49 protein-coding genes and 2 tRNA genes (1 of these 51 cut by a window edge) are annotated in these 57671 nt (G+C 72.3%); 5 read left to right on the plus strand and 46 right to left on the minus strand.

Features of this window, described 5'->3' with window-relative positions:
• Positions 1–21: 21 nt before the first annotated feature.
• Positions 22–906, minus strand: a complete 885-nt coding sequence (locus AB0L33_RS11425) for a YceI family protein (protein ID WP_365679991.1) — start codon at positions 904–906, stop codon at positions 22–24.
• 146 nt (positions 907–1052) lie between these two features.
• Entirely contained in the window at positions 1053–1862 is an 810-nt protein-coding gene (locus tag AB0L33_RS11430; RefSeq protein ID WP_365679993.1) for an arylamine N-acetyltransferase, read from the minus strand.
• A 101-nt stretch (positions 1863–1963) separates the two neighbouring features.
• Between AB0L33_RS11430 and AB0L33_RS11435 the strand changes: the two genes are divergently transcribed.
• The gene (locus AB0L33_RS11435; protein WP_365679995.1) at positions 1964–2419 is read left to right on the plus strand and encodes a pyridoxamine 5'-phosphate oxidase family protein; all 456 of its coding nucleotides are present in this window, start codon (positions 1964–1966) and stop codon (positions 2417–2419) included.
• Between the two features lie 32 nt (positions 2420–2451).
• Here AB0L33_RS11435 and AB0L33_RS11440 read toward each other — a convergent pair whose 3' ends face one another.
• From AB0L33_RS11440 to AB0L33_RS11475, 8 genes are all read right to left on the minus strand, one after another.
• Positions 2452–4716: a ComEC/Rec2 family competence protein gene (locus AB0L33_RS11440; RefSeq protein ID WP_365680150.1), complete on the minus strand. Its 2265-nt coding sequence runs from the start codon at positions 4714–4716 to the stop codon at positions 2452–2454.
• A gap of 374 nt (positions 4717–5090) precedes the next feature.
• Positions 5091–5795 (minus strand): helix-hairpin-helix domain-containing protein, encoded by a 705-nt coding sequence (locus AB0L33_RS11445; protein ID WP_365679997.1) that lies wholly within the window; start codon positions 5793–5795, stop codon positions 5091–5093.
• Positions 5796–6292: 497 nt separating this feature from the next.
• Positions 6293–7138 carry a DegV family protein gene (locus tag AB0L33_RS11450; protein ID WP_365680000.1) on the minus strand — a complete coding sequence of 282 codons (846 nt, stop codon included), beginning with the start codon at positions 7136–7138 and terminating at the stop codon, positions 6293–6295.
• 152 nt (positions 7139–7290) lie between these two features.
• Complete coding sequence (locus AB0L33_RS11455) at positions 7291–8022, minus strand: hypothetical protein (protein ID WP_365680003.1); 732 nt, start codon at positions 8020–8022, stop codon at positions 7291–7293.
• A 138-nt stretch (positions 8023–8160) separates the two neighbouring features.
• Positions 8161–11028 (minus strand): leucine--tRNA ligase, encoded by a 2868-nt coding sequence (leuS, locus tag AB0L33_RS11460; protein WP_365680005.1) that lies wholly within the window; start codon positions 11026–11028, stop codon positions 8161–8163.
• A gap of 291 nt (positions 11029–11319) precedes the next feature.
• Positions 11320–11392 (minus strand) — tRNA-Ala (locus tag AB0L33_RS11465).
• Positions 11393–11506: 114 nt separating this feature from the next.
• Positions 11507–11740 carry a hypothetical protein gene (locus AB0L33_RS11470; RefSeq protein WP_018103228.1) on the minus strand — a complete coding sequence of 78 codons (234 nt, stop codon included), beginning with the start codon at positions 11738–11740 and terminating at the stop codon, positions 11507–11509.
• A 157-nt stretch (positions 11741–11897) separates the two neighbouring features.
• The gene (locus tag AB0L33_RS11475) at positions 11898–13265 is read right to left on the minus strand and encodes an MFS transporter (protein ID WP_365680152.1); all 1368 of its coding nucleotides are present in this window, start codon (positions 13263–13265) and stop codon (positions 11898–11900) included.
• A 189-nt stretch (positions 13266–13454) separates the two neighbouring features.
• Between AB0L33_RS11475 and AB0L33_RS11480 the strand changes: the two genes are divergently transcribed.
• Positions 13455–14345, plus strand: coding sequence for a helix-turn-helix transcriptional regulator (locus tag AB0L33_RS11480; protein WP_365680008.1), 891 nt, complete (start codon positions 13455–13457; stop codon positions 14343–14345).
• A gap of 49 nt (positions 14346–14394) precedes the next feature.
• Here the strand turns inward: AB0L33_RS11480 and AB0L33_RS11485 are convergent.
• From AB0L33_RS11485 to AB0L33_RS11515, 7 genes are all read right to left on the minus strand, one after another.
• A tRNA-Ala gene (locus AB0L33_RS11485) sits at positions 14395–14467 on the minus strand.
• Positions 14468–14586: 119 nt separating this feature from the next.
• Positions 14587–15240 carry a histidine phosphatase family protein gene (locus AB0L33_RS11490; RefSeq protein WP_365680154.1) on the minus strand — a complete coding sequence of 218 codons (654 nt, stop codon included), beginning with the start codon at positions 15238–15240 and terminating at the stop codon, positions 14587–14589.
• A complete protein-coding gene (gene rsfS, locus AB0L33_RS11495; protein ID WP_018103223.1) occupies positions 15237–15668 on the minus strand; it encodes a ribosome silencing factor in 432 nt (143 codons plus the stop codon). Before rsfS ends, AB0L33_RS11490 begins: the two co-directional genes overlap by 4 nt.
• A gap of 133 nt (positions 15669–15801) precedes the next feature.
• The gene (locus AB0L33_RS11500) at positions 15802–17532 is read right to left on the minus strand and encodes an LCP family protein (protein WP_365680010.1); all 1731 of its coding nucleotides are present in this window, start codon (positions 17530–17532) and stop codon (positions 15802–15804) included.
• Between the two features lie 19 nt (positions 17533–17551).
• Positions 17552–18169: a nicotinate-nucleotide adenylyltransferase gene (gene nadD, locus AB0L33_RS11505; RefSeq protein ID WP_365680012.1), complete on the minus strand. Its 618-nt coding sequence runs from the start codon at positions 18167–18169 to the stop codon at positions 17552–17554.
• Between the two features lie 38 nt (positions 18170–18207).
• Entirely contained in the window at positions 18208–18369 is a 162-nt protein-coding gene (locus AB0L33_RS11510) for a hypothetical protein (protein ID WP_018518201.1), read from the minus strand.
• 83 nt (positions 18370–18452) lie between these two features.
• On the minus strand, positions 18453–18605 hold the full coding sequence (locus tag AB0L33_RS11515) for a hypothetical protein (protein WP_365680015.1): 153 nt from the start codon (positions 18603–18605) through the stop codon (positions 18453–18455).
• Between the two features lie 113 nt (positions 18606–18718).
• On the opposite strand from AB0L33_RS11515, the gene AB0L33_RS11520 reads away from it, so the two are divergent.
• Positions 18719–19849, plus strand: a complete 1131-nt coding sequence (locus AB0L33_RS11520) for a M48 family metallopeptidase (RefSeq protein WP_365680017.1) — start codon at positions 18719–18721, stop codon at positions 19847–19849.
• Here the strand turns inward: AB0L33_RS11520 and AB0L33_RS11525 are convergent.
• From AB0L33_RS11525 to proB, 5 genes are all read right to left on the minus strand, one after another.
• Positions 19764–20903, minus strand: coding sequence for a hypothetical protein (locus AB0L33_RS11525; RefSeq protein WP_365680019.1), 1140 nt, complete (start codon positions 20901–20903; stop codon positions 19764–19766). The genes AB0L33_RS11520 and AB0L33_RS11525 overlap by 86 nt on opposite strands.
• A 180-nt stretch (positions 20904–21083) precedes the next feature.
• Positions 21084–21674 carry a hypothetical protein gene (locus tag AB0L33_RS11530; RefSeq protein WP_365680021.1) on the minus strand — a complete coding sequence of 197 codons (591 nt, stop codon included), beginning with the start codon at positions 21672–21674 and terminating at the stop codon, positions 21084–21086.
• Between the two features lie 64 nt (positions 21675–21738).
• Positions 21739–23022, minus strand: a complete 1284-nt coding sequence (locus AB0L33_RS11535) for a glutamate-5-semialdehyde dehydrogenase (RefSeq protein WP_365680023.1) — start codon at positions 23020–23022, stop codon at positions 21739–21741.
• 81 nt (positions 23023–23103) lie between these two features.
• Positions 23104–23604 (minus strand): hypothetical protein, encoded by a 501-nt coding sequence (locus tag AB0L33_RS11540; RefSeq protein ID WP_365680025.1) that lies wholly within the window; start codon positions 23602–23604, stop codon positions 23104–23106.
• A gap of 141 nt (positions 23605–23745) precedes the next feature.
• On the minus strand, positions 23746–24852 hold the full coding sequence (gene proB, locus AB0L33_RS11545) for a glutamate 5-kinase (protein ID WP_365680027.1): 1107 nt from the start codon (positions 24850–24852) through the stop codon (positions 23746–23748).
• A gap of 213 nt (positions 24853–25065) precedes the next feature.
• On the opposite strand from proB, the gene rfbC reads away from it, so the two are divergent.
• The gene (gene rfbC / locus AB0L33_RS11550; protein WP_365680030.1) at positions 25066–25719 is read left to right on the plus strand and encodes a dTDP-4-dehydrorhamnose 3,5-epimerase; all 654 of its coding nucleotides are present in this window, start codon (positions 25066–25068) and stop codon (positions 25717–25719) included.
• Here rfbC and rfbD read toward each other — a convergent pair.
• The 4 genes from rfbD to galE all read right to left on the minus strand — a co-directional run bounded on the left by rfbD (position 25638) and on the right by galE (position 30020).
• Positions 25638–26603 carry a dTDP-4-dehydrorhamnose reductase gene (gene rfbD / locus AB0L33_RS11555; RefSeq protein WP_365680032.1) on the minus strand — a complete coding sequence of 322 codons (966 nt, stop codon included), beginning with the start codon at positions 26601–26603 and terminating at the stop codon, positions 25638–25640. The two genes, rfbC and rfbD, sit on opposite strands and share 82 nt — an antisense overlap.
• The gene (rfbB, locus tag AB0L33_RS11560) at positions 26600–27589 is read right to left on the minus strand and encodes a dTDP-glucose 4,6-dehydratase (RefSeq protein WP_365680034.1); all 990 of its coding nucleotides are present in this window, start codon (positions 27587–27589) and stop codon (positions 26600–26602) included. Before rfbB ends, rfbD begins: the two co-directional genes overlap by 4 nt.
• Positions 27586–28656: a glucose-1-phosphate thymidylyltransferase gene (locus AB0L33_RS11565; protein ID WP_365680037.1), complete on the minus strand. Its 1071-nt coding sequence runs from the start codon at positions 28654–28656 to the stop codon at positions 27586–27588. The genes rfbB and AB0L33_RS11565 overlap by 4 nt, the downstream gene beginning before the upstream one ends.
• 392 nt (positions 28657–29048) lie before the next feature.
• Positions 29049–30020 carry a UDP-glucose 4-epimerase GalE gene (galE, locus tag AB0L33_RS11570; RefSeq protein WP_365680039.1) on the minus strand — a complete coding sequence of 324 codons (972 nt, stop codon included), beginning with the start codon at positions 30018–30020 and terminating at the stop codon, positions 29049–29051.
• Positions 30021–30209: 189 nt separating this feature from the next.
• Between galE and AB0L33_RS11575 the strand changes: the two genes are divergently transcribed.
• Entirely contained in the window at positions 30210–32432 is a 2223-nt protein-coding gene (locus tag AB0L33_RS11575; RefSeq protein WP_365680041.1) for a CDP-glycerol glycerophosphotransferase family protein, read from the plus strand.
• Between the two features lie 85 nt (positions 32433–32517).
• Here AB0L33_RS11575 and obgE read toward each other — a convergent pair whose 3' ends face one another.
• From obgE to AB0L33_RS11675, 20 genes are all read right to left on the minus strand, one after another.
• Complete coding sequence (obgE, locus tag AB0L33_RS11580; protein WP_365680043.1) at positions 32518–33957, minus strand: GTPase ObgE; 1440 nt, start codon at positions 33955–33957, stop codon at positions 32518–32520.
• 138 nt (positions 33958–34095) lie between these two features.
• Positions 34096–34353 carry a 50S ribosomal protein L27 gene (gene rpmA, locus AB0L33_RS11585; protein WP_018103204.1) on the minus strand — a complete coding sequence of 86 codons (258 nt, stop codon included), beginning with the start codon at positions 34351–34353 and terminating at the stop codon, positions 34096–34098.
• 14 nt (positions 34354–34367) lie between these two features.
• Entirely contained in the window at positions 34368–34688 is a 321-nt protein-coding gene (gene rplU, locus AB0L33_RS11590) for a 50S ribosomal protein L21 (protein WP_014045903.1), read from the minus strand.
• Between the two features lie 196 nt (positions 34689–34884).
• Complete coding sequence (locus AB0L33_RS11595; RefSeq protein WP_365680045.1) at positions 34885–35946, minus strand: iron-containing alcohol dehydrogenase family protein; 1062 nt, start codon at positions 35944–35946, stop codon at positions 34885–34887.
• A complete protein-coding gene (locus tag AB0L33_RS11600) occupies positions 35934–36686 on the minus strand; it encodes a phosphocholine cytidylyltransferase family protein (protein WP_365680047.1) in 753 nt (250 codons plus the stop codon). Before AB0L33_RS11600 ends, AB0L33_RS11595 begins: the two co-directional genes overlap by 13 nt.
• A gap of 68 nt (positions 36687–36754) precedes the next feature.
• Positions 36755–37645, minus strand: coding sequence for a UTP--glucose-1-phosphate uridylyltransferase GalU (galU, locus tag AB0L33_RS11605; RefSeq protein WP_365680049.1), 891 nt, complete (start codon positions 37643–37645; stop codon positions 36755–36757).
• 97 nt (positions 37646–37742) lie between these two features.
• Positions 37743–41939 (minus strand): Rne/Rng family ribonuclease, encoded by a 4197-nt coding sequence (locus AB0L33_RS11610; protein WP_365680051.1) that lies wholly within the window; start codon positions 41937–41939, stop codon positions 37743–37745.
• 230 nt (positions 41940–42169) lie between these two features.
• The gene (locus AB0L33_RS11615) at positions 42170–42952 is read right to left on the minus strand and encodes a TIGR03936 family radical SAM-associated protein (protein ID WP_365680053.1); all 783 of its coding nucleotides are present in this window, start codon (positions 42950–42952) and stop codon (positions 42170–42172) included.
• A 121-nt stretch (positions 42953–43073) separates the two neighbouring features.
• Positions 43074–44291 carry a hypothetical protein gene (locus AB0L33_RS11620; RefSeq protein ID WP_365680055.1) on the minus strand — a complete coding sequence of 406 codons (1218 nt, stop codon included), beginning with the start codon at positions 44289–44291 and terminating at the stop codon, positions 43074–43076.
• 89 nt (positions 44292–44380) lie between these two features.
• Entirely contained in the window at positions 44381–46306 is a 1926-nt protein-coding gene (locus tag AB0L33_RS11625) for a TIGR03960 family B12-binding radical SAM protein (RefSeq protein WP_365680057.1), read from the minus strand.
• 50 nt (positions 46307–46356) lie between these two features.
• The gene (locus tag AB0L33_RS11630) at positions 46357–47871 is read right to left on the minus strand and encodes a CYTH and CHAD domain-containing protein (protein WP_365680059.1); all 1515 of its coding nucleotides are present in this window, start codon (positions 47869–47871) and stop codon (positions 46357–46359) included.
• A gap of 29 nt (positions 47872–47900) precedes the next feature.
• On the minus strand, positions 47901–49091 hold the full coding sequence (gene rodA / locus AB0L33_RS11635; RefSeq protein ID WP_365680061.1) for a rod shape-determining protein RodA: 1191 nt from the start codon (positions 49089–49091) through the stop codon (positions 47901–47903).
• A complete protein-coding gene (gene mrdA, locus AB0L33_RS11640; RefSeq protein ID WP_365680063.1) occupies positions 49091–51256 on the minus strand; it encodes a penicillin-binding protein 2 in 2166 nt (721 codons plus the stop codon). The genes rodA and mrdA overlap by 1 nt, the downstream gene beginning before the upstream one ends.
• 49 nt (positions 51257–51305) lie before the next feature.
• The gene (mreD, locus tag AB0L33_RS11645; protein WP_365680065.1) at positions 51306–51971 is read right to left on the minus strand and encodes a rod shape-determining protein MreD; all 666 of its coding nucleotides are present in this window, start codon (positions 51969–51971) and stop codon (positions 51306–51308) included.
• A gap of 10 nt (positions 51972–51981) precedes the next feature.
• Positions 51982–53016 (minus strand): rod shape-determining protein MreC, encoded by a 1035-nt coding sequence (gene mreC / locus AB0L33_RS11650; protein ID WP_365680067.1) that lies wholly within the window; start codon positions 53014–53016, stop codon positions 51982–51984.
• Positions 53017–53113: 97 nt separating this feature from the next.
• Positions 53114–54133 (minus strand): rod shape-determining protein, encoded by a 1020-nt coding sequence (locus AB0L33_RS11655; RefSeq protein WP_018103191.1) that lies wholly within the window; start codon positions 54131–54133, stop codon positions 53114–53116.
• 292 nt (positions 54134–54425) lie between these two features.
• Positions 54426–54839, minus strand: coding sequence for a nucleoside-diphosphate kinase (ndk, locus tag AB0L33_RS11660; RefSeq protein ID WP_024492992.1), 414 nt, complete (start codon positions 54837–54839; stop codon positions 54426–54428).
• 93 nt (positions 54840–54932) lie between these two features.
• On the minus strand, positions 54933–55289 hold the full coding sequence (locus AB0L33_RS11665; protein ID WP_365680069.1) for a DUF4233 domain-containing protein: 357 nt from the start codon (positions 55287–55289) through the stop codon (positions 54933–54935).
• 2 nt (positions 55290–55291) lie between these two features.
• A complete protein-coding gene (locus AB0L33_RS11670; RefSeq protein WP_365680071.1) occupies positions 55292–56812 on the minus strand; it encodes a folylpolyglutamate synthase/dihydrofolate synthase family protein in 1521 nt (506 codons plus the stop codon).
• Between the two features lie 112 nt (positions 56813–56924).
• Positions 56925–57671: the 3' end of a valine--tRNA ligase gene (locus tag AB0L33_RS11675; RefSeq protein WP_365680073.1), read on the minus strand. It continues 1875 nt past the right edge of the window; 747 of the gene's 2622 nt are visible here — the last part of the coding sequence; its start codon lies off the right edge, out of view; its stop codon occupies positions 56925–56927.

Below are 57671 nucleotides of genomic sequence, written 5' to 3' on the forward strand. Positions count from 1 at the left end.
CCGGCCCCGCAGGGCCGGCGGTCAGCCCTTCGGGACGATCTGGATGTCCATCTCGACGGAGATGCTCGGGCCGACGACCGCGATGCCGCGCGCCAGCATGGTCTGCCAGGTGAGCGTGAAGTCCTCGCGGTGCAGCTGCGTGGTGGCGCGGCAGGCGGCCCGGGCCTCGCCCTCCATGCCGTTGCCGAGACCGAGGTACTGGGTGTCGAGGGTCACCGTACGGCTCACCCCGTGCAGCGTGAGCGCACCGCTCACACCCCAGCGGGTCCCGCCCCGGTGCACGAAGCGGTCGCTGTAGAACTCCAGCGTCGGGTACCGGCCGACGTCCAGGAAGTCGCTGGAGCGCAGGTGATCGTCGCGCATCTGGACGTTCGTGTCGATCGACGCGGCGTCGATGATCACGTGCATCGCCGAGTCCTCCATGCGGTCGGCGATCCGCACCGCCCCGGCGAAGGTGTTGAACCGGCCGTGGATGCGGGCCATCCCGATGTGCCGGGCGGTGAAACCGATCTGGGAGTGCATCGGTTCGATCTCCCAGTCGCCCGGTTCGGGCAGCTGCGGCGGGGCGGCGACCTGAAGGGTCACATCGCCGAGGCTCGCGTGGCCGCTCTCGGTGACCGTGGCCGAACCGTGGAAGGGGGTGAACCCGTCCGCCGTGACGGCCAGCCGGTACTCCCCCGCCGGAACCGTGGCCACGACACTGCCGTACGGGTCGGTCTCGCCCCCGACCACCTTGCGCCCCGCGCGGTCCGTCAGAACGAACTCCGCCTGCGTCACGGGCTCGTTCACCGGGTCCAGCACCCGGCAGCTGAGAACACCCGCCGAGTCCGGCACCACCAGCCCGGCGAAGGCATTGCCCCGAGCCGCACCCGTCGCGCCCTTGTTTCCGAACCAACGGCCGAACATCTCCACACACTCCCGGGCACTCGCTCACCTCGGGCCGGAGGGCAGACGTCGTTGTCGGAGCAGCGGCCCGCCGACGAGCATGCATTCGACCACCATTGAGGCGTTCGAGGCAAACAGAGCGGCTGACGTCACCTTGGGCGCAGGTGTTACCGAAGGTCCGTTTTTCCGGGGAGCCGGTCCAGGAGCAGGCCGAAGTGGTCCCGATAGGCGGCCAGCACCTCGTCGTCGCTGCCCAGCGGCCTCTCGTGCCTCTCCCCGCCCACCGTCGTGAGGAGCTTGCGACCGCTGAGGGTGATCCGGCCGTCCTCCGTGCTGCGCGAGCACACCGGGGCCCGGGTGAAGTGGGAGTCGGGCGAGGTGCGGTGATACCAGGCGCCTCCCCGGAAGTCGGCCAGTTCCCTGGGCCGCCGCTCCAGCCGGAACTGGGGCCTGCCGTCGCGGAGGACGTCGAGGTCCCCGAACTCCCCGCCGCCGGTCGTGACCGGGGCGATCCGGAAGACGCCGCCCGGGTCCTCCTGGTCGGCGCGGACGTCGAGCGCGAGCGGGTGCCTGGCGTGGTCGCCGAAGCCGACGTCGGCGAGCCACGGCCCGGTCCCGTCCTCCGTCTCGACGCGCAGCGCCAGATGGTCGTACGGGATGCCGAGCCGTCCCCCGTCCCCGTGGACCCGGGCCTGGAGGAGGTCGACGCGGAAACCGAGCGCCCGCAACAGTACGGCGAACGCGCCGTTGAGTTCGTAGCAGAAGCCGCCGCGCTCGCGGGCCACGATCTTGTCCAGGAGCGGTCCGTCCTCCAGCACGATGTCCTCGCCGAGGTGGATGGAGAGGTTTTCGAAGGGCACGGCGACGAGGTGGCGCACTTGCAGCTCCCGCAGCGCCGAGGCGTCCGGGCGGGCGGGCCTGACCGCCCCGATGCGGTCCAGATAGGCGTCGATGGTCTGCGGCAGTTGCGGGTCCATGGGACCAGTCTGTGCCGCCGCACCGGCCGCGTGCCATGCGCCACTGGTCCTAGGACCGACGACGGTGTCGCACGAGCGGGGCCCGGGTTAGCGTGCGCCGCATGCCCCTTCCGGAACCGGCGCGCAGCCGTGCACAGCGCAAGCAGGACGTACTCGACCGCCTGGAGAACGACACGGACGCCTGGGTGTCGACCGCCTCCTCCGGCGGGGCGCCGACCCTGGTGCCGCTGTGGTTCGTGTGGGACGGGGGCACCTTGCTGATGGCGACCCGGCGCACCAACCCGACGGCGGTCAACCTGTCGCCGGACGGCCTGGCCCACATCGCCCTGGGTCACACCCGCGACGTGGTCATGATCGAGGCGACGGGCGAGGTGGTGGAGGGTGCGGACCTTCCGCCCGCGTCGGGCGACGCGTTCGCCGCGAAGTTCTCGTGGGACCTGCGGGGGCGCCCCGCCTGGGTCTACCTTCGCTTCACCCCGTACGCGGTCCGGGCCTGGCGGGAGTCCAACGAGCAGCCCGGCCGCGACCTGATGGCCGACGGGCAGTGGCTGGTCTGAGAACTCCGGCCGTCGCCTCGCCCCGTGCCCCGTCATGACCGCCCCACCGCCTTCAGCCCGCTTCCCGCACCCGTCACCGCGATCGCCCCGTTCCTGTCGGTGCGCAGCACCACCGCCCCTTCCTCCGCGAGCGCGTCGACCGTCCTGGGCGCCGGGTGCCCGTACGGGTTGTCCCGGCCCACGCTCACCAGCGCGAACCGGGGCCGGACAGCCCGCAGCAGGGCGCTGTCCTGGTGCGCCGAGCCGTGGTGGGCGACCTTGAGCACGTCCACCCGGGGCAGCTCCGGGTGGCTGAGCAGCAGCGCCTGCTGGGCGGGCGGTTCCAGGTCGCCCGGCAGCAGCAGCGTGAGCCCGCCGGTCCGTACGAACAGGGTGACGCTGGCATCGTTCGGGTCCTGCGCGGCGGCGTACGGAACCGGCCCGGCCGCCGCGCCCCCGCCTGCCGCGCCCGGAGGCCACAGCACCTGCCAGTCCAGCCCGCCGATCCGCCGCCGTTCCCCGGGGACGGCCCGCAGGACGGGCACACCGGCCCCCGCCGCCGTTCTCCGGACGAACGCGGCCTGCTCCGGCGGCTCGTCCAGGCTCGTCGTCTGGATCGCGCCCACCGCCCTGCCGCGCAGCACCCCGGGGAGCCCCCGCACGTGGTCGGCGTGGAAGTGGGTGAGCAGGAGCAACGGGACGCGGCTGACGCCCAGTTCGCGCAGACACCGGTCGGCGAGCCGGGGGTCGGGACCGGCGTCCACGACCACGCCGGTGCCACGCCCCGCCGCGAGCACCAGGGCGTCCCCCTGGCCGACGTCGCACATGGCGAACGCCCAGCCCGGCGGCGGCCACCCGGTCAGCACCCGCGTCAGCGGCGCCGGCCGGAGCACCGCGAGGACCAGCAGCAGCGCGGCGGCCGAGCAGACCCAGGGCCGCCGCCCGGCCCAGCGCGCGGCCTTGACCAGGACCAGGACCACGGCGGCCAGCAACACGGCCCCGGACAGGCCGTCGGGCCAGTCGGTCTCCGCCCCGGGCAACGCGGCTCCGGTCCTGGCCACCGAGGCGATCCATCCGGCCGGCCACCCCGCGATCCTGGCGAGCAGCCCGGCCGCCGGCATCGCCAGCGGTGCCACGGCCAGCGCGGCGAACCCGAGGACCGTCGCCGGCGCCACGGCGAACTCCGCCAGCAGATTGCACGGGACGGCCACCAGACTCACCCGGGAGGCGAGGAGCACCACCACGGGCGAGCACACCGCCTGCGCGGCCGCCGCGGCGGCCAGTGCCTCCGCCAGCCGTGGCGGCACCCGGCGCCGGCGCAGTGCCTCGCCCCAGAGCGGGGCGAGGGTCAGCAGGGCGCCGGTGGCCAGCACCGACAGCACGAAGCCGTAACTGCGCGCCAGCCACGGGTCGTAGAGCACCAGCAGCAACACCGCGGCGCACAGCGCGGGAATCAGTGTCCGGCGCCGCCCGGTGCCGATGGCGAGGAGCGTGATCAGCCCGCACGCGGCGGCCCGCAGCACACTCGGTTCGGGCCGGCAGACCAGGACGAAGGCGAGCGTGAGCCCACCGCCGAGCAGTGCCGTCATCCGCAGGGAGATCCCGAGCCTGGGCGCCAGTCCCCCGCGCTCGGCTCGCAGCGCACGGCCGGGCGGCCCGATGAGCAGAACGAGCAGAATCGCCAGGTTCGAACCGGACACGGCCATCAAGTGTGTGAGGTCGGTCGCCCGGAACGCGTCGTGCAGTTCGGGGGTGACCCGTGACGTGTCGCCGACGACCAGGCCGGGCAGCAACGCCCGCGCGTCGGGGCCAAGTCCGTCGGTCGCCTCCCGCAGCCCGGCGCGCAGCCGCCCCGCCGTGCGCTGGAGGAGGCTCGGCGGCCCCGTCACCCTCGGCGGGGCCTTGCCGTCGGGCCGCAGCACGGCGGCTACCCGTTCGCCCTGGTGCAGCGGAGGTGCCAGCCGACCGGCGATCCGCAGGCGGGTGGAGGGCAGCAGCCGCTGCCAGGCCGCCGCCGCGCCGCCCGGCGGGACGATGACCAGGACCGGTGTCCGCAGCCGCACGGCCGTGCCGTCGGCCCGCGTCAGCCGGGTGACCTCCGCGTCCAGGAGCAGGGAGGCGGGCGTGCTGTGGTCCCCGCGCACCCGGGGGAACGTGCGCCGGGCATCCGAGGTGAGGACGATCTCCGCCTGGACGCGCGCGTACTGCCGGGCCAGCCCGGGGACCGGCCCCCGCCGCGCGTCGGCACCGTGCAGCGCGGCGGACGCCGCCCCGGCCGCCCCACAGAGCAGCACCGCCGCAACGGCCGTCGCCCGCAACCGCCCCCGCGCACTCCCGGTTCCGGCGGCGCCGCCCACGCCCGACGCCCCGGCACCACCGACTCCGCCGCCCCCACTCGGCACCCCACTGTCGGCCTCCCCGCGGGACCGCCGCAGCCCCACCGCGAGGAGCACCATCGCCGTCCCCAGGCAGAGCGCGACCCCCATCGCCGCCCAACGCCCCGGGGCGCCCACCGCGAGCCCGGCGCCTGCCCAGGCCGCCGCTGCCGGGGCGAGCAGCCGGAGGTCGGCCGGACCCTCCTGACGGGGGTCGGAGAGCCCCAGCCGTCGGCCCGACGCCGCGTGAATGTCCCGCTCCTCGTGGGCCTCCGCCACCGCGCTCGGAGCCGGCACCCCGAGGGCGCCCGCCGCGCTCACGGCCGGACCCGGGGCTGGAGATCCGCGAACCGGCGGGCGCCGATCCCGTTGACCTCGCGGAGTTCGTCCACGGACCGGAAGCCCCCGTGCTGGGTGCGGTAGTCCACGATGTGCTGGGCCAGGACGGGGCCGACGCCCGGCAGCCCCTCCAGCTGCTCCGCCGTCGCGGAGTTGAGGCTCACCGGTCCGGTCGCCTCCGCTCCAGCGGCCCCCGCCCCGGGACCCGTGGCCGGGGCGGGGCCAGTTGGAGCGCCCACCACGATCTGCTCGCCGTCCATGAGCACCCGGGCCCGGTTGAGCCCCGCCAGGTCCGTCCCGGGCCGCGCCCCGCCCGCCGCCGTCAGCGCGTCGTCCACCCGCGATCCGGAGGGCAGCCGGCGCAGCCCCGGGTTGCGCACCTTCCCGCTGACGTCCACCACGATCTGCCCGCCCGGCCCGGCAGCGGGACCGGGGGACGGCTCGGGCCGCCCGCCGGGCTCCGGCTCAGCCCCCGCGTCCGGCTCCGGCACAGGCGCCGACGCGTGCACCCCCTCGCCCGCCATGTCCGGAGCGCGGACCCCCTCGGGCCGAGCGGACCAGAAGTGCGTCCCGGCCAACACGGCGGCCGCGACCAGGACCACGACGAGCGCGGCAAGGGTCTTCGGCTCCAGGCCGCATCGGAGCTGCACCCACATCGGAAGCCGCTCCCGCACCGCGAACACGGCCGCCTCCCACCGCCCCACGGGCGCCGCGCCCGCAGGCGCCTCCCCACCACCACCCGAGGCACGGGGCGCCGCGGAAGCCGGAGCGGAAAGGGAAGGCGGTGGCCCCGCCGCCTCCGGAGGCATCGCAGCCACGGGCGGCGCGGCGCCGACCCCCCACCGCGCGACGCGCCCTTCGCCCCCGCCGGCCATCAGCGCGTCGGCCCTGCTGCGCGCCGCCGCGACCGCCTCCGCGCGGGCGGTGGTCCGGCGTCGGCGGCCCGGTCCGGGGCGCGCCGCTCGTCGCAGGCGCCCGTCGGAATCCGGGGCGCGGCCGGGGCCCGCACCCGGTCCGCCGGGTCCGCTGGTTGCACGATGTGATCGGAAGGCCATGGATCAGGACGCTAGGCAGTCCCGCCGAATCCCGCTGAGCGCGGGAGATTTCCGTGGACAACGAGCTCATTGTGTATAAGTCGGCCACTCCGGAGAGTGACCCCTTCACCCGGCGATCGGGTGCCTCAGCGCGGCGAGACCACCGCGCCCAGCAGCCCCGGCCCGGTGTGCGCGCCGATCACCGCGCCGACCTCGCTGACATGCAGGTCCGCGAGGCCGGGCACGCGTTCCCGCAGCCGCCCGGCCAGCCGCTCCGCGCGCTCGGACGCCGCGAGGTGATGCACCGCGATGTCCACGGGCCCGCTGCCCGCGCGCTCGGCGACGATCTCCTCCAGGCGGGCGATGGCCTTCGAGGCCGTCCGCACCTTCTCCAGCAACTCGATCCGGCCGCCGTCGAGCTGGAGCAGGGGCTTCACCGCGAGTGCCGAGCCGAGCAGGGCCTGCGCGGCGCCGATCCGGCCGCCCCGGCGCAGGTAGTCCAGGGTGTCGACGTAGAAATACGCGGAGGTGCCCGAGGCGCGCTTCTCGGCGGCCGCCACCGCCTCGTCCAGGCCGCCGCCCGCCTCCGCCGTCTCGGCGGCGGACAGGGCGCAGAAGCCGAGGGCCATCGCGACCATCCCCGTGTCGACCACGCGCACCGGCACCGGGGCGTCCTTCGCCGCGAGCACCGCCGCGTCGTACGTACCGGAGAACTCCGCGGACAGATGGAGCGAGACGATACCGGTCGCACCGGCCTCCGCGACGGCCCGGTAGGTGGCGGCGAAGACCTCGGGGCTGGGCCGGGAGGTCGTCACTGAACGGCGCTTCTGGAGGGCCAGGGCCAGCGACCGGGCTGAGATCTCGGTGCCCTCCTCCAGGGCCTGATCGCCCAGCACCACGGTCAGCGGCACCGCCGTGATGCCGTGCCGCCGCATCGCGTCGGGCGGCAGGTAGGCCGTTGAATCGGTGACGATCGCGACATGGCGGGACATGCCCCGGAGGTTACCCGCAGGCGACCGGGGCAGGCAGTCCGACCCCGCGCGAGTGATCAGTCACGATCGCTTCGCATCGCATCCTGCCACCCCCGGTCACCGGTGGTCGCCTCCCCCGGCGCGGCCCTGCCGGCCCGCCGGGCACGCCCCGCTCAGTTGGTGGTCTCGGGCCGGGCCGCCTTCTGCCACGGGTAGGCGTTGCTCCGCCGGGGGTCCCGGGCGGTGATGGCCTCGGGCTGCTTCCTCCGGTCCTCGTCCGGCGCACCGGAGTCCGGTCGCACTCCGGTCGGCGCGTCCGCTCCGCCGCCCCACTCCGGCGCCGGACCCGGCGCCGAATCCGCCGTGGTCCAGTGCCGCAGGGCCCCGGCCTCCATGTCGATCTGCGCGTTCAGCGCCGAGAGCTCGTCGTCGGCGAACTTGCGGGCCCGGTCACGGGCGGCCCAGCGCAGCGAGTCGGCGGACCGGGTGATCTGCGCGGTGCGCTCCTTCAGGCCCGGCAGCCGCGAGGACACCGTCGCCTTGTCGGGCTCGCGCTCCAGCGCCTTCAGCTCCGCGTCCAGTTCGAGCCCGTGCACGCTGAGCCGGTCGAACAGCCCCAGGGACTCCGACAGCGAAGCGTCCTCGGCCGCGCCCGCCCGCAGGGCGTCCTGAGTGGCGCGCATCGACGTGCGCAGCGAGAGGCGCAGCTGTGCCAGCTCACCACCGACGCCCAGCTGGCCGTAGCTCTTGGCCCGCAGGGTGGTGTCCTCGACGGTGCGGCGCGCCTGTGTGATCGTGCGGTCCACGCCGCGCCGGGCCGCACCGACGACCTTGACCGTCGCGTAGACGCCCAGCGCCATGAAGGCGACGACGAGCAGCCCCAGAATCAGGATGACGGCTTCCATGAGCGCCCCTCGAATGGTGTGACGGCCTCCGGTACACCTACACCGGTCCTCTCCACCGTAAACGGAACGGGCAGGTTGGGGGTTCCGGCGGAACCCCCAACCTGCCCGTAGGGGAAAGCCCCCACCCCGCGGCGGTGACTAGGCCGGAACGATGTTCACCAGCTTCGGCGCGCGGACGATCACCTTGCGGATGCCCGCGCCGCCCAGCGCGGCGACGACGGCCGGGTCGGCCAGGGCCAGGGCCTCCAGCTCCGCGTCGGTGATCGACGGGGAGATCTCCAGACGCGCCTTGACCTTGCCCTTCACCTGCACCACGCAGGTCACGGTCTCGTCCACGACGTACGCCGGGTCGGCCACCGGGAAGTCCTGGTGGACGACCGACTCCGTGTGGCCCAGCCGGTGCCACAGCTCCTCGGCGATGTGCGGGGCCAGCGGCGCCACCAGCAGCACCAGGGCATCGGCGACCGGGCGGGGCAGCGGGCCGCCCGCCTTGGTCAGGTGGTTGTTCAGCTCGGTGACCTTGGCGATCGCCGTGTTGAAGCGCATCCCGGCCATGTCGCCGCCGACGCCGTCGATGGCCTTGTGCAGCGCGCGCAGCGTGTCCTCGTCGGGCTCGGAGTCGACCACGGTGACCTCGCCGGTCTCCTCGTCGACGATGTTGCGCCACAGCCGCTGCAGCAGTCGGTACTGACCGACGACCGCACGCGTGTCCCAGGGCCGCGACACGTCCAGGGGGCCCATGGCCATCTCGTACAGGCGCAGCGTGTCCGCGCCGAACTCGGCGCAGATCTCGTCGGGCGTGACGGCGTTCTTCAGGGACTTGCCCATCTTGCCCAGGACGCGGGAGACCTTCTCGCCCTGGTAGTAGAACGCCCCGTCGCGCTCCTCGACCTCGGCCGCCGGGACGGCGATGCCGCGGCTGTCCCGGTAGACGAACGCCTGGATCATGCCCTGGTTGTACAGCTTGTGGAACGGCTCGGCGGAGGAGACGTGACCCAGGTCGTGCAGCACCTTGGACCAGAAGCGCGCGTACAGCAGGTGCAGCACGGCGTGCTCGGCACCGCCCACGTACAGGTCGACGCCACCGGTCGGCTGTCCCTCGCGCGGGCCCATCCAGTACTCCTCGATGGCCGGGTCGACCAGCTTCTCGGAGTTGTTGGGGTCCAGGTAGCGCAGCTCGTACCAGCAGGAACCGGCCCAGTTGGGCATGGTGTTGGTCTCGCGGCGGTACTTCTTCGGCCCGTCGCCCAGGTCCAGCGTGACGTTGACCCACTCGGCGTTGCGCGACAGCGGGGTCTCGGGCTGGGTGTCGGCGTCGTCCGGGTCGAAGGTGCGCGGCGAGTAGTCGTCCACCTCGGGCAGTTCCAGGGGCAGCATCGACTCGGGCAGCGGGTGGGCGATGCCCTCCTCGTCGTACACGATCGGGAAGGGCTCGCCCCAGTAGCGCTGGCGGCTGAACAGCCAGTCGCGCAGCCGGAAGTTGACGGTGCCCTCGCCGACGCCGTGCTCCTTCAGCCACTCGGTGATGCGGGCCTTGGCGTCGACGACGCCCAGACCGTTCAGCGAGATCTCGTCGTTGGCGGAGTTGACCAGCTTCGCGTCGTACGAGGCGAAGGCGTCCTCCCACGTCGAGGCGTCGGTGCCGCGGTCGTCCGACGGCTCGACCACGCAGCGCATCGGCAGCTCGAAGGCGCGCGCGAACGCGAAGTCACGCGCGTCGTGCGCCGGTACGGCCATGATCGCGCCGGTGCCGTAACCCATCAGGACGTAGTCGGCGATGAAGACGGGGATCTGCTCACCGCTGACGGGGTTGGTGGCGTACGCACCGGTGAAGACACCGGTCTTGTCCTTGGCCTCGGCCTGCCGCTCGACGTCCGACTTGGCGGCGGCCTGCTTGCGGTACGCGGTGACCGCCTCGGCCGGGGAGGCGTGGCCGCCCGTCCAGACCGGGTGGGTGCCCTCGGGCCAGGCGGCGGGGATGATCCGCTCGACCAGCTCGTGCTCCGGCGCCAGCACCATGTAGGTGGCGCCGAACAGGGTGTCCTGGCGGGTGGTAAAGACGGTGACGCTGCCCGCGCCGTCGACCGGGAAGTCGACCCGCGCGCCCTCGGAGCGGCCGATCCAGTTGCGCTGCTGCAGCTTGATCGCCTCGGGCCAGTCCAGCCCGTCCAGGTCGTTCAGCAGGCGGTCCGCGTAGGCGGTGATGCGCATGTTCCACTGGCGCAGCTTCGCCTTGAAGACGGGGAAGTTCCCGCGCTCGGAGCGGCCGTCGGCGGTGACCTCCTCGTTGGCCAGGACGGTGCCCAGGCCGGGCGACCAGTTGACCGGCGCGTCGGACGCGTAGGCCAGCCGGTACTCACCCAGGACGTCGGCGCGTTCGGCGGCGGTCAGCGCGCTCCAGTCACGGCCGTCGGGGGTGGCGCGCTCACCGCTCTCGAACTGGGCGACCAGTTCGGCGATCGGCCGGGCGCGGTCCGCCTCGGTGTCGTACCAGGAGTTGAAGATCTGCAGGAAGATCCACTGGGTCCACTTGTAGTACTCGGACTCGATCGTGGCGAACGAGCGGCGCTTGTCGTGGCCCAGGCCCAGGCGGCGCAGCTGCGCCGTCATGTTCTCGATGTTGGCCTCGGTGGAGACCCGCGGGTGCGTGCCGGTCTGCACGGCGTACTGCTCGGCGGGCAGGCCGAAGGCGTCGAAGCCCAGGGTGTGCAGCACGTTGTGCCCGGTCATCCGCTGGTGGCGGGCGAAGACATCGGTGGCGATGTAGCCCAGCGGGTGGCCGACGTGCAGCCCCGCACCCGAGGGGTAGGGGAACATGTCCATGATGAACTTCTTGGGCCTGGCGGCCAGCTCCGGGTCGCCCGCCAGGTCACCGGTCGGGTTGGGCGCCTCGTACGTGCCCTCGGCGTCCCAGAAGTCCTGCCAGCGTGCCTCGATGTCGGCGGCCATCGCTGCCGTGTAGCGGTGCGGCGCAGCGGCGTCCGCTGCGGAATTCGTCTCGCTCATGATCCTCAAAGCTCCATCGATCGTCATCTGCCGGCATCCACGTCTACGGACACACGTCCTTGGAAACGAAAAATCCCCTCGCACAGGAGGGGACGCCGCGCTGATGCCGACCAGGCGTTCTCACCGGTCGGGACTGATCAGCGCGGCTCGCTAAGCAGAAGGGCTACGGCACGCATGGCGTCAGGGTACCGCACCGAGCCGGTCTCCCTCCGGGCGATAACCGTCGACCGGGCTCCGCACGCAGAACGGCGGGCCATCCGAATCGGATGGCCCGCCGTTCCTTCTTCACTGTGGAGCTAAGGAGAATTGAACTCCTGACCTCTTGCATGCCATGCAAGCGCTCTACCAACTGAGCTATAGCCCCTCGTCGTGCCGCCCGGTCTCCCTGGCGACATCGAGAACAGTACCGGTCACCCCGGCCGTCCACCAAATCGATTCCGGTCCGTCCGGTTTTCCCCCGCCGGAGGAGGGGAAGCGGTCAGGCCGTGGCGAAGGAGTAGAAGCGCTTGAGGGTGCAGTGCTCCTCGAGGAGCCGGCCGTAGATCGGCTCCCCCTCCAGCTCCCGGTAGGTCTCGATGGGGTCGCCTTTTATGATCAGCGCCCGCGCGCATTCCTCGCACCAGTACTGATAGTCCGCGTTGACCGGGTCCATGTCCCTGACGATGGGCGTACCGCTGCCGCACCAGTCGCACTTCCGCCTGTGTGCACCCATGGATCAGCTCCGGCCCCGGCGGACGAAAGGCGGCTGCGGGACCTCGTGGCGGCTCCCAGGCATCGCGCACACCCTCCCGTTCGGTCCGTCGCCCCCTCCGGCGGTCCGATTCTGCCATGACCCCGCAAGGGGGTCAGCCGACCGCCGTTCCCGCCCGTCACCGCCGTCGTACGAGCCCCGCCGCGGCCCCCGCGCACGCCACCGCGGCAAGGGCCAGCTCGCAGACCCACAGCGCGTGCCCCGACCCCTGCGGCCCCGCCGTGCCGAGGCGGTCGAGGTAGAGGGTGCCGACGGCGGCGACGCCGATGACCTGCCCGAGCTGGGTCACGGTCACCAGCACACCGCTAGCGTCGGCGGCGTCCTGGGGCCGTACGTCCGCCAGGGCGCCCGCGAGGTTGGGGCTGAACGCGAGAGCCATACCCCCGCCGATGAGCACGAAACCCGCGTACAGCGCGACGCCCCCGTCGCCCCCGCCCCGCAGCACGAGACCGGTCACCGTCACACCGGCGGCCAGCACGGCGAACCCGCCGGGCACCAGGTACCGCTGGAGCCGCGCCGGCCACCGCCGCCAGGTCAGCCCGGCCGCGCCGAAGGCCACCGCGGTCGGCGCGCACAGCAGCCCGGCGTGCAGCGCCGAGTACCCGAGACCGCCCTGGAGGTGCAGGGTCAGCGTGAAGAGGAAGCCCGCGTTGGCCGCCATCACCAGCAGGATGCGCACCGCCGCCACGGCGATTCCGGGCAACCGGAGCACTCGGGGCGCGATCAGGGGCGCACCCCCGCGCGCGGCGAGCCGTGTCTCGTACGCCACGAAGCCGGCGAGGGCCACCACGCAGGCGAGCAGGCAGGCCCACGTCCAGTCCGGCCAGCCCAGCTCCTGGCCGAGCACCAGCGGCACGGTCAGCAGTGTGACGGCCACCGCGAGAAGGACCAGGCCCACCGGGTCGAAGCCGCGCACCCGCGCCTCCCGCCGGCCCTCGCCGGTGGGCGGTTCGCCGGGCAGCACCCGCGCGCCGAGCACCAGCAGGACGAGCCCGATCGGCACGTTGACCAGGAAGACCGGCCGCCAGCCCGCCCCGAACAGGTCGACGCTCACCAGCACCCCGCCGACGACCTGCCCCGCCGCGGCCCCCGTGGCCAGCACGGCACTGTAGGCACCGATCGCGCGCACCCGCGCCGCCCCGGTGAAGTGCTGCTGGATCAGGCTGAGCACCTGCGGGATCATGACCGCCGCGCCCGCCCCCTGGACCACCCGGAACGCGATCAGCTGACCCGAGTCCGCGGCCAGTCCGCAGGCGAGCGAGGCGGCGGTGAAGACGGCGAGCCCGGCCAGATGCGCGCGACCGTGGCCGAACACCCCGCCGAGCCGCGCGCCGGCGACGAGGAGCACGGCGTACGAGATGGTGTATCCGGCCACCACCAGCTGCAACTGGGCTCCGGACGCGTGGAGTTCGGCACGGATCGTCGGGGCGGCGACGTTCACGATGAAGATGTCGAGCATCGCCATGAACTGGGCCGTGAGCACCACGGCGAGCAGCCGGCCGGGGGTCTTGTCAGTGGCGGGAGTTCTACTGGTGACGGAGCGTGAGGCCGCCGTCTCGGATGTCGCGGTCATGGGCTCCAGGCTGGCGCCGTACGCATACGGGTAACGAGAGCCCGCTGATGCTGGTACTGGCACCACCTGGCAACTCCGGGGCGCAGCACGGACGATGGGGGCGTGACGACGGTGACGACACAGAAGCACACGCGGCGGAGCGGACCGTCGCACGGCAAGCGGCCCGAGCTCGCCGCCTTCCTCCGCGGCCGCCGGGCCCGGGTGACCCCGGCCGACGTGGGCATGGCCCCCGGTTTGCGGCGGCGCACCCCCGGCCTGCGGCGCGAGGAGGTCGCACAGCTCTCCGGCGTCGGCGTGACCTGGTACACCTGGCTGGAGCAGGGCCGCCCGATCAACGCCTCCCCGCAGGTCCTGGACGCGGTCGCGAGGACGCTGCGGCTGGATCCCCCGGAGCGCGAGCACCTGTACGAGCTGGCGGGCGTCGCCTTCCTGCCGGGGAGGGAGTCCGACACGTTCGAGGTCGGCGAGGAGGTCCAGGGCATCATCGACGCGCTCGACCCGCTGCCCGCCGTCGTCTACAACGCGCGCTATGACGTGCTGGCGACGAACCCGGGCTATCGGGACCTCTTCGGCATCCCCGTCATGCGGGGCACCAAGGTCCGCAACGCGCTGTGGTCGCTCTTCACCGCGTCCGAGGAGGACTGCCCGGTCGTGCACCGCGAACAGGAGCTGCCCCTGATGGCGGCGACCCTGCGCAGCGGCTACGGGCGCCATGTGGGCGAGCCCGCGTGGGAGTCGTTCATCGCGGAGCTGTCCGAGGCGAGCCCGTACTTCGCGAAGCTGTGGCGCAGCGGGGACGTCGTGCCGCCGGGGCGGCGCGTAAAGACCTTCCGGCACTGGGCGGTGGCCGGTGAGATACGGATGACCTCGGTGTCGCTGACCATCAACGGGCTGCCCGAATGCCGGATCGTCACGTACACCCCGGCCGACGACGAGAGCCGGGAGGTGCTCGCCGCCCTGCGGGCGTACCACCGGGGCACGCGTGGTGAGTGATCGCACATGCGGAAATCCCGCCCCCTGACGGGGACGGGATTTCCGATTGTGGAGCTAAGGAGAATTGAACTCCTGACCTCTTGCATGCCATGCAAGCGCTCTACCAACTGAGCTATAGCCCCGCTGTTCGCTGTGTTTCCCTGCGCTCCCGCGCTGCGAACAAGAAGAACTTTAGCCTGTGACCAGCCGGAAAGTGAAATCCGGGCCCCACCGCCCCCGGGGGCGGCCGGCGACGGCCGGATCAGGTGTCGTCGCCGAGCACCGGTTCGGGCAGCGTGCCGGCGTTGTGTTCCAGCAGCCGCCAGCCGCGGGCGCCCTCGCCGAGCACGGACCAGCAGCAGTTGGTCAGCCCGCCGAGCCCCTCCCAGTGGTGCGCCTCCAGGCCCAGCAGCCGGCCGATGGTGGTCCGGATGGTGCCACCGTGGCTGACGACGACCAGCGTGCCGTCCTCCGGCAGCTTTCCGGCGTGTCCGAGGACCACGGGCGCGGCCCGGTCCGCGACCTCGGTCTCCAGCTCGCCGCCACCGCGCCGCACGGGCTCCCCGCGCTTCCAGGCGGCGTACTGCTCGCCGTAGCGCTCCACGATCTCCTCGTGGGTCAGGCCCTGCCAGGCGCCCGCGTAGGTCTCCCGCAGACCCGCGTCGTGCACCACGTCGAGCCCGGTGATCGCGGCGAGCTCGGCGGCCGTGGCCGCCGCCCGCCGCAGGTCGGAGGCCACGATCGCGTCCGGCTTCAGCGAGGCGAGCAGCCGGGCGGCCCGGGCGGCCTGCGCGACGCCGGTCTCGGTCAGCTCGATGTCCGTGGAGCCCTGGAAGCGGCGTTCCAGATTCCATGCCGTCTGGCCGTGGCGCCAGAGGACGATCCTGCGGCCCCTGCCGCTCCTGCTGCCGTTCAGCTCTGCTCACCTTCCGTACCGCCGTTGAGCTGCGCGTGCTCGGCGGCCTTGCCGCGGGTCTTCACCGCGTCCTCGGGCAGGTCGAGCTCGGGGCAGTCCTTCCACAGGCGCTCCAGCGCGTAGAAGACGCGCTCCTCGCTGTGCTGGACGTGGATGACGATGTCGACGTAGTCGAGGAGGATCCACCGGGCGTCGCGGTCGCCCTCGCGGCGGACCGGCTTGGCCCCGAGCTCCTTCTGGAGCCGCTCCTCGATCTCGTCGACGATCGACTTGACCTGGCGGTCGTTGGGGGCCGAGGCCAGCAGGAAGGCGTCGGTGATCGACAGCACGTCGCTGACGTCGTAGGCGATGATGTCGTGCGCGAGCCGGTCGGCGGCCGCCTGGGCGGCGGCGTTGATGAGCTCGATGGAGCGGTCAGTGGCGGTCACAAGCAGGCTTTCGTCGTCGGTCGGATAGACCTCTAGGGTCTCACGGGGAACCGCCCGTCCACGCAGCCATATTCCGCGGGCCGCGCGGGAGGCCCGGGCCGCACCGCCCGGACCTCCCGCGACCGCTCCGCGGCTACTCGGGCTTGTAGTCCTGGCCGAGGAGGACGGAGACGTCCGCGTTCCCGGCCGGCTTGCCCTTCTTGACCGTGCTGGTCGGCAGTCCGAGGGTCTTGGCGACCTGGGTCGCCTTCTCCTTGTCGGCCGCCTCGGCGTAGACCACCTGCGAGGAGGAGGCCGCGTCGGCCTTCCCGCTGTTGACGAAGGCGAAACCGCCGTTGACCAGCTTGCCCCGGGCGGACTCGGTGGAGCCGGTGTCGCCGGTGGCGTTCTTGATCCCGACCCGGATCACCCCGTCCGCCGACGGGGCCTTCACCCTGCCGCCGAGGATGTCCTTGACCACGCTCTCGGTGGCCGCGTCGGTGAGGGTGCCGTCGTCCTGCACGGGCAGCAGCGCCGTCTTGTAGTCGCCGATCTTGGCGTGCTCGGCGAGCTTCGCCAGCGAGGCTCCGAGGTCCTTCTCCGGCAGCGACGGGTCGAGGATCTGCGCCAGCGTCTGGACGGTGACCGTGGCCGCCTGCGGGTCGTCGGACATCTTGCGCAGCACCCCACGCATGACCTGCCCGAACCGCATCAGCTGCTTGGCCTCGGCCTCGCCCGGTCCCCGGTACGTGGCGTACGCGACGGCCATCTGGCCGCTGAGGGTCTGCGCCTCGCCCTTCTTCACCAGATCGCCGGAGCCCTTCTTGGCGCCCGGCACCGCGGTGTCGGTGTCGACCTCGATGTTGCCGACGAGGTCGACCAGGTTCTCCAGGTACGGAGTGTCGAGCCGCCAGGTCCCGCTGATGTCGGTGCCGAGCAGGGTGTCCAGGGAGTCGCGGGTCCCGGACGTGCCGTCGTCCTCGACCGACTTGCCGAGCGTGGTGGTGGTGCCGTCCTCGTTCGAGACGGCGAGGGAGTTGGGGAGCAGGACCGTGGTGCCCTGCTTGGTGGTGACGTTGTCGACCAGCAGGGCGGTGGACGTGGCGCCGGTCTTGGTGTTGTGGAGGTGGACCACGATGACGTCGCGGCGCTGCGGACCGGTCGTCGCGGTGTTCTCCTTCCCGTCGCCGCCGGACAGGCCGGGGATCTTGTCGGCCGACCAGAGGTAGCCGACGCCGCCGAGCACGACCAGGACGCCGACGACGAGCAGCGCGACGATCCGGTTGCGGCCCCGGCGGCGCGCCTCCTCGCGGCGCTCGCTGCGGCTCTCGGTGAACTTGAGCCAGTCGATGACGTCCTCGGAGTCCTCGTCGGGCTCCTCGATGAAGGCGAACTGCTCGGTGCGGTAGTCGTCGCCACCACGGCGCTGCCCGGGCACGGCCGCCTCCGGCCCCGGACGCGGCCCGGGCTCCCGGTCCGGGGCGGGCGTGGGCGCCGGGGCGGGGGCGGGAGTCGCGGCCTGCTGCGGGATGCTCCACTGCTGCGTCGTGTCGACCGCGGCGGGCTGCTGCCCGGTGTCGTGGACGGGCTGCTGCTGCCCGGTGTCATAGCCGTACCGGTCGTAGCCGTAGTCCTGCTGCGGGGCCGGCTGTGGCCCGGCCGCGTAGGGGTCGAACGGCTGCGGCGGCGCCGGGGGCTGCTGGGCGTACGGGTCGTAGCCGTATCCCTGTCCGCCGTACGGGTCCGGCTGCTGCGGCTGCTGCGCGTACGGGTCGTACGTCTGCTGCTCCGGCTGCTGCTGGTACACCGGCTGCCCGTACTCGTCGTAGCCGATGATCTGCGGCTGCTGGTAGTACGGGTCGTACGGGTTCTGTCGGTCGTTCACCGGTGCCCCTTTCCGTGGCTCACTCGCCGCGGTACAGCTGGCGCTTGTCGATGTAGCGGACCACGCCGTCGGGCACGAGGTACCAGACCGGTTCGCCCTGGGCGACCCTCGCACGGCAGTCCGTCGAGGAGATCGCGAGCGCGGGGACCTCCACCAGGGAGACGCCCCCCTTCGGCAGCCCGTCGTCCGTGAGCACATGGCCCGGCCGGGTCACGCCGATGAAGTGGGAGAGCGAGAACAGTTCCTCGGCGTCGCGCCAGGTGAGGATCTGGGCGAGCGCGTCGGCACCGGTGATGAAGAAGAGGTCCGCGTCCTCGTGTGCCTCGCGCAGGTCCCGCAGGGTGTCGATCGTGTACGTGGGGCCCTTGCGGTCGATGTCGCTGCGACTGACCGAGAACTGCGGGTTGGACGCCGTCGCGATGACCGTCATCAGATAACGGTCCTCCGCCGGGGACACGTGCTTGTGGCTCTTCTGCCACGGCTGCCCGGTCGGTACGAAGATCACCTCGTCGAGGTGGAACTGGGCGGCCACTTCACTGGCCGCCACCAGGTGTCCATGATGAATCGGGTCAAACGTCCCGCCCATCACGCCGAGTCGGCGTTTTTCGCGGCCGGTAGGCACTTCCTGCTCTCCCATGCGTGCAGAGCCTACTGGCACAGCTGTACGCCTCGGCCTCAGCGGTCGCGGTTGAAGCGCGTGGTGATCCACAGAAGGAGGAGAAGCACGACAAAGGCACCGCCACCGGTGAGGTAGGGGCTGAGGCTTTCGTGATTGCCGCCGTGCTCGCCCTCGGCGGCGACGGTGACCAGCTGGTGTGCGGTGCTCGTGAGGCTCATCTTCGGCAGGACCTATCGATCGGGAGTCGGGGGAAGACGTCGCGGACATCGTATGCGGGTGCCCCGGGCACGCTCGCGCCGACTCAGTCTTTGTTGTCGTCGTTGCGGTATCCGCGGAGCAGGAACCAGGCCAGCAGGGCGGCTCCCAGGAGGGAGGCGACCAGCACGATGCGGATCGTGTTGCCCGGCCCCTGGTCCCCGGACGCGGCGGCGAACAGAGCAACGGTTTGCGGCATGTCGGGCGTCTCCTCAGTTATCCACAGCCCCCCGCACACCGTAGCCCCAGCACCTAGGCTGGGCTGCGTCAGGGGGCGAGCGACGTCTCGTACGAACACAGGGGGCCCATGTCATGACGAGCAGCCACGAGAGCCAGGACCGCGTGCCGAGCAGGCAGCGCAAGCGTTTCCCGGGGATCTCCTCCCGGGCCTACGAGCACCCCGCGGACCGCTCCGCACTGGTCGCGCTGCGCAAGCTGAGCGGCTTCGACACCGTCTTCAAGGCGCTGAGCGGACTGCTGCCGGAGCGCAGCCTGCGCCTCCTCTTCCTGTCGGACTCCGTCCGGGTGAGCGACGCACAGTTCGCGCACCTCAACGACATGCTCCGGGACGCCTGTTACATCCTGGACCTGGAGAAGGTCCCGCCGATGTACGTCAACCAGGACCCGCGGCCGAACGCCATGTGCATCGGGCTGGACGAGCCGATCATCGTGGTGACCACGGGCCTGGTGGAGCTGCTGGACGAGGAGGAGATGCGGGCGGTCATCGGCCACGAGGTCGGACACGCCCTGTCGGGCCACGCGGTGTACCGCACGATCCTCCTCTTCCTCACCAACCTGGCGCTCAAGGTCGCCTGGATCCCGCTGGGCAACGTCGCGATCATGGCGATCGTGACGGCGCTGCGCGAGTGGTTCCGCAAGTCGGAGCTGTCGGCGGACCGGGCCGGGCTCCTGGCCGGCCAGGACATACAGGCGTCGATGCGCGGCCTGATGAAGATCGCCGGCGGCAACCACCTCCACGAGATGAACGTGGACGCGTTCCTCGCCCAGGCCGATGAGTACGAGAAGTCCGGCGACCTGCGCGACTCGGTGCTCAAGATCCTCAACGTGCTGCCCCGTTCGCACCCGTTCACCACGGTCCGCGCCGCCGAGCTGAAGAAGTGGTCGGAGACCCGCGACTACCAGCGGATCATGGACGGCCACTACCCGCGCCGGGACGAGGACAAGGACACCTCCGTGACGGACTCGTTCAAGGAGTCCGCCTCGCATTACGCCGATTCGGTGCGCAACAGCAAGGATCCGCTGATGAAGCTCGTCGGCGACATAGCGGGCGGCGCCGGGGACCTGGGCGGCAAACTGCGGGACAAGTTCACCGGCGCGGGCAGCGCCAAGGGCGGTGCTACGGGCGGGTCGTCGGGGACGGAGGGGACTGACGGGACCCAGGGCCCTGAGGGCTCGCGGGGGCCGTCGGCGGAAGGGAGCTGACCTCCAGCGTCCCGCAGAGCGCGGCGACGGGCCGGCCCGCGGCGTACGGGTCGGTGCCCGCCGGTCCCCGCGAGACCGCCCGCTCCCCGGCGAGCAGCGGGCGCAGGGCGCCCGAGGCGTCGGCCGGGCAGGACTGCGGGCCCGCCTGGAGGTAGCTGGTCTGCACCTCCAGCCGGTGCAGCCGCAGGTCCTCCCGGTCGAACCGGAAGCGCATCTCCCGGCGCACGGTGAAGAGGGAGGCGCCGCCCTTCGGCTGCGGGCCCGACACGGCGGGGCGCAGGGCGTACGTGAAAGTGTGGTCCGAGACGACCTCCAGTGCGTCGGAGCCCGTCTGGGTGTAGCGCAGGGTGCCCCGGACCCGGACCTCGGGGTCCGCGGTGACCCGGGCCGGGTCGAAGCGGACGAGCCAGCCGGTCGCGGCGTGCTGCCCGTCGTCGTAGGGCTCGTTGACGCTGTGGTCGAACTGCTCCATCTGGTCCGGGTCGAGAAGCGCCTCCACGGGGCGCACGGCGTTCCCGCTGAGCACGTCGGGGTCGAGCGAGGAGGCGGCCAGGTAGTCCTTGGCGGTGGCCAGGGCGGCGCTCACCTCGCTCTCCGAGAAGTCGGTGGTGTGCCGGGCGGGCGGCGGGTTGATGCCGTCCCGGCCCTTCGGGTAGTGCGCGGCGGGGCTGCTCGCGAAGAGGGCGGCGGGGGTGCCCGCGGGGACCGCCCCGCGCGGGGCGAGGGGGACGAGGGTCATCCGCAGCGGTTCGGGCTTCCGGGCGGCGGCCGGGGTCTCGTAGGGGTGGCTCAGCCCCATGAAGACGGCCGTGCCGAAGGCCAGGGCGATGAGGATCATCAGGGCGAGGGCGATCCGGGAGCCGTTGCGGTAGGCCCGCCCGGGCAGGCTGCGGACGGCGCGGGCGTGCTCCCCCAACCGTTCCTGGGCGGAGAATTCCTGCAGCCGGGCGGCCCGCACGAAGGACTCGTCGAAGACGAGTGAGCCGTAGTCGTCGTCCGGACCGTGCGCGCCGTTCTCCGCCGGGCCGTCGGGTGGATTTCCGCGATGTGCCATGACTTCTCCCGACTCCGTGAGAAGTCCCCTCTTCGGGCGGAGGAGGGGTCATACATTCAGGGTGGGTCGATCACGACGACGGTAAACGCGGTGACGCCCGGCAACCACCGGGGAGTTCCGCCGGACCCGCCGGACGGGGGACCCGGGCAGGCGGGACCGGGCCGGCCGGGGGGCGGGAGTTCAGGGGGTGCGCGGGACGGCGGAGACCATCGGGCGGGAGTAGTCGTCCGCGTCCGAGGGCGCGGAGCCGGGGCCGGGCCCGGGCGCGCTGTCCCCGGTGGAGGCGGGCGGCGGGACCTGGTCCTGCCGGTCCCCCGAGCTGTTGCGGTAGACGGCACTGAAGGCGAGGGCCACCATGCCGATGCCCATCAGGACGGCCAGCAGCCAGGCGACCGGCCGGTGCCAGCGGGCCGCCCCCCGGTACGGGCGGAGCGCGCCGCCGTGGCGTCCGTAGGGCCCGTGCTCGTGGAAGTCGTCCGCGTCCAGCGGGTCGTAGCCGTCCGGGCCGCCGTAGCCGCCCGGACCGTAGCCCTCGTCGTACAGCTCGTCGTCGTAGGGGCCGCCGCGGGCTCCGGCGCGCCGGGCGTCGGCCTCCGCGCGCGCCTCGGCCGCGGCCAACAGCCGCTCGACGGCGGTCGGTTCGTGGAACTCGGCGGCCCGTACGAAGTCCTCGTCGAACACCACGGAGGCGAAGTCCTCGTCCGCGCCCCCGCGGTCGTCGTCGGGCTCCCAGCCGTTGGGATACGGCCTGCCCCCCGCGTCGTCCGCCACGGTTTCAGACTAGCCCCGGCGGACCGCTTTGGGCAGGGAGACGGCGCATTCGCCTGTCACCGGGTCACCGCACGTGGCCGTCGCCGGTGACGATGTACTTGGTCGACGTCAGTTCCGGCAGGCCCATGGGGCCCCTGGCGTGCAGCTTCTGCGTGGAGATGCCGATCTCGGCGCCGAAACCGAACTGGCCTCCGTCGGTGAACCGGGTCGAGGCGTTGACGGCCACCGTCGTGGAGTCCACCAGCTGGGTGAAGCGGCGGGCGGCGGCCTGCGAGGTGGTCACGATGGCCTCGGTGTGGCCGGAGGACCAGAGCCGGATGTGCGCCACGGCCGCGTCCAGCGACTCCACGACGGCCGCCGCGATGTCGTACGAGAGGTATTCGGTCTCCCAGTCCTCCGGGGTCGCCGCCACCACCGTGGCCTTGGAGCCCTCGGCGTACTCCAGCACCCGTTCGTCGCCGTGCACGGTCACCCCGGCCTCGGCCAGGGCGTCCAGGGCGCGCGGCAGGAAGGCGTCGGCGATGTCCTTGTGGACGAGCAGGGTCTCGGCGGCGTTGCAGACGCTGGGGCGCTGGGCCTTGGAGTTGACCAGGATCTCCACGGCCATGTCCAGGTCGGTCCGCGCGTCCACGTACACATGGCAGTTGCCGGTGCCGGTCTCGATGACGGGGACGGTGGACTCCTCGACCACCGTGCGGATCAGCGAGGCGCCGCCGCGCGGGATGAGCACGTCCACGAGGCCCCGGGCGCGCATCAGCTCGCGCACCGAGTCACGGTTCTCGCCCGGGACCAGCTGCACCGCGTCGGCCGGCAGCCCGGAGCCGCCCACGGCATCGCGCAGCACCCGCACCAGGGCGGTGTTCGACGCGAAGGCGGAGGACGAGCCGCGCAGTAGGACGGCGTTGCCCGACTTCAGGCAGAGGGCGGCGGCGTCCACGGTCACGTTCGGCCGGGCCTCGTAGATGATCCCGACGACGCCGAGCGGCACCCGGACCTGGCGCAGGTCGATGCCGTTGGGCAGGGTCGAGCCGCGGACGACCTCGCCGACCGGGTCGGGCAGGGCGGCGACGTGCCGTACGTCGGCGGCGATGGCGCGGATGCGCTCCGGGGTGAGGGTCAGCCGGTCCACGACGGATTCGCTGGTCCCCGCCTCACGGGCGCGCGCCACGTCCTCCGCGTTCGCTTCGAGGATGTCGCTCGTCCGTACTTCCAGCGCGTCGGCGATGGCCAGGAGCGCGTCGTCCTTCGCCGCGCGCGGAAGTGGCGCGATGTCGGCGGCGGCGGAGCGGGCCCGGTAGGCGGCCTGGGCCACGGGAGACATGTTGTCGTACGGCGAGAGCGTGGTCATGCCCGCAGAGTAGTGCGCGCCCCGCGGGCATTCCGCACGCATCCCGTGATGCGAGACGGCCGTTTCACCGGAGGCGGCCGGTCAGTACGGGTGGACGCCGACCGGCGCGGCGGGCGGCGGCCCGTATCCCTCGGCGACGCGCTGGTGGTAGGTCTCGCGGTCGATGACCTCGAGGCCGACGATCGCCCAGGGCGGCAGGCCCGCGGTGGAGCGGTGCTCGCCCCACAGCCGCAGGGCGACCGCCGCCGCGTCGTGCAGGTCGCGGGCCTCCTCCCAGTACCGGATCTCCGCGTGGTCGTTGGCGTAACGGCTGGTCAGCAGGAACGGGTGGTCGTGCGCGAGCTGTTCGAGACCGCGCCTGACCTCCTTCAGCGGGAACTCGTTCCCGGAGACGCAGAGGGTGACGTGCCACAGCTTCGACGGGGTGTGCTCCTGGCCGGCCGGGCTCGGCTCCGGCCGGCCGGAGCGCTCGTCCCTCCGGTCCGCGGGCCCGCTCCCGTCGAAGCCGGTCCCCGCTCCCACACTGGTCAGGGTGCGGCCACCCATTCCTCGGGGCGGCGCCCCCGGGCGCGCTCGTCTCACCGGCGGCCTCCTGTGATGTGTTGCTTTTGCTGTACCCCGCAGTTTCCCTGCTACAAAGTGGACCAGCCCGCGGCCCGGCGTGGGGCGGTTTTCGTGAAGGTCCCGGTCGGAAGGCTGGACTTTCAGCCGTTTCGGGGGGCGTCAGCCGTGCAGGAGGACGAGATCGTCCCTGTGTACGACCTCGCGTTCGTAGGCGGGGCCGAGGTCCCGGGCGAGGTCGCGGGTGGAGCGACCGAGGAGCTGCGGCATCTCCTTGGCATCGAAGTTGACGAGGCCGCGCGCCACGGGCCGCCCCCGCAGATCGCGCAGCTCCACCGGGTCGCCCGCGGTGAATTCGCCCTCGACCGCCGCGATCCCGGCCGGCAGCAGCGAGCTGTGGCGCTCCACGACCGCCTGCACCGCGCCGTCGTCCAGGGTCAGCGAGCCGCGCGGGGTCGAGGCGTGGGCGAGCCAGAGGAGCCGGTCGGCGGATCGGCGGCCGGTGCGGTGGAAGTAGGTGCCGGTGTCGCGGCCGGCGAGGGCGTCGGCGGCGTGGCTCGCGGAGGTGAGGACGACGGGGATGCCGGCGGCGGTGGCGATCCGGGCGGCCTCGACCTTGGTGACCATGCCGCCGGTGCCGACGCCCGCCTTGCCCGCGCTGCCGATGCTGACCCCGGCCAGGTCGGCGGGGCCGGTGACCTGGGCGATGCGGGTGGTGCCGGGGATGCTCGGGTCGCCGTCGTAGAGGCCGTCCACGTCGGACAGGAGGACCAGCAGGTCGGCGCGGACCAGGTGGGCGACGAGGGCGGCGAGCCGGTCGTTGTCGCCGAACCGGATCTCGTCCGTGGCAACGGTGTCGTTCTCGTTGACGACGGGCAGCGCGCCCATGTCCAGGAGCTGGTCGAGGGTGCGGTAGGCGTTGCGGTAGTGGGCGCGGCGGCTGGTGTCGTTGCTGGTCAGCAGGACCTGGCCGACGCGGACGCCGTAGCGGGCGAAGGAGGCGGTGTAGCGGGCGACGAGGAGTCCCTGGCCGACGCTGGCGGCGGCCTGCTGGCGGGCCAGGTCCTTGGGCCTGCGGTGCAGTCCGAGCGGGGCGAGTCCGGCCGCGATGGCGCCGGAGGAGACGAGGACGACCTCGCGTTCGCCGCCGTCGCGCACCTTGGCCAGCACGTCGACCAGGGCGTCGACGCGGTCGGCGTCGAGGCCGCCGGCGGCGGTGGTGAGGGAGGAGGAACCGACCTTGACCACGATCCTGCGGGCTTCCGTCACGCCCTGCCTTGCCCCTGACACCCGGTCCCCCGCATTCGCTCGCTGGACCCCGCAATCTACGCGAGAGCGGAATCCGGCGCCTTCGCGTTCCGCACCGTGGAAACCTTTTCGTCGCCTTATGTCCCGTTCCGTGTCTGTTCGGTCTCCGGACTCGTTGGGCAGAGACACCGGGGCCGGCAGGAGGCCCCGCGGAGTCGAACAGGATGTGATCGCATGCGCCGGCTCTCCGTTCCCGGGGCCTGGGTCCACGAACCCACGGTCTTCCCGGACGGCCGAGGCAGCTTCCACGAGTGGTTCCGGGCGGCGGACCTGGGAGCCGCGGCCGGGCACACACTGGGGCTCGCGCAGGCCAACTTCTCCAGCTCCCGGCGGGGCACGCTGCGCGGGATCCACTTCGCGGACGTGCCGCCGGGCCAGGCGAAGTACGTGAAGTGCGTGCGGGGCGCGGTGCTGGACGTGATCGTGGACGTCCGCACCGGCTCGCCCACGTACAAGCGGTGGGAGGCGGTCCGGCTGGACGACACGGACCACCGGGCGGTCTACCTCGCGGAGGGGCTCGGGCACGGGTTCATGGCGCTGACCGACGACGCGTGCGTGCTGTACCTCTGCTCCGAGGGCTACGCGCCGGAGCGGGAGCACGGCGTCGACCCGCTCGATGCGGACCTGGGCATCGAGTGGCCGTCGGACATCGCGCCGCTGCTCTCCCCGAAGGACGCCTCGGCCCCCAAGCTCGCCGAGGCCGAGGAGCGCGGGCTGCTGCCCTCGTACGCGGCGTGCGAGGCGTACTACGCGCGGCTGCGGGCGGACGGTCCGGCGCTGCCGGGCGTCCGGTCCGGCGAGCCGTCGTTCAGCCCGGCCGGCCGCTGACCGGGGCGTTCGGCGGCCAGGAGCGCGGGGAAGGCCGCGTGCAGCGCCGCGCGCCAGTCGCGGACGGGGTCGATGCCGGCGGCCCGGAAGCGGTCGTGCGCGAGGACGCTGTACGCGGGCCGGGGGGCCGGCCTGGCGAAGGCGGCGCTGCTGACCGGACGGACGCGGTCCGGGTCGGCGCCCAGCAGCCGGAACACCTCCCGGGCCAGGCCGTACCAGGTCGTCGCCCCGCCGCTGGTGCCGTGGTAGACGCCCGCCGGGGCGGTGCCGTCGAGCGCAGCGCGGCCCAGCACGACCAGCCGGGAGGCGAGGTCCACGGTCCAGGTGGGCTGTCCGTGCTGGTCGTCCACCACGTCGAGGGTGTCCTTGACGGCTTCCAGCTTGATCATCGTACGGACGAAGTTGGCGCCGCCCGCGCCGTAGAGCCAGGCCGTCCGCACGACGTGGCCCGTGTCCGGCAGGGTCTCCAGGACCGCGCGCTCCCCGGCCAGTTTGGTGCGGCCGTACGCGCTGCGCGGGGCGGTCGGCGCGTCCTCCGGGTACGGCCGGTCCGCGTCGCCCGCGAACACGTAGTCGGTGGAGACGTGCAGCAGGACGCTCCCGTGGGCGCGGCAGGCGTCGGCGAGGACGGCGGGCCCGGTGCCGTTGACGCGGAGCGCGTCGGCCTCCCGGCCCTCCGCGTCGTCGACGGCGGTCCAGGCGGCGCAGTTCACGACGACGGCGGGCCGCTGGGTGTCGAAGACGGCCCGGACCCGGGCCGGGTCGGCGATGTCCAGGGCCGCGCGGTCCGCCGCGACGACGGTGGCGCCCTCGCGGGCCAGAGCGGTCGTCAGGTCCCGGCCGAGCATCCCGCCGGCCCCGGTGACCAGCCAGCGCGGCCTCACAGGGCGGCCCGTTCCTTGAGCGGTTCCCACCAGGAGCGGTTCTCGCGGTACCAGCGGACGGTCTCGGCGAGGCCGGTCCCGAAGTCCTTGCGGGGCGCGTACCCCAACTCCTCGCGGATCTTGGTGCAGTCGACGGAGTAGCGCCGGTCGTGGCCCTTGCGGTCCTCGACGTGGATCACGTCGGTGTCCCAGTCGGCGTCGCACGCCTCCAGGAGCAGCCGGGTGAGCTCCTTGTTGGAGAGTTCGGTGCCCCCGCCGATGTTGTAGACCTCGCCGGGACGGCCCTTGGTGCGGACGAGTTCGATCCCCCGGACGTGGTCGTCGATGTGCAGCCAGTCGCGGACGTGGGCGCCGTCGCCGTACAGCGGGACGGGCCTGCCCTCCAGGAGGTTGGTGACGAAGAGCGGGATCACCTTCTCGGGGAAGTGGTGGTGCCCGTAGTTGTTGGAGCAGCGGGTGACTCGGACGTCGAGGCCGTGGGTGCGGTGGTACGCCAGCGCGATGAGGTCGGCGGACGCCTTGGAGGCGGAGTACGGGGAGTTGGGCGCGAGGGGTTCGTCCTCGGTCCAGGAGCCCTCCTCGATGGAGCCGTAGACCTCGTCGGTGGAGACGTGGACGAAGGTGCCCACGCCCGCCTCGTACGCGGCGTGGACCAGGGTGTGGGTGCCCATGACGTTCGTACGGACGAAGGCGGCGCCGCCTTCGATGGACCGGTCGACGTGGGACTCGGCGGCGAAGTGCACCACCTGGTCGTGCCCGGCCATGAGCCGCGCGACCAGCTCCGGGTCGCAGATGTCGCCGTGCACGAAGGCGAAGCCCGGATGGCCCCGGACCTCGTCCAGGTTGGCCGGGTTGCCCGCGTAGGTGAGGGCGTCGAGCACGGTGACGGAGACGTCGCCGGGGCCGTCCGGGCCGAGCAGCGTACGGACGTAGTGGGAGCCGATGAAGCCGGCGCCTCCGGTGACGAGGATGCGCGTACCGGTCATGAGGAGATCTGCACCTTGCTGTGGTCGCCGAGGACGAGTCGGTGGGCGGACGGGCTGCGGGGCGCGGGCGTCACCTCGACGTCGTGGCCGATCAGCGACGCCTCCACGCGCCTCACCCCGTCGATGGAGGCGCCCCCGAGGACGATGGAGTACTCGATCTCGCTGTCCTCGATGCGGCAGTTCTGGGCGACCGAGGTGAACGGTCCGACATAGGCGTCGCTGATCACCGACCCGGTCCCGATCACGGCGGGCCCGACGATCCGGCTGCGGGTGACCCGGGCACCCGGTTCGATCAGCACCCGGCCGATGATCTCGCTCTCGCCGTCGACGTAGGCGCCGTCGGTGCACGGATCGACGCTCTCCAGGACCGTCCGGTTGACCTCCAGCATGTCGGTGACGTTGCCGGTGTCCTTCCAGTAGCCGTGGATGACGGTGGAGCGCACGTCGCGTTCGCGGTCGATGAGCCACTGGATGGCGTGGGTGATCTCCAGCTCGCCGCGCCAGGAGGGACGGATCGAGCGGACGGCCTCGTGGACGGCCGGGGTGAAGAGGTAGACGCCGACGAGCGCGAGGTCGCTCTTCGGGTGCTCGGGCTTCTCCTCCAGCGCCACCACCCTGCCGTCCCCGTCCAGCTCCGCGACGCCGAACGAGGTCGGGTCGGGCACCCGGGTCAGCAGGATCTGCGCGTCGGGCCGGTCCGCGCGGAACTCCTCGACCAGGTCCGCGATCCCGCCGACGATGAAGTTGTCCCCCAGGTACATCACGAAGTCGTCGTTGCCCAGGAAGCGCTGGGCGACCAGGACCGCGTGGGCGAGGCCGAGGGGTTCGGCCTGCGGGATGTAGGTGACATCGATGCCGAAGCGCGAACCGTCACCGACCGCCGCGCGGATCTCCTCCTCGGTGTCGCCCACGATGATGCCGACCTCGGTGATGCCCGCCTCCGCGATGGCCTCCAGGCCGTAGAAGAGCACCGGCTTGTTCGCCACCGGCACCAGTTGTTTCGCCGAGGTATGGGTGATGGGACGCAGCCGGGTGCCGGCCCCACCGGAGAGTACGAGAGCCTTCACAGTTCCTGCCCCCACGATGAGATGTGACGGCGGCCGCCGGGGCCGCTACCTAGGGCGTGTTTCGAAAGTCCCGCCTGCCGGGCGACGCCTGGCACGCACTCTCGCCGCACCGGCCGAGATCCCAAGTACGTCCAGTACGAGGGATTTCGGCCGGCACGCCGAGAGCACGCACCAGACGCCGCCCGGCCCGCCCTGCGGGCGGACGGCGCTACTTTCGAAACACGCCCTAGGGGACCTTACTGAGCTTCCCTCGCATCTTCCGCGACAAAACGGCCATTAACGCTATCTCAGAGGTAAAAGTGACGGTCTCCGGCAACCCGGACCGCCGCGCCGTACGCGAAGGGCCCGGCACCGCCCCGTGGAGCGGTGCCGGGCCCTTCGTACGGCCGTGCTTACGGGTGGCGCAGGCGCCAGCCCTGCCAGGCCGACTCGATCATCTCGTCCACGCCGTACCGCGCCGACCAGCCGAGCTCCCGGCCGATGCGCTCGGCGGAGGCGACCACGCGGGCCGGGTCGCCGGGGCGGCGGGCCGAGACCTCGGCGGTGGCGGCCTCGTTGCCCGTGACCTTGAGGATGCGGTCGACCATCTCGCGCACCGAGCTGCCCTCGCCGCGGCCGATGTTCAGCGTGAGGTCCGTACCGGGCTCGGCGTCCTCCAGCCGGCGGGCGGCGGCGAGGTGGGCGGAGGCGATGTCCTCGACGTGGATGTAGTCGCGGATGCAGGTGCCGTCGGGCGTGTCGTAGTCGTCACCGAAGATGCGCGGGGCCTCGCCGGCCTCCAGGCGCTCGAAGACCATCGGGACGAGGTTGAAGACGCCCTCGTCGGCCAGCTCCGGCGAGGCGGCGCCCGCCACGTTGAAGTAGCGCATCGAGGCGGCGCGCAGCCCGTGGGCCTTGGCGGCGGCGTGGATCAGCCACTCACCGACCAGCTTGGTCTCGCCGTACGGGCTCATCGGCGCGCACGGCGTCGTCTCGGTGACGAGGTCGACGTCGGGCATGCCGTAGACGGCGGCCGACGAGGAGAACACCAGCCGGTCGACGCCCGCGGCGACCATGCTCTCCAGCAGGACCTCCAGGCCGGTGACGTTCTCCTTGTAGTAATACAGGGGCCGCTCGACGGACTCGCCGACCTGCTTCTTGCCCGCGACGTGGACCACACCGGTCACCCCGTGCTCGCGGATCGCCGCGTCCAGGGCCCCGCGGTCGAGGACCGTGCCGGTCACCAGGGGCACGCCCGCGGGCACCTTGTCGGCGCTGCCGGTCGACAGGTCGTCGAACACGACCACCCGCTGACCACCGGCGAGCATCGCGCGCACCACGTGGGCGCCGATGAACCCCGCACCACCCGTAACCATCCAGGTCATGTCCGTGCTTCTCCTGTCAGCTGGCTGTGCCGTCGGCGTCCCACCCTACGCGGAAGGCCCCCGGCACCCCCCGGGGGCGGCCGGGACGATCAATTACGCTGTCCGGGTGCCGGACGCCGACCACTGTCGCACGGTCCGACCGCGCCCCTCGTAAGGTCCCTGCGGACAGCCCTCTGGAACTGGTGGACGATGCCTCGACTGACACTCATCGTGCCTGCGTACAACGTGCAGGGGTACATCGGGGAGTGTCTGGACTCCGTGCTCGGGCAGGACTTCACCGACTTCGAGGTCATCGGCGTCGACGACTGCTCCCCGGACGGTTCCGGTGCGATCCTCGACACATACGCGGCCCGCGACGACCGGCTGCGTGTGCTGCACCTCACGGAGAACGTCGGCCTGGGCCGTGCCCGCAACGCGGGACTCGAAGAGGCGACCGGTGACTACGTCCTCTTCCTGGACAGCGACGACACCCTGGCACCGGGTTCGCTGTCGGCCATCGCGGCCCGGCTCGACGCGACCGGCGATCCGGACATCCTGGTCTACGACTACACCCGGACCTACTGGGACGGCCGGCTGCTGCGCAACAAGCGCTCCGACCTGATGACGGAAGACGGCCCGGACGTCTTCTCGCTCGCCGAGCGCCCGCAGCTCCTGGACCTGCTCCAGATCGTGTGGAACAAGGCGTACCGCCGCGACTTCGTCACCCGGCACGGCTTCCAGTTCCCGCCCGGCTATTACGAGGACGCGCCGTGGACGTACGGCTCGCTCATCGCGGCGGAGCGCATCGCGGTGCTCGACCGCTCCTGCGTGATGTACCGGCAGCGGCGTGAGGGCGGCAACATCCTGCGCACGGTCAGCCGGAAGCACTTCGACGTCTTCGACCAGTACGACCGGGTGTTCGCGTTCCTGGACGAGCGGCCGGAGCTGGACTCCTGGCGCCCGGCGCTGTTCCGGAAGATGGTCGACCACTTCCTCACCGTGCTGGAGAAGCCGGGCCGGCTGCCGCGCAACGCCCGCGCCGAGTTCTTCCACCGGGCCGCGAAGGACTACCGCGCGCGGCTCCCGGAGGGCTTCGAGCGGCCGCCGGGCGGACGCGGTTACAAGTACGCGCTGCTCGGCGTCGACTCGTACTCCGCGTTCTTCGGCCTGACCCGCGCCAACAACGTCCGCCACCGGGCACGGCTGGGCGGTCAGGCCCGCATCGGCCGGGCCAAGCGGGCGGCCCTCGGCATGTTCTACCGGTCCCAGCTGCGGCTGCCGGTGGACGAGAACCTGGCCGTGTTCTCGGCGTACTGGGGCCGGGGCTACTCCTGCAACCCCGCGGCCATCGAGGCCGAGCTGGGGCGGCTCGCACCGCAGATCCGCCGGGTCTGGGCGGTGCGAGCCGAGCACCGCGACCGGGTGCCCAAGGGCGTCGAGAAGGTGATCGTCGGCTCACGCGAGTACTGGGCGGTCATGGCACGCGCCAAGTACCTGACGAACAACGTCAACTTCGGCGACACCATCGTCAAGCGCGAGGGGCAGATCCACCTCCAGACCCACCACGGCACCCCGCTGAAGACGATGGGCCTCGACCAGGCTCAGTACCCGGCGTCCACCAACATGGACATGGAGAAGCTGCTCCGCCGCTGCGACCGCTGGGACTTCAGCCTGTCGTCCAACCGGTTCTCCACCACCGTCTGGGAGCGCGTCTACCCCTGCCGGTACACCACCCTGGAGACCGGCTACCCGCGCAACGACGTGCTGGTCAACGCGACCGCCGCGGACGTCGTGGCGGCCCGGCGGGAGCTCGGCCTCGCGGACGGCACGACCGCCTTCCTCTACATGCCGACCCACCGCGAGTACGAGAAGGGGTTCGCGCCCCGGCTCGACCTGTCGAAGCTGGCCGAGGACCTGGGCCCGGACGTCACCCTGCTGGTGCGCGGGCACTACTTCTACAAGCCCACCGGCCGGCTCGCCGAGCTCCAGGCCGGCGGCCGGATCATCGACGTCTCCGGCCACGGCAACGTCGAGCAGCTCTACCTCGCCGCCGACGCCCTGATCACCGACTACTCCTCGGCAATGTTCGACTTCGCCAACCTCGACCGGCCGATCGTCATCCACGCGGACGACTGGGACACCTACCGGGTCGTGCGCGGCACCTACTTCGACCTGATGGCCGAGCCCCCGGGCGCCGTCGCGACGACCCAGGAGCGGCTGACCGAGATCCTGGGCTCGAAGGAGTGGCGCGACGAGAAGGCGGCGGCACTGCGCGCGGCGTTCCGGGAGCGCTACTGCGACTACGACGACGGGCGGGCCGCCGAGCGCGTGGTGCGCAAGGTGTTCCTGGGCGAGGAGACCCTGCTGCCGGTGGTCCCGCTCGCGGAGCGCACCCCCGTCCCCTCCCCCGCCGAGGCCCTGTCCCAGGTCTGAGCGCCCCGTAACGAAACGACCGCGGGCCCGGTCCCTTCCTGCTGACGGAAGGGACCGGGCCCGCGGTCGTTGCCCTGCGGGTGCCTTACGAGAACGGGTCGAAGTCCCGGTACTCCGCGGCGACCTCGTCGCGCTCCGCCTCGCGGTCGCGGCGGCGCTGAGCGGCCGGACGCGGCTCCTCCAGGCGGTGGTCCTCGCCACGGCGGCCGAGCATCTCCGCACCGGCGGTCACGGTCGGCTCCCAGTCGAAGACGACCGCGTTGTCCTCGGCGCCGATCGCCACGCCGTCGCCCGCCCGGGCCCCGGCCTTGCGCAGCTGGTCCTCGACACCGAGCCGGGCGAGCCGGTCCGCGAGGTAGCCGACGGCCTCGTCGTTGTTGAAGTCGGTCTGGCGGACCCAGCGCTCCGGCTTCTCGCCGCGCACCCGGTAGATGCCGTCCTCCTCCAGGGTGACGGTGAACCCGGCGTCGTCCACGGCCTTGGGCCGGATGACGATGCGGGTGGCCTCCTCGACCGGCTTGCTGGCGCGCGCCTCCGCGATGATGCCGGCCAGGGCGAACGACAACTCCTTGAGCCCGGTCCTGGCGACGGCGGACGCCTCGAAGACGCGGTAGCCGCGCGCCTCCAGGTCGGGGCGGATCATGTCCGCGAGGTCCTGGCCGTCCGGGATGTCGATCTTGTTGAGGACGACGATGCGGGGCCGGTCCTCCAGACCGCCGTACAGCTTCAGCTCCTCCTCGATCATGTCGAGGTCGGAGACCGGGTCGCGGTCGGACTCCAGCGTCGCCGTGTCCAGGACGTGGACGAGCACCGAGCAGCGCTCGACGTGGCGCAGGAACTCCAGGCCGAGGCCCTTGCCCTGGCTGGCGCCCGGGATCAGGCCCGGGACGTCGGCGATGGTGTAGACGGTCTCGCCGGCGGTGACCACGCCCAGGTTCGGGACGAGGGTGGTGAAGGGGTAGTCCGCGATCTTCGGCTTCGCGGCCGAGAGGACCGAGATCAGCGAGGACTTGCCGGCGCTCGGGTAGCCCACGAGGGCCACATCGGCGACGGTCTTGAGCTCCAGGACGATGTCGCGGGACTCGCCGGGCTCGCCGAGCAGCGCGAAGCCGGGGGCCTTGCGGCGGGCGGAGGCCAGCGCGGCGTTGCCGAGGCCGCCGCGGCCGCCCTGGCCCGCGACGAAGGCGGTGCCCTGGCCGACGAGGTCGGCGAGCACATTGCCCTGGCGGTCGAGGACGACGGTGCCGTCCGGGACGGGCAGGACCAGGTCCTGGCCCTCCTTGCCGGTGCGGTGGTCGCCGCCGCCGGGCTGGCCGTTGGTGGCCTTGCGGTGGGGGTGGTGGTGGTAGTCGAGGAGCGTGGTGACGGACTGGTCCACGACCAGGGTCACATCGCCGCCGCGGCCGCCGTTGCCGCCGTCCGGACCGCCGAGCGGCTTGAACTTCTCACGGTGAACGGAGGCACAGCCGTGGCCTCCGTTACCCGCGGCGACATGCAGTTCGACGCGGTCCACGAAGGTGGTCATGGGTGGAACCTCCAGTTGCATACCTGCGGAAAGACTTCGCTCGCCCCCATAAGGGCAACACGCGAAAGGCGGACCCACTTCCCTCCTCGGGAAGTGAGGTCCGCCTCCACGTCATACCGCTCTACGAGCGCCGGGAATTCAGCCGGCGATCGGAACGATGTTCACGACCTTGCGGCCACGGTGCGTGCCGAACTCGACCGCACCGGCGGCGAGGGCGAACAGCGTGTCGTCGCCGCCACGGCCGACGCCCGTGCCCGGGTGGAAGTGGGTGCCGCGCTGGCGGACCAGGATCTCACCGGCGTTGACGGCCTGGCCGCCGAAGCGCTTCACGCCGAGCCGCTGAGCATTGGAATCGCGCCCGTTCCGGGTGGACGATGCGCCCTTCTTGTGTGCCATGTGTTCTCAGTCCCTTACTTCGCAGCCGCGGGAATACCGGTGACCTTGATCGCCGTGTACTGCTGGCGGTGACCCTGGCGACGGCGGTAGCCGGTCTTGTTCTTGTAGCGAAGGATGTCGATCTTCGCGCCCTTGTGGTGGTCCACGACCTCGGCCTGGACCTTGATGCCGTCGAGCACCCACGGGTCGCTGGTCACGGCGTCGCCGTCGACAACGAGCAGGGTAGAGAGCTCTACCGTGTCGCCAACCTTGGCAGTGGAAATCTTGTCAACCTCAACGATGTCGCCGACAGCAACCTTGTGCTGGCGACCACCGCTGCGCACGATGGCGTACACGCGGATCTCACTCTCACTCGAAGCGGAAACCTCTGATGCCAGCCGCTCACACGGGTCCGGGGACCCATGACGATCCGGAGTGGACGAGCGGCCTCTCCCGTACGAGCGGGAGGTCGGTGCTCAGAGGTGTGGCGAACAAACGCCGACGGTCAAGGTTACGGGGCCCGGCACAGCCGGTCAAACCGGGCCCGGCGCCTCAGACCGCGGCGGCTGCGACGTACTCGGCGTACGCGTCCCGGATGCCGTCCTCGGACAGGTTCAGGTGCTCCAGGATCGTGTACCGGCCCGGCCGGGTCTTCGGCGCGAAGGCCACCACCCGTACGAACTCGTCCACGTCGAAGCCCATGTCCTCGGCGGTGACCGGCAGCCCGTGGCGCCGCAGCACCTGGGTCATGCGTACGGACTCCTGGACGGCGCCGCGCAGGTGCATCGCGAACGCCGCGCCGAGCCCGCACTGCTCGCCGTGGCTGGCGGCCCGCTGCGGGAAGAGCAGGTCGAAGGCGTGGTTGATCTCGTGGCAGGCGCCGGAGGCCGGGCGGCTGTCACCGGCCACCGACATGGAGATCCCGGTGAGCACCAGGCCCTCAGCCAGCACCTGGAGGAACGCGTCGTCGCCCAGGCCGCCCGGGTGGCGCAGCACGGCCTCGCCGGCCTGCCGGGCCATCGCGGCGGCCAGACCGTCGATGTCCTCGCCGTTGACCCGGTGGGCCAGCTCCCAGTCGGCCACGGCCGAGATGTTGGACAGCGCGTCCCCGATCCCGGACCGCACGAAGCGGACGGGGGCCTCGCGGATGACGTCGAGGTCGATGACCACGGCGATCGGGTTCGGCACTCCGTACGAGCCCCGGCCCGCGTCGTTGTCCAGCGTCGCGACCGGGGAGCACAGCCCGTCGTGGGACAGGTTCGTCGCCACGGCGACCAGGGGCAGCCCGACGCGCGCCGCGGCGAACTTGGCGCAGTCGATGATCTTGCCGCCGCCGAGCCCGACCACGGCGTCGTACCGCCCGGACTTCATGGCCTCGGCGAGCTTGACGGCGTCGTTCAGCGTGCCGCCGCCCACCTCGAACCAGGAGGCGCCCGGCAGGCTGTCCGCGAGCCGTTCGCGCAGGGCCCGGCCGGACCCCCCGCTGATCGCGACCGCCAGCTTCCCCGAGCCGGAGATCCGCTGATCGGCGAGGACGCCCGCCAGATCCGCCAGAGCCCCGGCCCGGATGTCCACGACGACCGGCGCGGGTATCAGCCGGGTCAGTACTGGCACGCGATCTTCCTGCCCTTGGCGAGGTCGTCGTGGTTGTCGATCTCGACCCACTTGACGTCGCCGATCGGCTCCACGTCGACCTTGAAGCCGCGGTTGACGAGCTCCTGGTAGCCGTCCTCGTAGTAGAGGTCCGGGTCGCGCTCGAAGGTGGCCTTCAGCGCGTCGGCCAGCTCCTCGGCCGCCTCGCCCTCGATGAGGGTGACGCCAATGTACTCACCGGTGGCCTCGGCCGGGTCCATCAGCTTGGTGATCCGGCGGACGCCCTTGCCGTCCTCGACGACGACCTTCATCTCCTCGTCGGCGAGGGACTTCACCGTGTCGAGGGCGAGGATGATCTTCTTGCCGTCACCGCGGGCGGCCAGCAGGGTCTTCTCGACCGAGACCGGGTGCACGGTGTCGCCGTTGGCGAGGATGACGCCGTCCTTGAGCGCGTCCCGGCCGCACCACAGGGAGTAGGCGTTGTTCCACTCCTCGGCCTTGTCGTTGTCGATCAGCGTGATGCTGACGCCGTACTTGGCCTCCAGCGCCGCCTTGCGCTCGTACAGGGCCTCCTTGCGGTAGCCCACGATGATCGCGACCTCGGTCAGACCGACCTCGGCGAAGTTGCCGAGCGTCAGGTCGACCACGGTCAGGCTCTCCTCGTCGCCCTCCGGGCCGACGGGCACGAGCGCCTTGGGCAGCGTGTCGGTGTAGGGACGCAGACGACGGCCTGCGCCGGCGGCCAGAATCATGCCGATCATGGGGTTCTCCTCGGTGCGGTGCGGTGTTGCGGGTGTCTGGGATCAGGAGTACGGGCCGGGCGGGCCGGTCAGAGTTCCGAGGCCACGTAGGCGCGCAGCCAGCTGCGGAAGTCCGGGCCCAGGTCCTCGCGCTCGCAGGCGAGGCGGACGATGGCCCGCAGATAGTCGCCGCGGTCACCGGTGTCGTAGCGGCGGCCCCGGAAGATGACGCCGTGCACCGGGCCGCCGAGCTTCTCGTCGGCGGCGAGCTGCTGGAGCGCGTCGGTCAGCTGGATCTCGCCGCCCCGGCCCGGCTCGGTCTCGCGCAGCACGGCGAAGACGGCGGGGTCCAGGACGTAGCGGCCGATGACCGCGAGGTTGCTGGGGGCGTCGCCCGGCTCCGGCTTCTCGACCAGGCCGGTGACCCGGACGATGCCGTCCTCGGCGGTGGGCTCCACCGCCGCGCAGCCGTAGAGGTGGCTCTGTTCGGGCGCCACCTCCATCAGCGCGACGACGCTGCCGCCCTCGCGCTCCTGGATCTCGGTCATCCGGGTCAGCAGCGGATCGCGCGGGTCGATCAGGTCGTCGCCGAGGAGCACCGCGAACGGCTCGTCGCCCACATGGGGCTCCGCGCACAGGACGGCGTGGCCGAGACCGCGCGGGTCGCCCTGGCGGACGTAGTGCATGGTCGCGAGGTCGCTCGACTCCTGGACCCGGACCAGCCGCTCGGCGTCCCCCTTGCGGGTCAGCGCCGACTCCAGCTCGTAGTTCCGGTCGAAGTGGTCCTCCAGCGCGCGCTTGTTGCGCCCGGTGATCATCAGGACGTCGTTCAGCCCCGCGGCGGCGGCCTCCTCCACGACGTACTGGATCGCCGGCTTGTCCACGACCGGCAGCATCTCCTTGGGAGTCGCCTTCGTCGCCGGCAGGAACCGGGTACCGAGCCCGGCGGCCGGTATGACGGCCTTCTGGATCTTGCGCATGTGGGGGCTTTCGTGTCGGGGTCGGGAGGGCCCGGCGCCGCGACGCGGCCGGCCGGTCCCGGATCGGGACCGGCCGGACCGCGTCACGCGAGGCGGATCAGTCCTCGTCGGCCGTGGCCGTGACGGCCGGGGCGGTCTGCTGCTCCGCCGCCACCGTCTTCTTCGCCGCCGCCTTCTTGGCCGTCGTCTTCTTCGCGGCCGTCTTCTTGGCCGCGGTCTTCTTGACCGCCGCCTTCTTGGCCGTGGCCTTCTTGGCGGTCTTGCGGGCCGCCTTCTTGGCCGGGGCGGCCTCGGTCTCCGCAGCCTCGATGACCTCCGGGGCCCCGGAGGTCTCCGGGGTCTCCACCACGACGACCGCGGCCTCCTCGGCCCCCGCGGGGGAACCGGCGGGCGCGCTGACCTTACGGGTGGCGCGGCGCCGGACACGCGGCGGCGCGGCGGGCTCCTCGGCCGGTGCCTCGGCGTGCGACGCCTCGACCACCGGGTCCTCGGCGGCCACCGGGTCGGGGCCGGGGGCCGGCTCCTCGGCGGCGGGCGCGGGCTCGGCCGGTTCCGCCGGGGCCGCCTCGGTCACGGCCGCCTCGGCCGGGGCCGGCGAACCCGCCGGGGCGGTCGCCTTCCGGGTCGCCCGGCGGCGCGTCCGGCCCTGCGGGGCCTCGGCCGGAGCCTCTTCGACAACCGGCTCCGGGGCCGCGACGGGCTCCGGCTCGGCGACCGGCTCGGCCACGGTCTCCTCCGCCGGGGCGGCGGAGGCCTTCGGGGCGCCGGCCGGGGCCGATGCCTTGCGGGTCGCCCGGCGGCGGCCGCGGCCGCGTGCGACGGCGGCCTCGGCCTCGGCGGCGCTGCTGTACAGCTCCTCGTCCGGGACGAACTCGGGCTCGGGCAGGGCCACCGGTGCGGCGACCTCCGCGGCGACCTCGGCCTCGGTCTCGGCCTCGGTGTGCTCCTGGGCGTGGTCGTGCTCGTGGCCGTGGTCGTGGTCCTGGCCGCCGCCGCGCCGCTTCTTCGAGCGCTTGCCGCCGCCACCGCCGCCCGCGGACGAGGGCTGCTCCATGTGGACGATGACCCCGCGGCCGTTGCAGTGGACGCAGGTCTCGGAGAAGGACTCCAGCAGCCCCTGGCCGACCCGCTTGCGGGTCATCTGGACCAGGCCCAGCGAGGTGACCTCGGCGACCTGGTGCTTCGTACGGTCGCGGCCCAGGCACTCCAGCAGGCGCCGCAGCACCAGGTCCCGGTTGGACTCCAGCACCATGTCGATGAAGTCGACCACCACGATGCCGCCGAGGTCGCGCAGCCGCAGCTGGCGCACGATCTCCTCGGCCGCCTCCAGGTTGTTCTTGGTGACCGTCTCCTCCAGGTTGCCGCCCTGGCCGGTGAACTTGCCGGTGTTGACGTCGACCACGACCATCGCCTCGGTCTTGTCGATCACCAGCGAGCCGCCGCTCGGCAGGTAGACCTTGCGGTCCAGCGCCTTCATCAGCTGCTCGTCGATCCGGTACGTCGCGAAGATGTCGACCTCGGAGGTCCACCGCGACAGCCGGTCCACCAGGTCGGGCGCCACGTGCGAGACGTAGCCGTGGATGGTCTCCCACGCGTCGTCGCCGCTGACGATGACCTTGGAGAAGTCCTCGTTGAAGATGTCCCGGACGACCCGGACGGTCATGTCCGGCTCGCCGTACAGGAGCGTCGGCGCGTTGGAGCTGCCGGTGCCCTTCGCCTTCTTCTGGATGTCCTCCCACTGCTGCTGCAGCCGCTCGACGTCACGGCGCAGCTCGTCCTCGCTCGCCCCCTCGGCGGCGGTGCGCACGATGACGCCCGCGTCCTCGGGGACGATCTTCTTGAGGATGGTCTTGAGCCGGGCGCGCTCGGTGTCGGGCAGCTTGCGGCTGATCCCGGTCATCGAGCCCTCGGGCACGTAGACCAGGTAGCGGCCGGGCAGCGAGACCTGGCTGGTCAGGCGGGCACCCTTGTGGCCGATCGGGTCCTTGGTGACCTGCACCAGGACGGACTGGCCGGACTTGAGCGCGGTCTCGATACGGCGGGGCCCGTGGGCCATGCCCAGCGCCTCGAAGTTGACCTCACCGGCGTACAGGACCGCGTTGCGGCCCTTGCCGATGTCCACGAAGGCGGCCTCCATGGACGGCAGCACGTTCTGGACCTTGCCCAGGTAGACGTTGCCGACGTAGCTGGTGGCCTGCTCCTTGTTGACGTAGTGCTCCACGAGCACGTTGTCCTCGAGGACGCCGATCTGGGTGCGCTCGCCGCTCTGGCGGACGACCATGACGCGCTCGACGGCCTCGCGGCGCGCCAGGAACTCGGCCTCGGTGATGATCGGCACCCGGCGGCGGCCCTGCTCGCGGCCCTCGCGGCGGCGCTGCTTCTTGGCCTCCATGCGGGTCGAGCCCTTGATGGACTGGACCTCGTCGAAGCCGGTGCCGGGCTCCCGCTCCTCCTTCTTGCGGGGCTCGCGGACCTTGACGACGGTGCGCTCCGGGTCGTCCGCGCCGTCCCCGGCATCGGCCACCGCGTCACCGCTGCGACGACGCCGGCGCCGGCGCCGGCGGCTGCTGCTCGTGCCGGAGGCGGCGGACTCGCGCTCGTCGTCGTCCTCGTCCGCCTCGTCGGCGGACTCCTGGGCGGCCTCGGGCTCGTCCCCGGCCCGGTCGGCGTGCTCGTCGTCCGTCTGCTGCTCGGCGCCCTCGTCCTCGGCGGCCTCGCCCCGGCGGCGGCGACGGCCGCCCCGGCGACGGCGGCGCGACGGGCGGTCGCCGTACTCGTCGGTGTCCTCGCCGTCCTGCTCGGCCTCGGCGGCCTCCGGCTCCTGCTCGTCCTCGGCCTGCTCCTGCGCCGGGGCGGCGGTCACGGTCTCGGTGGTGTCGGCCTCGGCGGCCTCACCGCGACGGCGGCGACGGCGGCGCGAACCGCCCTGGGACCCCGTCTCGACGGCGGGCGCCTCCTCGCGGACCGGGGCGCTCTCGTCCTCGGGCTCCTCGTGCGAGGCGGCGGCCGCGGCGGCTGCCGCGGTCTCCGGGGTCTGGAACATCGGCTCGGCGAAGACCGGCGCCTGGAAGACGGCGACGGCCGGACGGGTGGCCCGGCGGCCGCGACGGGCGGGCTCCTCCGGCTCGGCGGTGAACTCGGGGCGGCCGGCGGCCGCGGTGGCCCGGCGGCGCTGACGGCCGCGCGGGGCTGCCTCCTCGACCTCGACGGGCTCGGCGGCCAGCTCCTCCACGGCGGCCTCGGGCAGGCTCTCACCGGTCTGGGCCTCGGCGGGCTGCTCGTCGGCGGCCTTCGGCGCACCGGCCGGGGACGAGGCGCGGCGGGTCGCGCGGCGGCGGCCACGGGGCGCCTCCACGGGCTCGGCGACCGGCTCGGGGGCCTGGGCCGACTCGGTGACCTCGTCGGTCTCCTCGTCCTCCTCGGTCCCGTCGACCTCGGCGACGGGCTCCACCGGGGCGGCCTGCGGGGCACCGGCCGGGGCGGAGGCCCGGCGGCGGGTGCGGCCGCGCGGGGCCTCGGCGGGCTCGGCGGAGGCCTCAACGACCGGCTCGGCGGCCGGGGTCTCCTCGGCCTCCGCCACGGGCTCGGCGGCCTTCGGCGCACCGGCGGGCGAGGTGGCCTTGCGGACGGCACGGCGACGCGGGCGCGCCGGAGCGGCGTCCTCGGCGGCGGGCTCGGGGCTCTCCGCCACGGGGGCCTCCTCGACGATCTCGACCGGCTCGGCGGCCTTCGGCGCACCGGCCGGCGAGGTGGCCTTGCGGACGGCACGGCGACGCGGGCGCGCCGGAGCGGCGCTCTCGGCGGCGGGCTCGGGGCTCTCCACGACGGGGGCCTCCTCAACGATCTCGACCGGCTCGGCGGCCTTCGGCGCACCGGCCGGGGACGTGGCCTTGCGCACGGCACGGCGGCGGCGGGGGGCTTCGGCGGCGGGCTCGGCGGGCGCTTCCGCGGCGGGCTCCGCCACGGGCTCGGCGGCGGCCGGCTCGGCGGTCACGGGCTCCACGGATTCGGCCTGCCCGGCGGCCTGGGGCGCACCGGCGGGGGACGTGGCCTTGCGGACCGCGCGGCGGCGGGGGCGGGCGGGGGCGGCCTCGGCGGCCGGTTCCGTGCTCGGGGACTCTGCGGCGTCAACGGCCGGTATGGCCGGCGCGTCGGCGGCGGCCTGGGCCCCGGCCGACGGCGGGCCGGCGGGGCGGGAGGCGGCGCGGCGCCTGCGGCGCGGGGGGAGCTTGTCCCCGGGGGTGTTGTTGTCTTCGGCGTTCCCGGCGGTGCCGGGTTCGTTCGGCTGGGGCATGCGGGCGTTTCTCCCGTCGCGCTCCCGGGCGCCGCACCTGATTCCGGTCCGGCTCGGTCCGCGGGTGGCCGCGGCACCGCCGTCCGGGGCGCGGGCGCCGCACGGGAGCTGAATCTTGGCTCGCCGGTTCCGTACGCGGTGTGCGGACGGCCTGGCGAAAGTCTTATGGGTCAGCGCGCGGCCCGGCCCAGGTGGCTCCCGAGCGCGAGGGCTGCGCTACGACGACCGCCTTACGCGGAACCTGCACCTTCCGGCGCCGTCGCGACGGCGTTCCCGGTGGCCGTGGTTGATGCGGCCGGGGCTGCCTCGCGGTCGGGCGCGAGCGGGTCGGTCACCGTGCCGGACTCCTCGTCGAAGAGCCCCTGCGCCAGCCTGGTGACCGCTGCGGGCACCGGCGGCGCCAGGTCGGCCACAACGCGGAGACCGGACAGGACGTCGTCAGGTCGTACGGCAGGTGTCACGTGCCGAACAACCAGCCGCAGTATCGCACAGGCCCTGTCACCGGGCCTATCAGCCGGAAGCTCGAGGGTCCGGAGGTCGACCACGGCGGAACGGGCGTCGAAGGCCCGCATGCCGTTCTTCGTACGGCGCTCGACCTCGACGGTCTCCGCCGCGTTGAACGCGGACACCGCCTTCTCCGCGTCCTCCCGGGTCACCCCGTCGAGGCGGATCTCCCAGACGGAGGCGGTCAGCCGGTCGGCGAGACCCGAGGTGCGGGCCTCGACGGCGTCCGTGATGTCCAGGCCGTCCGGCATGGAGTCGTTGAGCAGCTCACGCAGAACGCCCGGGTCGCGGGGCTCGGTGAGGGCGATCTCCAGGAACTCGGCCTCGCTGCCCGTACCGGTGGGGGCGGCGTTGGCGTACGACACCTTGGGGTGCGGGGTGAAGCCCGCCGAGTAGGCCATGGGCACCTGGGAGCGGCGCAGCGCCCGCTCGAAGGCACGCTGGAAGTCGCGGTGGCTGGTGAACCGGAGGCGGCCGCGCTTGGTGTAGCGCAGTCGGATGCGCTGCACCGCCGGTGCGGGCGGCGGGCCTTCGGGCTGTCGCTTGCCCAGTGGTTCTTCTCCTCGGTGCGGGGCGGGCGCGGTGGCGCGCCGCCCTCGAAATGCGGGTGGCCCGGGGGCCCGGTCCGGCTCACGCCTGCTCTGCGGATTTCTCCGGGAGCGGGGCGAACCCTGGTCCTGGCGCCGCGCTGGGCACGGTCGTTGCACTACCCAGAGTACGCGCAAGGGGGCTTCCTGGTTCCCCGGGCTCGGGTTCGGCGGGCGCGCCGACCAGGGCGCGCCAGGCGTCGCGCCTGGCCCGGCGCACCGTTTCCCGGGCCGCGCGCAGCGTCTGCCGGGCCGTGCGGCCCACCGCGCGCAGGGCCCGCCCGACGGGTGCCAGGAGGGCGTCGCGCACGAAGCGGCCGACCGGGACGCACACCGTGCGGTACGCCCAGCGCACCGGCGCTGCGATCAGATTCCGGGCGAGCCAGGCGAGCGCCCGGCCGACCGCCCGGGAGAGGTATCCCGCGACGCGCCAGGCGATGGCGAGCGCGGCGGCGATCTCCCGGCCGGCCGGGGTCAGGACGCGCCGGTACACCCAGACGACGGGCGTGACGAGAAGCACGACGACGAGCCACCGCAGGGCGACGCCGAGCCCCCGGAAGAACGCCTCGATCCCCCGGATCACCAGATCCAGCGTCCAGGCGATGCCGTGGCCCACCGGGGTGAGGACGTTCCGGTACGTCCAGACGAGCGGGACCACCACCAGGTACCGGACCAGCCAGGCCGCGGCGAGCCCGACGGGGACCAGGACGTACCGCCACAGCAGCACCACCGGCATCACGAGCACCACGGTGATCAGCCACTTCAGGGCGGCCCCCAGCCCTCGGGCCGCCGGGACCAGCACCTCCCGGTACAGCCACCGCAGCCCGTGTCCGAGCGGGGTGAGCAGGTGCGCGTACGCCCATTGGAGCGGCATCACGATCCCGTACCGCACCACGGGAACCACGACGTGACGCCAGAGCGCGACCCAGGGCCAGACGAAGACCGCCCGGGCCAGCCAAACCAGTGCCTGCCCCAGCGGGACGCACACGTACCGCCACAGCCATCGCGCCGGGATCGCCACCAGCACGTCGAAGAGCCAGGCCAGGGCGCGGCCGAGCGGGCGGAACAGCACCCGTTCGGCGGCCCGGGCGGTGACGACGAGGGCGTCCCACACCATCCGTACCGGCAGGACGACGAGGAGCACCACGATCCGGACCGGCACCCGGACGAGCGTGGTGAGGCAGCCGTCACCGGCCTCGTAGTGCGCGGGCGCCTGGTGAGCGCCGTACTCCGGCGGCTTCCGGTGCTTTCCCTGTTCCATGCCCCTCATGACGCGAAGGCCCGGCCGGGAGTTTCCCCGGACCGGGCCGTCGTCACCGAGCTGTCACACGCCCGCGATCACTTCGCGGCTCACTTCACGACCGTCAGCGGCAGGAGCTTCTTGCCGGTCGGTCCGATCTGGATGCTGGTGTCCATCTGCGGGCACACGCCGCAGTCGAAGCACGGGGTCCAGCGGCAGTCCTCGACCTCGGTCTCGTCCAGCGAGTCCTGCCAGTCCTCCCAGAGCCAGTCCTTGTCGAGGCCCGAGTCCAGGTGGTCCCAGGGCAGGACCTCCTCGTAGGTCCGCTCGCGGGTGGTGTACCAGTCGACGTCCACGCCGAACTCCGGCAGGGTCGCCGCGGCGCTCTTCATCCACAGGTCGTAGCTGAAGTACTCGCGCCAGCCGTCGAACCGGCCGCCGGCCTCGTAGACCGCGCGGATGACGGAGCCGACACGGCGGTCGCCGCGCGAGAGCAGGCCCTCCACGATGCCGGGCTTGCCGTCGTGGTAGCGGAAGCCGATCGAGCGGCCGTACTTCTTGTCGCCGCGGATCTTGTCCCGGAGCTTGGCGAGGCGGGCGTCCGTCTCCTCGGCGCTGAGCTGCGGCGCCCACTGGAACGGGGTGTGCGGCTTGGGCACGAAACCACCGATGGAGACCGTGCAGCGGATGTCGTTCTGGCCGGAGACCTCTCGGCCCTTGGCGATCACGTTGACCGCCATGTCGCCGATCTGGAGGACGTCCTCGTCGGTCTCGGTGGGCAGCCCGCACATGAAGTACAGCTTCACCTGGCGCCAGCCGTTGCCGTACGCGGTGGCGACCGTGCGGATCAGGTCCTCCTCCGAGACCATCTTGTTGATGACCTTGCGCATGCGCTCGGAGCCGCCCTCGGGGGCGAAGGTGAGACCGGAGCGGCGGCCGTTGCGGGTCAGCTCGTTGGCCAGGTCCACGTTGAACGCGTCGACGCGGGTGGACGGCAGCGAGAGGCCGATCTTGTCGTCGGTGTAGCGGTCCGCGAGGCCCTTGGCGATCTCGCCGATCTCGGTGTGGTCGGCGGAGGACAGCGAGAGCAGGCCCACCTCCTCGAAGCCGGTCGCCTTGAGGCCCTTCTCCACCATCTCGCCGATGCCGGTGATGCTTCGCTCCCGCACGGGGCGCGTGATCATGCCAGCCTGGCAGAAGCGGCAGCCGCGGGTGCAGCCGCGGAAGATCTCCACGGACATCCGCTCGTGGACGGTCTCGGCGAGCGGGACCAGGGGCTGCTTCGGGTACGGCCACTCGTCCAGGTCCATGACGGTGTGCTTGGACACCCGCCACGGCACGCCCGACTTGTTCGGTACGACGCGGCCGATGCGGCCGTCCGGGAGGTACTCCACGTCGTAGAAGCCGGGGACGTAGACGCCGCCCGTCTTCGCGAGGCGGAACAGCACCTCCTCGCGGCCGCCGGGGCGGCCCTCGGCCTTCCAGGCGCGGATGATCCCGGTGATCTCCAGGACCGCCTGCTCGCCGTCGCCGATGACCGCGCAGTCGATGAACTCCGCGATCGGCTCCGGGTTGAACGCGGCGTGGCCGCCCGCGAGCACGATCGGGTCGTCGATGTCCCGGTCCTTGGCGGCCAGCGGGATGCCGGCCAGGTCAAGGGCGGTGAGCATGTTGGTGTAGCCCAGCTCGGTGGAGAAGCTGAGCCCGAAGACGTCGAACGCCTTGACCGGGCGGTGGCTGTCCACGGTGAACTGCGGCACCTCGTGCTCGCGCATCAGCGCTTCGAGGTCCGGCCAGACGCTGTAGGTGCGCTCGGCGAGGACGCCCTGGCGCTCGTTGAGTACCTCGTAGAGGATCATGACGCCCTGGTTGGGCAGCCCGACCTCGTACGCGTCCGGGTACATCAGCGCCCAGCGGACGTCGCACTCGTCCCACGGCTTGACGGTGGAGTTCAGCTCACCGCCGACGTACTGGATGGGCTTCTGCACATGCGGGAGCAGAGCTTCGAGCTGTGGGAAGACCGAATCGACAGACATCGCGAACTTTCGAGAGCCGGCAGGGGTGACCATCCAGCGTACCTCGGCGCTCAGCCTGCGGCGGACCGCCGGAGACGGGCCTTGTGCGCCCGGTGCCACACCCCGGGCAGCTCGCGCTCGGTCGCGGCGGCAGCCGCCTCCTCCCGCCCGTACACCAGTCCCCAGGTGAACGACGGCTCCCCCGCCGCGTGCGCCTGTACGGCGAGGGTGCGCAGGGCTTCGCGGGCGACGACGCCGTCCTGGTGGTCGCCGAGGAGGCTCTGTACGGCCTTGAGCCGCTTGACCGCCTTCTTCGCGGGCCTGCCGAGGGCGGGGCGGGCGGCCTCCGCCGCGTACCGCGCCCGTTTCGCGGCCTTGCGGGCGCTGTGCAGCGCGGCGTCCCGGTCCGGCCCCGGTGGCAGCTCCCGGGCGTGCGCCACCCGTCCGGCGAGGCGCTTGTGGTCCTTGCGGACCGCGCGGACCAGCTCGTCGGCCGGTGCCGCGTCGGCCCCGGGCAGCAGCGGCGGGGCGGCGAGCAGCGCGTCCAGGGCCCGCAGCAGGTCCAGGTGGCGCGCGGAGTCCAGGACGGCGGTCGTGCGCCGGCGCGAACCGCCGCGCTCCTCCGCCGACCGGAGCCGCAGCCGCGCCCCGACCGGGCCGATGGCCAGCGGGCGGGGCAGCTCGTCGAGCCGGGCGCGCAGCCGGGCGTCCAGGACCTCCTGGTCCCGGTCGATCCCCAGCTCCCCCGCGAGCCACTTCAGCTCGTTGCCGAGAGGACGGGTGGCCTCGCGGTCGAGGACGCGGCGGTAGGTGCGCAGGGCGCTGCGGAGCCGCCGGGTGGCGACGCGCATCTTGTGCACGGAGTCCGGCAGGCCCCGCCGCACGGCAGGGTCGAGCGCCACGATCGCCTCGGCCTGGCGGCGTACGTAGCGCAGGACGTGGTCCCCGGCGGTGCGCGGTTCGTCCTCCCTGGGGCGCGTGGCTCCGGACCCCGTCTCCTCCAGCGCGCGGGCCAGCTTGGAGGGGGCGGTGGCGGGCCGGATGCCGGCCTCCTCCAGTGCGCGGCCGACGGTGTCGAGGAAGGCGGGGTCGCCGTCGTCGGCGAGCTCGGCCTCGATCTCGGTCCAGGCCGCGGTGCGGCGGCCGCCGTGCAGCCGCTCGGCGCGGACCTCGTCCACGCTGAGCTCGGCCAGCGGGGCGCCGTGGTCGTCCAGGAGTACGTGGACGTCACGGACGGAGACCAGCCGGACGACGGGGACGACGGGGGCGCCGAGGACCCGGGAGCGGATCAGGGCGGTGAGGCGGGCCGGGACGCGGTCGGAGAGCGGGGCCCGGATCTCGTCGCGGACGCCGTCGGTGACGGGGAGCTTGAGGTGCCATCCGGCGTCGGAGCCTCCGGTGCGGCGGCGCAGGGTGACGTTTCCGGCGGCGAGGCGCAGGTCCTCGGTGTCGTGGTAGACGGCGTCCAGCTCCATGACGCCCTCGTGTACGACGGACCCGACACCGGCCACCCGGCCCAGGTCGGGCAGCCGGGTGGCGTCCGTGGCTTCGTACTTCCGCTCGATCTCGCGCTTGGAGTCAGCCATGTACCGAACCTAGGGCCTGGGGAAACCGCTCAGGCCGTTATCGGCCGTTGCACCCGGATCGACTGGAGCAGCCCGATGGCCACCCAGACGGCGAACATCGAGGAGCCGCCGTAGGAGACGAAGGGCAGCGGGAGTCCGGCGACCGGCATGATGCCGAGCGTCATGCCGATGTTCTCGAAGGACTGGAAGGCGAACCAGGCGATGATCCCGGCGGCGACGACCGTGCCGTACAGCTCGGTGGTCTCGCGGGCGATGCGGCAGGCACGCCACAGGACGACGCCGAGCAGAACGAGGATGAGACCGGCGCCGAGGAAGCCCAGCTCCTCGCCGGCGACCGTGAAGACGAAGTCGGTCTGCTGCTCGGGGACGAACTGCCCGGTGGTCTGGGTGCCCTGGAAGAGGCCGGTGCCGTGCAGGCCGCCGGAGCCGATCGCGATGCGCGCCTGGTTGGTGTTGTAGCCGACGCCGGCCGGGTCGAGCGCCGGATTGGCGAACGCGGCGAAGCGGGCGATCTGGTAGTCGTCCAGCAGCCCGAGCTGCCAGATGGCGACCGCCCCGGCCACGCCCGCTCCGAGGAGCCCGAAGACCCAGCGGTTGGACGCGCCGGAGGCGAGCAGCACCCCGAGCACGATGACGACCATGACCATCACGGAGCCGAGGTCCGGCATCCCCATGACGATCACCATGGGGAGCGCCGCGAGGCCGAGGGCCTTGGCGACGCTCCGGTGGTCGGGGTGGATCTGGTCGCCCGCGTCCACACGGGCGGCGAGGATCATCGCCATGCCCAGGATGATGGTGATCTTGGTGAACTCGGACGGCTGGATGGAGAAGCCGCCGGGCAGCAGAATCCAGGCGTGGGCGCCGTTGACGGTGGCGCCCAGCGGGGTGAGGACCGCCAGCACGAGGAGCACGGACAGGCCGTAGAGGACGGGCACGGCGCCGCGCAGCGTGCGGTGGCCGAGCCAGATCGTGCCGATCATCAGCGCGATGCCGATGCCGGTGTTGAGCGCGTGCCGGAACAGGAAGTAGTACGGGTCGCCGTGGGTCAGCGAGTCGCGTCCCCGGGTGGCCGACCAGACCAGCAGCGAGCCGATGAAGGACAGCGCGACCGCCGAGCCGAGGAGCGGCCAGTCGAGCCGGCGCACGACGGAGTCGCGTGCCGTGAGCCGGCTCCAGGCGGACCGCTCGGGGGCGTAGCGCTGGACGGAGAATCCGGCCATCAGTCGCGCCTCCCCAGCACCGCGGCGAGCGTCTGCTCGGCGGCGGGCTTCTCCGATGCGGGGTTGTACGGCTTGATCGTCGGGGCGTCGATGGTGCCGTCCGTCTGGATCTTCGGCAGCCCCTTCTGCGGCGTCGGCAGGAGGGCCTTCTTGAGGTCCTGCTTGCCGGAGGCGTCGAGACCGTAGAGCGCGTTGTAGATGTTGCGGACGGCGGGCCCGGACGCACCGGAACCCGTACCGCCCTGGGAGATCGTCATGACGATCGAGTAGTCCTTGGTGTACGTGGCGAACCAGGAGGTCGTCTGCTTGCCGTAGACCTCGGCGGTACCCGTCTTGGCGTGCATCGGGATCTTGTCCTGCGGCCAGCCGCCGAATCGCCAGGCGGCCGAACCGCGGGTCGCGACACCCGCGAGGGCTTCGTCTATCTCGTTGCGCGTCTTCTTGGTGAAGGGCAGCTTGCCGTGCGACTTGGGCTCGATCATCTGGACGTTCTTGCCGTCGCCGCTGACGATCGCCTTGCCGACGGTGGGGTCGTAGAGCGTGCCGCCGTTGGAGATGGCCGCGTAGATGGTGGCCATCTGGATCGGGGTGACGAGCGTGTCGCCCTGGCCGATCGAGTAGTTGACGGAGTCACCGGCGCGCATCTTGTCGCCTTCGAGACAGTTCTCGTAGGCGATCTTCTCGACGTACGAGCCGTCCTTCTTGCCCTGCTTGCACCAGGCGTCGTGGTTGGCGGCGGCGAAGTCCTTCTTCCACTGGCGGTCGGGGACGCGGCCGCTGACCTCGTTGGGGAGGTCGATGCCGGTCTCCTTGCCCAGGCCGAACTGGTGGGCGGTCTTGTAGAACCAGTCCTTGGGGTGCTTCTTCGGGTTGTTCCCGCCGTCCTTCGCCCACTCCTTGTGCGCGATGCCGTAGTACACGGTGTCGCAGGAGACCTCCAGGGCGCGGCCGATGGTGATGTCGCCGTAGCCCTGGGACTCGAAGTTCTTGAAGGTCTGCCCGCCGATGGAGTACGAGCTCGGGCAGGGGTAGTGGCCGTCGAAGGGGTATCCGGCGTTGACCGCGGCGGTCGAGGAGATGACCTTGAAGATGGAGCCGGGGGCGGCCTGGCCCTGGATGGCCCGGTTCAGCAGCGGGAAGTTGGACTTCTTGCCGGTGAGCTTGGCGTAGTCCTTGGCGGAGATGCCGCCGACCCAGGCGTTCGGGTCGTAGTTGGGCAGGGACGCCATGGCGACGACCCGGCCGGTCTTGGCCTCCATGACGACGACGGCCCCGGAGTCCGCCTTGTAGTTCTCACCGGTGTTGGTGTCGAACTCCAGGCGGGCCTTCTTCATGGCGTCGTTGAGCTCGTACTCGGCGACGGCCTGGACGCGGGCGTCGATCGAGGTGACGACGCTGGAGCCGGCCTCCGCCTCGTCGTTCTTGGCCTGGCCGATGACCCGGCCCAGGTTGTCGACCTCGTAGCGGGTGACGCCCGCCTTGCCGCGCAGCTCCTTGTCGTACGTGCGCTCCAGGCCGGAGCGGCCGACCATGTCGGAGCGCAGGTACGGCGATTCGCTGTCCTGGGCCTTGGTGATCTCTTCGTCCGTGACGGGCGAGAGGTAGCCGAGGACCTGGGCGGTGTTGGCCTTGCCGGGCGCCGGGTAGCGGCGGACGGCGGTGGGTTCCGCGGTGATCCCGGGGAAGTCCTCGGCGCGTTCGCGGATTGTCAGGGCCTGCTGCGTGGTGGCCTCGTCGGTGACCGGGATCGGCTGGTAGGGCGAACCGTTCCAGCAGGGCTGCGGGGTCTTGGCGTCGCAGAGCCGGACCTTGTCGAAGACGTCCTTGGGCTTCATGTCGAGGACGCCGGCCAGCCGGGTCAGGACGGCCTTGCCGTCGTCGTCCATCTTCAGCAGCTCGGTGCGGCTGGCGGAGACCACGAGGCGGGTCTCGTTGTCGGCGAGCGGGACGCCGCGCGCGTCGAGGATGGAGCCCCGGGCGGCGGGCTGGACGACCTGCTGGACGTGGTTGTTCTTCGCCTCGTCCGAGTACTCCTGGCCGTTGCGGATCTGGAGGTACCAGAGGCGGCCGCCGAGGGTGAGGAGCAGGGAGAAGACGAGGACCTGGATGACGATCAGCCGGATCTGGACGCGCTGGGTGCGGCCCGTCTCGGGGATGTTGCTCACGGGGCGCCCCCGGTGGTGACCCGGGGGCGGGGCCCGGCGGAATGCTGCCTCACAGTCGCTTGACTCCCTTGATCCGTCCGGCGCGTGCCGCCCGGTTGCGGGCCGCCTTCACGCGCAGTCCGCCGCGCTGGCTGCCGATCCGCAGCCCGGTCCCGGCCGCCAGCCAGCCGGCCGCCACGTCGCCGCGCCCCGAGGAGGACTCGGTGACGGGGTCGTTCACGGTGCGTCTGGCGAGCGCCATGATCAGCGGCACGGTGAACGGCGCCAGGAGGAGGTCGTACACCGCGGCGGTGAACAGCAGGCTGCCGAGGCCCACGTGCCGGGCCGCCGTGTCGCCGACGAGGGCACCGACGCCCGCGTACAGCAGGGTCGACCCGATCGCCGCCGCGACGACCACGGCCATCGGCAGGGCCGCGGACTTCAGCTGCCCGTTCTCCGGCCGGGCCAGGCCCGCGAGGTAGCCGATGACGCAGAGGACCAAGGCGTAGCGCCCGGCGGCGTGGTCGGCCGGGGGCGCCAGGTCCGCGAGGAGACCGGCGCCGAAGCCGATGAGGGCGCCCGCGACGTGCCCGTACACGAAGGCCAGGCCGAGGACGACCATGAGCAGCAGGTCGGGCACGGCGCCGGGGAGCTGGAGCCGGGCGAGCACGGAGACCTGGACGACGAGGGCGAAGACGACCAGAACGATGGAGAGCAGGGTCCGGTTGACGTGCATGGGATCAGCTCTACCTCTGTTCGTTGACCGCGTTGTCGGCGTTCGGCGTGGCGTTCCCGCTCGGGTCCGGGCTGGGGCTCTCGTGGATGTTGCCGACCACGTTGCCCTCGGTGTCCACGATGTCGCCGTTGGGCGAGATGGTGACCGTGACGGTCGGCGTGGGCTTCGGCTTCGCGGGCGCCTTCGGCTTCTTCGGCAGGACCGAGTCGCGCGGGTCCTCGCGCGGGGCCTGGACGACGATGCCGACGATGTCCAGCTTGGTGAAGGAGACGTACGGGCGGACGTAGACGGTCCGGGTGAGGTCGCCGCCCGAGGGGTCGACGCGGACGACCTCGCCGACCGGGACGCCGGGCACGAACGGCTTGTCCTTGCTGGAGCCGAACGTGACGAGCCGGTCGCCCTTCTTGACCCGGGCCTTGCCGTTCAGGAACTGCACCGACAGCGGGCGGGAGCCCTGGCCGGTGGCGAAGCCCAGCTCGTCGGTGGACTCCATCCGGGTGCCGACGGTGAAGTCGGGGTCGTTGGCGAGGAGCACCGTCGCGGTGTCCGGGCCGACGGTGGTGACGCGGCCGACCAGCCCGTCCCCGTTGATGACGGTCATGTCGCGCTTGACGCCGTCCTTGGAGCCCGCGTCGATGGTGACCGTCCAGGAGAAGCCCTGGGCCGCTCCTATGGCGATGACCTCGGCGGCCGCGATGCCGTACTGGCCGGTGGCCGACTTCTTCAGCATCGCGTCCAGTTGGCGGACCCGGCTGCGGTTGCGGTCGTCGCTGCCGAGCTTCGCCTTCAGCTCGGCGTTCTGCTTCTCCAGCGCGGCGATCTTGTCGTGGCGGGCGCCGGAGGCGCGGACCGCCCCTATGGCGTTGCCCACCGGGTCGACCGCGGACGCCACGCCGTTCTCCACGGGTCCGAAGACCGTGGCGGCGGCCTGCCGGGCGCCGTCCACCGGTGACGCCTCACCGCCGCGGATGTCCACCGTGATCAACGCGAACGCGATGGCGATCAGCAGCACCAGGAGCAGCCGGCTCTCTCGTGTGTCCCTCACAGTGCGGCGGCCGTGCCTTCCTCGTAGGAATGATCGTGCCTGTATGTCGGCGGTCCCCCGCGCGGAGGCGGCAGCGTCCGCGCGGGGGCCGTGGGTACTACCGTCGGGGCTGGGCGTCCAGGACCTGCTGGAGCGCCTCGAACTCCTCGACGCACTTGCCGGAGCCGAGCGCCACCGAGTCCAGCGGGTCCTCGGCGATGTGGATCGGCATGCCCGTCTCGTTGCGCAGCCGCTCGTCCAGTCCGCGCAGCAGCGCGCCGCCGCCGGTGAGGACGATGCCGCGGTCCATGACGTCGCCGGACAGCTCCGGCGGGCACTTGTCGAGCGTGGTCTTGACCGCGTCCACGATCGCGTTGACCGGCTCCTCGATGGCCTTGCGGACCTCACCGGCCGAGATGACGACGGTCTTGGGCAGGCCCGAGACCAGGTCGCGGCCGCGGATCTCGGTGTGCTCGTCCTTCTCCAGGTCGTACGCCGAGCCGATGGTGATCTTGATCTGTTCGGCGGTGCGCTCACCCAGGAGGAGGGAGTACTCCTTCTTGATGTGCTGGATGATCGCGTTGTCCAGCTCGTCACCGGCGACCCGGATGGACTGGGCGGTGACGATCCCGCCGAGCGAGATCACCGCGACCTCGGTGGTGCCGCCGCCGATGTCGACCACCATGTTCCCGGTGGCCTCGTGGACCGGGAGGCCCGAGCCGATGGCCGCCGCCATGGGCTCCTCGATGATGTGCACCTGGCGGGCGCCGGCCTGGGTCGACGCCTCGATCACGGCGCGTCGCTCGACCCCGGTGATGCCGGAGGGCACGCAGACGACGACCCGCGGGCGGGCCAGGTAGCGGCGCTTGTGGATCTTCAGGATGAAGTAGCGGAGCATCCGCTCCGTGATCTCGAAGTCGGCGATGACGCCGTCCTTCAGGGGCCGTACGGCGACGATATTGCCGGGCGTACGGCCGATCATCTTCTTGGCCTCGGCGCCGACCGCCAGAATTCCGCCGGTGTTGGTGTTGATGGCCACGACGGACGGCTCGTTGAGAACGATGCCGCGCCCCCTGACGTACACCAGCGTGTTGGCAGTCCCGAGGTCGATAGCCATGTCACGGCCGATGAACGACATTGAGTTCCCCTTGTTCCCCATGAGGATGCGTCGGGCCTCCCAGATGAAAGCCGCAATGGCTTGTTTTGGTAGGCAGGATGGGCGCTGCGGGCGTGGAAGGTTCCATCGTAGTGCCGGATGGGCCGGCACAGCGCGAGGGTACGCCGCCTTGCTGGGCAGAACGGGTGGCCGTTCCACTCATGGTGACGTTACGTCGGGGGGATGCGTTCCCGCGATCGGACACCCTATGCCGAAGGGCGACCGAATTAATTCGGTCGCCCCAGGTCGCGAGCGCTGTTCGGCTGATCCCGGTTCAGGAAAGGCCGGGGAAGAACAGCTTCATTTCCCGCTCCGCGGACTCCTCGGAGTCCGAGGCGTGGATGAGGTTCTCCCGGGTGATCGTGCCGAAATCACCGCGGATCGACCCGGGCGCGGCGGCGATCGGGTCGGTGGGGCCGGCCAGGGCGCGGACGCCCTCGATGACCCGCTCGCCCTCGGCCACCAGGGCGACGACCGGGCCCGACTGCATGAACTCGACCAGCGGCTCGTAGAAGGGGCGGCCCACGTGCTCGGCGTAGTGCTGCTCCAGCGTGGCGCGGTCCAGGGTACGCAGCTCCAGCGCCGTGATCTTCCAGCCGGCCTTGCGCTCGATGCGGCCGACGATCTCGCCGACCAGACCGCGACGGACGGCGTCGGGCTTGAGAAGAACGAGGGTGCGCTGGGTCATGTGCGGCTCCTTGCAGGCATACGGGTGCGGTGAGGCGACATTACAGGGGCCCGGAGACGGGCCCGCCGCCGGGTTTGCCGTGGTGGGCGCGGCTCAGCCGGCGGCGGGTGACTCCGCCTCGGCCTGGGCCGCCCAGCGGGCCTTCACCTCGTCGATCCGGCGGCCGTAGTGCACCGAGGCCCACCACAGCGCGCCGAAGGCGACGCCCAGGATGAACATCACCGGGATCACGAAGCCGCTCGCGACCAGCGCGACCTGGAGGGCCCAGCCGAGCTGGACGCCCCCGGGACGGGTGAGCATGCCGCAGAGCAGCACGGAGAGGAGCATCCCGATGCCGCACACCGTCCAGACCGTGGCGTTCGTCAGGTCGTCCGACTTCATCGCGACGAGTCCGGCGAACCCGATCACGAAGAACTCGCCGATCAGTGTGGACGCACAGAGCATGCGCATGGTCAGCGCCTTCCCAGGAGCAGCCGGGCCTCGCCGACCGTGATCACGGAGCCGGTCACCAGGACCCCGGCGCCCGCGTACTCGTCCTCTTCCTCGGCGAGGGTGATCGCCGCCTCCAGCGCGTCGTCCAGCCGGGGTTCGACCTGCACCCGGTCGTGGCCGAAGACCTCGACGGCGACGGCCGCGAGGGCGTCGGCGTCCATGGCGCGCTCGGTGGAGTTCTGGGTGACGACGACCTCGGCGAAGATCGGCTCGAAGGCTTCCAGGAGCCCCCGCACGTCCTTGTCGCCGCTGGCGCCGACCACCCCGATCAGCCGGGAGAAGCCGAACGCCTCGGACAGGCCCTCCGCGGTGGCGCGGGCGCCCGCCGGGTTGTGCGCGGCGTCCAGGACGACGGTCGGGCTGGAGCGGACGACTTCGAGGCGGCCGGGCGAGATCACCGAGGCGAACGCCGCGCGCACGATGTCGGCGTCCAGCGCGCCGGGCCGCTCGGCGCCGACGCCGAAGAACGCCTCGACCGCGCAGAGCGCCACCACCGCGTTGTGCGCCTGGTGGGCGCCGTACAGCGGGAGGAAGACGTCTGTGTACTCGCCCCCGAGGCCGCGCAGGGTCAGCAGCTGGCCGCCGACCGCGATCTCCCGGGAGACCACGCCGAACTCCATGCCCTCCCGGGCCACGGTGGCGTCGACCTCGACGGCCTTCTTCAGCATGACCTGGGCGGCGTCGACGGGCTGCTGGGCCAGGATGACCGTGGCGCCCTGCTTGATGATCCCGGACTTCTCGGTCGCGATCTCGCCCGGCGTGTTGCCCAGGCGGTCGGTGTGGTCCAGCGAGATGGGGGTGACGACGGCGACCGAGGCGTCGATCACGTTGGTCGCGTCCCAGGTGCCGCCCATGCCGACCTCGACCACCGCGACGTCGACCGGCGCGTCGGCGAAGGCCGCGTACGCCATGGCCGTCAGCACCTCGAAGAAGGACAGCCGGTAGGGCTGCTGGGCGTCGGTCATCTCGACGTACGGCTTGATGTCCTCGTACGTGGAGATGAACCGCTCCGGGTCCACCGGGGCGCCGTCCAGGCTGATCCGCTCGGTGATCGACTGGACGTGCGGCGAGGTGTAGCGGCCGGTGCGCAGGTCGAACGCGCCGAGCAGGGCCTCGATCATGCGGGCGGTGCTCGTCTTGCCGTTGGTGCCGGTGATGTGGATCGAGGGGTACGCGCGCTGCGGCTCGCCGAGCACGTCCAGCAGGGCGGCGATGCGCGTGACGGACGGCTCCAGCTTGGTCTCGCCCCAGCGGCCGGCGAGTTCCTGCTCCACCGCGCGCAGCGCCTTGTCGACCTCCGGGTCGGCGGGGCGGGCGGGGAGCTCCTCGGCGCGGGGCGGCCCGGAGGCGGCGCGCAGCGTGCGGCTGCCGGCCTCGATCACCGCCAGGTCGGGGTCGCGCTGGGTCGCTTCGTCCACGATCTCCGCGAAGGTGTCGTCGGGGTCGGACGCGTCGGGCCGGTCGGGGCGGGGCTCACTCACGGGCCCCAGTCTACGGATGGCCGCGGACATCGCGCGCAGCCGCCCGGGGGCCGGACACGCCGGAGCCCCCGCGCCCCTCGGGCGAGGGGGGCGGGGGCTCCGGGGCGTCGGCTCAGCTCTGCGGCAGGGCCGCCAGCTGGCCGCCGATGCGCTCGATGTCGGCCTCGGCCTTGGCGAGCCGGCCGCGGATCTTGTCGACCACGTTGTCCGGGGCCTTGGCGAGGAACGCCTCGTTGCCGAGCTTGCCCTCGGCCTGGGCCTTCTCCTTGCGGGCGGCTTCCAGGTCCTTCGTCAGCCGCTTGCGCTCGGCGTCCACGTCGATCGTGCCCGACAGGTCCAGGGCGACGGTCGCGCCGGCGACGGGCAGCGAGGCGGTGGCGTGGAAGCCGTCGCCGGCCGGCTGGAGCCTCAGCAGCTGCCGCATGGCCGTCTCGTGCGGGGCGAGCGGGGTGCCGGTCAGGGTGAGCTCGGCCGGGACCTTCTGGCCGGGCTGGAGGCCCTGGTCGGAGCGGAAGCGGCGGACCTCGGTGACGACCTGCTGGACGAGCTCGATCTCCCGCTCGGCGGCGTCGTCGCGGAAGCCCGAGTCCTTCGGCCAGTCCGCGATGACGACGGACTCGCGGCCGGTGAGCGCGGTCCACAGGGTCTCGGTGACGAAGGGGACGACGGGGTGCAGCAGGCGCAGCATCACGTCGAGGACCTCGCCCAGGACCCGGCCGGAGACCTCGGCCGGGCGGCCGCCGCCGAAGAAGGTGGTCTTGGACAGCTCGACGTACCAGTCGAAGACCTCGTCCCAGGCGAAGTGCCGCAGCGCCTCGCTGAGCTTGGAGAACTGGAAGTCGTCGTAGTACGCGTCGAC

This window comes from Streptomyces sp. NPDC052299 (assembly GCF_040679335.1).
Taxonomy (GTDB): domain Bacteria; phylum Actinomycetota; class Actinomycetes; order Streptomycetales; family Streptomycetaceae; genus Streptomyces.

Bases quoted from the DNA above. Each gene is read 5' to 3' on its own strand.
- AB0L33_RS11510 (WP_018518201.1), bottom strand. From the start codon at position 18,369: ATGAGCCTCACGAGCACCGCACACCAGCTGGTCACCGTCGCCGCCGAG.
- AB0L33_RS11535 (WP_365680023.1), bottom strand. From the start codon at position 23,022: ATGACCACGCTCTCGCCGTACGACAACATGTCTCCCGTGGCCCAGGCC.
- leuS (WP_365680005.1), bottom strand. From the start codon at position 11,028: ATGAGCGAGACGAATTCCGCAGCGGACGCCGCTGCGCCGCACCGCTAC.
- AB0L33_RS11610 (WP_365680051.1), bottom strand. From the start codon at position 41,939: ATGCCCCAGCCGAACGAACCCGGCACCGCCGGGAACGCCGAAGACAAC.
- rfbC (WP_365680030.1), top strand. From the start codon at position 25,066: ATGCGCCGGCTCTCCGTTCCCGGGGCCTGGGTCCACGAACCCACGGTC.
- galE (WP_365680039.1), bottom strand. From the start codon at position 30,020: ATGACCTGGATGGTTACGGGTGGTGCGGGGTTCATCGGCGCCCACGTG.
- ndk (WP_024492992.1), bottom strand. From the start codon at position 54,839: ATGACCCAGCGCACCCTCGTTCTTCTCAAGCCCGACGCCGTCCGTCGC.
- AB0L33_RS11620 (WP_365680055.1), bottom strand. From the start codon at position 44,291: ATGGAACAGGGAAAGCACCGGAAGCCGCCGGAGTACGGCGCTCACCAG.
- obgE (WP_365680043.1), bottom strand. From the start codon at position 33,957: ATGACCACCTTCGTGGACCGCGTCGAACTGCATGTCGCCGCGGGTAAC.
- AB0L33_RS11435 (WP_365679995.1), top strand. From the start codon at position 1,964: ATGCCCCTTCCGGAACCGGCGCGCAGCCGTGCACAGCGCAAGCAGGAC.
- nadD (WP_365680012.1), bottom strand. From the start codon at position 18,169: ATGGGAGAGCAGGAAGTGCCTACCGGCCGCGAAAAACGCCGACTCGGC.
- galU (WP_365680049.1), bottom strand. From the start codon at position 37,645: ATGCGCAAGATCCAGAAGGCCGTCATACCGGCCGCCGGGCTCGGTACC.
- AB0L33_RS11470 (WP_018103228.1), bottom strand. From the start codon at position 11,740: ATGGGTGCACACAGGCGGAAGTGCGACTGGTGCGGCAGCGGTACGCCC.
- AB0L33_RS11520 (WP_365680017.1), top strand. From the start codon at position 18,719: ATGACGAGCAGCCACGAGAGCCAGGACCGCGTGCCGAGCAGGCAGCGC.
- AB0L33_RS11515 (WP_365680015.1), bottom strand. From the start codon at position 18,605: ATGCCGCAAACCGTTGCTCTGTTCGCCGCCGCGTCCGGGGACCAGGGG.
- rfbB (WP_365680034.1), bottom strand. From the start codon at position 27,589: ATGACCGGTACGCGCATCCTCGTCACCGGAGGCGCCGGCTTCATCGGC.
- rodA (WP_365680061.1), bottom strand. From the start codon at position 49,091: ATGGCCGGATTCTCCGTCCAGCGCTACGCCCCCGAGCGGTCCGCCTGG.
- AB0L33_RS11630 (WP_365680059.1), bottom strand. From the start codon at position 47,871: ATGGCTGACTCCAAGCGCGAGATCGAGCGGAAGTACGAAGCCACGGAC.
- mreD (WP_365680065.1), bottom strand. From the start codon at position 51,971: ATGCACGTCAACCGGACCCTGCTCTCCATCGTTCTGGTCGTCTTCGCC.
- AB0L33_RS11665 (WP_365680069.1), bottom strand. From the start codon at position 55,289: ATGCGCATGCTCTGTGCGTCCACACTGATCGGCGAGTTCTTCGTGATC.
- AB0L33_RS11625 (WP_365680057.1), bottom strand. From the start codon at position 46,306: ATGTCTGTCGATTCGGTCTTCCCACAGCTCGAAGCTCTGCTCCCGCAT.
- AB0L33_RS11600 (WP_365680047.1), bottom strand. From the start codon at position 36,686: ATGATCGGCATGATTCTGGCCGCCGGCGCAGGCCGTCGTCTGCGTCCC.
- AB0L33_RS11430 (WP_365679993.1), bottom strand. From the start codon at position 1,862: ATGGACCCGCAACTGCCGCAGACCATCGACGCCTATCTGGACCGCATC.
- AB0L33_RS11655 (WP_018103191.1), bottom strand. From the start codon at position 54,133: ATGTCGTTCATCGGCCGTGACATGGCTATCGACCTCGGGACTGCCAAC.
- AB0L33_RS11575 (WP_365680041.1), top strand. From the start codon at position 30,210: ATGCCTCGACTGACACTCATCGTGCCTGCGTACAACGTGCAGGGGTAC.
- rpmA (WP_018103204.1), bottom strand. From the start codon at position 34,353: ATGGCACACAAGAAGGGCGCATCGTCCACCCGGAACGGGCGCGATTCC.
- AB0L33_RS11455 (WP_365680003.1), bottom strand. From the start codon at position 8,022: ATGGAAGCCGTCATCCTGATTCTGGGGCTGCTCGTCGTCGCCTTCATG.
- AB0L33_RS11425 (WP_365679991.1), bottom strand. From the start codon at position 906: ATGTTCGGCCGTTGGTTCGGAAACAAGGGCGCGACGGGTGCGGCTCGG.
- AB0L33_RS11450 (WP_365680000.1), bottom strand. From the start codon at position 7,138: ATGTCCCGCCATGTCGCGATCGTCACCGATTCAACGGCCTACCTGCCG.
- AB0L33_RS11525 (WP_365680019.1), bottom strand. From the start codon at position 20,903: ATGGCACATCGCGGAAATCCACCCGACGGCCCGGCGGAGAACGGCGCG.